This is a genomic window from Vibrio sp. DNB22_10_4 (assembly GCF_052879755.1).
This window is the reverse complement of sequence record NZ_JBNNXW010000015.1, coordinates 1-57,671: the sequence shown is the minus strand read 5'-3', so window position 1 is coordinate 57,671 and position 57,671 is coordinate 1. Positions and strand designations below refer to the sequence as shown.

54 protein-coding genes (1 of these 54 running past the window's edge) are annotated in these 57,671 nt (G+C 47.3%); 20 read left to right on the top strand and 34 right to left on the bottom strand.

The genetic code is table 11. The features are described from left to right. Positions 1–272, top strand: partial view of a DUF2860 family protein gene (locus ACVA6Q_RS21545; RefSeq protein WP_446648892.1) — the 3' portion only. 697 nt of this gene lie to the left of the window's left edge; only the last 272 of its 969 coding nucleotides appear in the window; the start codon falls outside the window, past its left edge; it ends in the stop codon at positions 270–272. On the opposite strand, the gene ACVA6Q_RS21540 is transcribed toward ACVA6Q_RS21545, so the two are convergent. Further along, complete coding sequence (locus ACVA6Q_RS21540) at positions 273–1,796, bottom strand: YifB family Mg chelatase-like AAA ATPase (RefSeq protein WP_446648891.1); 1,524 nt, start codon at positions 1,794–1,796, stop codon at positions 273–275. Positions 1,797–2,276: 480 nt separating this feature from the next. Here ACVA6Q_RS21540 and ilvG point away from each other — a divergent pair, with 480 nt between their 5' ends. The 5 genes from ilvG to ilvA are packed head-to-tail and all read left to right on the top strand — an operon-like array spanning position 2,277 to position 8,572. Then, the gene (gene ilvG, locus ACVA6Q_RS21535; RefSeq protein WP_446648890.1) at positions 2,277–3,923 is read left to right on the top strand and encodes an acetolactate synthase 2 catalytic subunit; all 1,647 of its coding nucleotides are present in this window, start codon (positions 2,277–2,279) and stop codon (positions 3,921–3,923) included. Then, a complete protein-coding gene (gene ilvM / locus ACVA6Q_RS21530; RefSeq protein WP_418641825.1) occupies positions 3,923–4,204 on the top strand; it encodes an acetolactate synthase 2 small subunit in 282 nt (93 codons plus the stop codon). Before ilvG ends, ilvM begins: the two co-directional genes overlap by 1 nt. 14 nt (positions 4,205–4,218) lie before the next feature. Beyond that, positions 4,219–5,160 carry a branched-chain amino acid transaminase gene (locus ACVA6Q_RS21525; protein WP_446648889.1) on the top strand — a complete coding sequence of 314 codons (942 nt, stop codon included), beginning with the start codon at positions 4,219–4,221 and terminating at the stop codon, positions 5,158–5,160. A gap of 29 nt (positions 5,161–5,189) precedes the next feature. Further along, positions 5,190–7,031, top strand: coding sequence for a dihydroxy-acid dehydratase (gene ilvD, locus ACVA6Q_RS21520; RefSeq protein ID WP_446648888.1), 1,842 nt, complete (start codon positions 5,190–5,192; stop codon positions 7,029–7,031). Between the two features lie 2 nt (positions 7,032–7,033). Continuing rightward, positions 7,034–8,572, top strand: a complete 1,539-nt coding sequence (gene ilvA / locus ACVA6Q_RS21515; RefSeq protein WP_446648887.1) for a threonine ammonia-lyase, biosynthetic — start codon at positions 7,034–7,036, stop codon at positions 8,570–8,572. Between the two features lie 42 nt (positions 8,573–8,614). On the opposite strand, the gene punR is transcribed toward ilvA, so the two are convergent. After that, entirely contained in the window at positions 8,615–9,514 is a 900-nt protein-coding gene (punR, locus tag ACVA6Q_RS21510) for a DNA-binding transcriptional activator PunR (RefSeq protein WP_446648886.1), read from the bottom strand. A 138-nt stretch (positions 9,515–9,652) separates the two neighbouring features. On the opposite strand from punR, the gene punC reads away from it, so the two are divergent. Beyond that, positions 9,653–10,858 carry a purine nucleoside transporter PunC gene (gene punC, locus ACVA6Q_RS21505; protein WP_446648885.1) on the top strand — a complete coding sequence of 402 codons (1,206 nt, stop codon included), beginning with the start codon at positions 9,653–9,655 and terminating at the stop codon, positions 10,856–10,858. Positions 10,859–10,935: 77 nt separating this feature from the next. Here the strand turns inward: punC and ACVA6Q_RS21500 are convergent, their stop codons facing one another. After that, complete coding sequence (locus ACVA6Q_RS21500) at positions 10,936–11,712, bottom strand: transporter substrate-binding domain-containing protein (RefSeq protein WP_353497486.1); 777 nt, start codon at positions 11,710–11,712, stop codon at positions 10,936–10,938. A gap of 91 nt (positions 11,713–11,803) precedes the next feature. On the opposite strand from ACVA6Q_RS21500, the gene ACVA6Q_RS21495 reads away from it, so the two are divergent. Continuing rightward, on the top strand, positions 11,804–12,547 hold the full coding sequence (locus tag ACVA6Q_RS21495) for an amino acid ABC transporter permease (protein ID WP_353498629.1): 744 nt from the start codon (positions 11,804–11,806) through the stop codon (positions 12,545–12,547). Positions 12,548–12,642: 95 nt separating this feature from the next. Here ACVA6Q_RS21495 and glmU read toward each other — a convergent pair whose 3' ends face one another. From glmU to ACVA6Q_RS21380, 23 genes are all read right to left on the bottom strand, one after another. Next, a complete protein-coding gene (gene glmU, locus ACVA6Q_RS21490; protein ID WP_418641827.1) occupies positions 12,643–14,004 on the bottom strand; it encodes a bifunctional UDP-N-acetylglucosamine diphosphorylase/glucosamine-1-phosphate N-acetyltransferase GlmU in 1,362 nt (453 codons plus the stop codon). Between the two features lie 153 nt (positions 14,005–14,157). After that, the gene (locus ACVA6Q_RS21485; RefSeq protein ID WP_042478114.1) at positions 14,158–14,580 is read right to left on the bottom strand and encodes a F0F1 ATP synthase subunit epsilon; all 423 of its coding nucleotides are present in this window, start codon (positions 14,578–14,580) and stop codon (positions 14,158–14,160) included. An 18-nt stretch (positions 14,581–14,598) separates the two neighbouring features. Further along, on the bottom strand, positions 14,599–16,002 hold the full coding sequence (atpD, locus tag ACVA6Q_RS21480) for a F0F1 ATP synthase subunit beta (protein WP_063604564.1): 1,404 nt from the start codon (positions 16,000–16,002) through the stop codon (positions 14,599–14,601). Between the two features lie 35 nt (positions 16,003–16,037). After that, positions 16,038–16,904, bottom strand: coding sequence for a F0F1 ATP synthase subunit gamma (atpG, locus tag ACVA6Q_RS21475; RefSeq protein WP_042478116.1), 867 nt, complete (start codon positions 16,902–16,904; stop codon positions 16,038–16,040). A 41-nt stretch (positions 16,905–16,945) separates the two neighbouring features. Beyond that, positions 16,946–18,487: a F0F1 ATP synthase subunit alpha gene (atpA, locus tag ACVA6Q_RS21470; RefSeq protein WP_353497484.1), complete on the bottom strand. Its 1,542-nt coding sequence runs from the start codon at positions 18,485–18,487 to the stop codon at positions 16,946–16,948. Between the two features lie 13 nt (positions 18,488–18,500). Further along, positions 18,501–19,034, bottom strand: a complete 534-nt coding sequence (gene atpH / locus ACVA6Q_RS21465; RefSeq protein ID WP_353497483.1) for a F0F1 ATP synthase subunit delta — start codon at positions 19,032–19,034, stop codon at positions 18,501–18,503. Positions 19,035–19,048: 14 nt separating this feature from the next. Further along, complete coding sequence (gene atpF / locus ACVA6Q_RS21460) at positions 19,049–19,519, bottom strand: F0F1 ATP synthase subunit B (protein WP_112460760.1); 471 nt, start codon at positions 19,517–19,519, stop codon at positions 19,049–19,051. An 82-nt stretch (positions 19,520–19,601) separates the two neighbouring features. Then, entirely contained in the window at positions 19,602–19,856 is a 255-nt protein-coding gene (gene atpE, locus ACVA6Q_RS21455) for a F0F1 ATP synthase subunit C (protein ID WP_006073065.1), read from the bottom strand. Between the two features lie 57 nt (positions 19,857–19,913). Then, positions 19,914–20,717 carry a F0F1 ATP synthase subunit A gene (gene atpB, locus ACVA6Q_RS21450; protein ID WP_353497482.1) on the bottom strand — a complete coding sequence of 268 codons (804 nt, stop codon included), beginning with the start codon at positions 20,715–20,717 and terminating at the stop codon, positions 19,914–19,916. Positions 20,718–20,725: 8 nt separating this feature from the next. After that, a complete protein-coding gene (locus tag ACVA6Q_RS21445; RefSeq protein WP_042502436.1) occupies positions 20,726–21,115 on the bottom strand; it encodes a F0F1 ATP synthase subunit I in 390 nt (129 codons plus the stop codon). A gap of 190 nt (positions 21,116–21,305) precedes the next feature. Continuing rightward, the gene (locus ACVA6Q_RS21440; RefSeq protein ID WP_446648884.1) at positions 21,306–22,187 is read right to left on the bottom strand and encodes a ParB/RepB/Spo0J family partition protein; all 882 of its coding nucleotides are present in this window, start codon (positions 22,185–22,187) and stop codon (positions 21,306–21,308) included. Between the two features lie 22 nt (positions 22,188–22,209). Then, on the bottom strand, positions 22,210–22,983 hold the full coding sequence (locus ACVA6Q_RS21435) for a ParA family protein (RefSeq protein ID WP_042502439.1): 774 nt from the start codon (positions 22,981–22,983) through the stop codon (positions 22,210–22,212). 13 nt (positions 22,984–22,996) lie between these two features. After that, positions 22,997–23,629: a 16S rRNA (guanine(527)-N(7))-methyltransferase RsmG gene (rsmG, locus tag ACVA6Q_RS21430; protein WP_446648883.1), complete on the bottom strand. Its 633-nt coding sequence runs from the start codon at positions 23,627–23,629 to the stop codon at positions 22,997–22,999. Next, entirely contained in the window at positions 23,626–25,521 is a 1,896-nt protein-coding gene (gene mnmG / locus ACVA6Q_RS21425) for a tRNA uridine-5-carboxymethylaminomethyl(34) synthesis enzyme MnmG (RefSeq protein ID WP_353497478.1), read from the bottom strand. The genes rsmG and mnmG overlap by 4 nt, the downstream gene beginning before the upstream one ends. 488 nt (positions 25,522–26,009) lie before the next feature. Further along, positions 26,010–26,447, bottom strand: coding sequence for an FMN-binding protein MioC (gene mioC, locus ACVA6Q_RS21420; RefSeq protein WP_353497477.1), 438 nt, complete (start codon positions 26,445–26,447; stop codon positions 26,010–26,012). Positions 26,448–26,470: 23 nt separating this feature from the next. Further along, entirely contained in the window at positions 26,471–27,832 is a 1,362-nt protein-coding gene (gene mnmE / locus ACVA6Q_RS21415) for a tRNA uridine-5-carboxymethylaminomethyl(34) synthesis GTPase MnmE (RefSeq protein WP_112481037.1), read from the bottom strand. Between the two features lie 98 nt (positions 27,833–27,930). Then, positions 27,931–29,553, bottom strand: a complete 1,623-nt coding sequence (gene yidC, locus ACVA6Q_RS21410) for a membrane protein insertase YidC (RefSeq protein WP_429761701.1) — start codon at positions 29,551–29,553, stop codon at positions 27,931–27,933. Between the two features lie 2 nt (positions 29,554–29,555). Then, positions 29,556–29,813 carry a membrane protein insertion efficiency factor YidD gene (gene yidD / locus ACVA6Q_RS21405; RefSeq protein ID WP_081941688.1) on the bottom strand — a complete coding sequence of 86 codons (258 nt, stop codon included), beginning with the start codon at positions 29,811–29,813 and terminating at the stop codon, positions 29,556–29,558. Beyond that, complete coding sequence (rnpA, locus tag ACVA6Q_RS21400; protein WP_353497474.1) at positions 29,780–30,136, bottom strand: ribonuclease P protein component; 357 nt, start codon at positions 30,134–30,136, stop codon at positions 29,780–29,782. The genes yidD and rnpA overlap by 34 nt, the downstream gene beginning before the upstream one ends. Before the next feature lie 9 nt (positions 30,137–30,145). Then, the gene (gene rpmH / locus ACVA6Q_RS21395; protein WP_004400210.1) at positions 30,146–30,283 is read right to left on the bottom strand and encodes a 50S ribosomal protein L34; all 138 of its coding nucleotides are present in this window, start codon (positions 30,281–30,283) and stop codon (positions 30,146–30,148) included. A 221-nt stretch (positions 30,284–30,504) separates the two neighbouring features. Then, the gene (locus tag ACVA6Q_RS21390) at positions 30,505–31,239 is read right to left on the bottom strand and encodes an amino acid ABC transporter ATP-binding protein (RefSeq protein WP_446648882.1); all 735 of its coding nucleotides are present in this window, start codon (positions 31,237–31,239) and stop codon (positions 30,505–30,507) included. Continuing rightward, positions 31,236–31,907, bottom strand: a complete 672-nt coding sequence (locus ACVA6Q_RS21385; protein ID WP_353497472.1) for an amino acid ABC transporter permease — start codon at positions 31,905–31,907, stop codon at positions 31,236–31,238. Before ACVA6Q_RS21385 ends, ACVA6Q_RS21390 begins: the two co-directional genes overlap by 4 nt. A gap of 69 nt (positions 31,908–31,976) precedes the next feature. Then, positions 31,977–32,741 carry an amino acid ABC transporter substrate-binding protein gene (locus tag ACVA6Q_RS21380; RefSeq protein ID WP_446648881.1) on the bottom strand — a complete coding sequence of 255 codons (765 nt, stop codon included), beginning with the start codon at positions 32,739–32,741 and terminating at the stop codon, positions 31,977–31,979. Positions 32,742–33,134: 393 nt separating this feature from the next. Here ACVA6Q_RS21380 and dnaA point away from each other — a divergent pair, with 393 nt between their 5' ends. The 5 genes from dnaA (at position 33,135) to ACVA6Q_RS21355 (ending at position 40,185) form a co-directional block, all read left to right on the top strand. Then, on the top strand, positions 33,135–34,541 hold the full coding sequence (gene dnaA / locus ACVA6Q_RS21375) for a chromosomal replication initiator protein DnaA (protein WP_353497470.1): 1,407 nt from the start codon (positions 33,135–33,137) through the stop codon (positions 34,539–34,541). A gap of 87 nt (positions 34,542–34,628) precedes the next feature. Further along, positions 34,629–35,729: a DNA polymerase III subunit beta gene (gene dnaN / locus ACVA6Q_RS21370; RefSeq protein ID WP_353497469.1), complete on the top strand. Its 1,101-nt coding sequence runs from the start codon at positions 34,629–34,631 to the stop codon at positions 35,727–35,729. A 15-nt stretch (positions 35,730–35,744) separates the two neighbouring features. Next, positions 35,745–36,827: a DNA replication/repair protein RecF gene (gene recF / locus ACVA6Q_RS21365; RefSeq protein ID WP_446648880.1), complete on the top strand. Its 1,083-nt coding sequence runs from the start codon at positions 35,745–35,747 to the stop codon at positions 36,825–36,827. 12 nt (positions 36,828–36,839) lie between these two features. After that, positions 36,840–39,257: a DNA topoisomerase (ATP-hydrolyzing) subunit B gene (gyrB, locus tag ACVA6Q_RS21360; RefSeq protein WP_353497467.1), complete on the top strand. Its 2,418-nt coding sequence runs from the start codon at positions 36,840–36,842 to the stop codon at positions 39,255–39,257. 493 nt (positions 39,258–39,750) lie between these two features. Beyond that, positions 39,751–40,185, top strand: coding sequence for an Hsp20 family protein (locus ACVA6Q_RS21355; RefSeq protein WP_353497466.1), 435 nt, complete (start codon positions 39,751–39,753; stop codon positions 40,183–40,185). Positions 40,186–40,279: 94 nt separating this feature from the next. Here the strand turns inward: ACVA6Q_RS21355 and ACVA6Q_RS21350 are convergent, their stop codons facing one another. The 4 genes from ACVA6Q_RS21350 to glyQ form a co-directional block, all read right to left on the bottom strand. After that, positions 40,280–41,530, bottom strand: coding sequence for a valine--pyruvate transaminase (locus tag ACVA6Q_RS21350; RefSeq protein ID WP_418641831.1), 1,251 nt, complete (start codon positions 41,528–41,530; stop codon positions 40,280–40,282). Between the two features lie 195 nt (positions 41,531–41,725). Then, the gene (locus tag ACVA6Q_RS21345) at positions 41,726–43,810 is read right to left on the bottom strand and encodes an alpha-amylase (protein ID WP_446648879.1); all 2,085 of its coding nucleotides are present in this window, start codon (positions 43,808–43,810) and stop codon (positions 41,726–41,728) included. A gap of 206 nt (positions 43,811–44,016) precedes the next feature. Beyond that, positions 44,017–46,098, bottom strand: a complete 2,082-nt coding sequence (gene glyS, locus ACVA6Q_RS21340) for a glycine--tRNA ligase subunit beta (RefSeq protein WP_353497463.1) — start codon at positions 46,096–46,098, stop codon at positions 44,017–44,019. Between the two features lie 2 nt (positions 46,099–46,100). Continuing rightward, positions 46,101–47,021, bottom strand: coding sequence for a glycine--tRNA ligase subunit alpha (glyQ, locus tag ACVA6Q_RS21335; protein WP_418641833.1), 921 nt, complete (start codon positions 47,019–47,021; stop codon positions 46,101–46,103). Between the two features lie 414 nt (positions 47,022–47,435). Here glyQ and ACVA6Q_RS21330 point away from each other — a divergent pair, with 414 nt between their 5' ends. Both ACVA6Q_RS21330 and ACVA6Q_RS21325 read left to right on the top strand, forming a co-directional pair. Beyond that, positions 47,436–47,990 carry a TMEM165/GDT1 family protein gene (locus ACVA6Q_RS21330; protein ID WP_353497461.1) on the top strand — a complete coding sequence of 185 codons (555 nt, stop codon included), beginning with the start codon at positions 47,436–47,438 and terminating at the stop codon, positions 47,988–47,990. Between the two features lie 140 nt (positions 47,991–48,130). Continuing rightward, a complete protein-coding gene (locus ACVA6Q_RS21325) occupies positions 48,131–48,391 on the top strand; it encodes a hypothetical protein (protein ID WP_042502468.1) in 261 nt (86 codons plus the stop codon). A gap of 53 nt (positions 48,392–48,444) precedes the next feature. Here ACVA6Q_RS21325 and tusA read toward each other — a convergent pair whose 3' ends face one another. Next, a complete protein-coding gene (tusA, locus tag ACVA6Q_RS21320) occupies positions 48,445–48,693 on the bottom strand; it encodes a sulfurtransferase TusA (protein ID WP_042502471.1) in 249 nt (82 codons plus the stop codon). Between the two features lie 133 nt (positions 48,694–48,826). Between tusA and ACVA6Q_RS21315 the strand changes: the two genes are divergently transcribed. Together ACVA6Q_RS21315 and ACVA6Q_RS21310 are read left to right on the top strand one after the other, a co-directional pair. Further along, on the top strand, positions 48,827–49,012 hold the full coding sequence (locus tag ACVA6Q_RS21315) for a hypothetical protein (protein ID WP_112460747.1): 186 nt from the start codon (positions 48,827–48,829) through the stop codon (positions 49,010–49,012). A gap of 160 nt (positions 49,013–49,172) precedes the next feature. After that, positions 49,173–50,114, top strand: coding sequence for a LysR family transcriptional regulator (locus ACVA6Q_RS21310; RefSeq protein ID WP_418641835.1), 942 nt, complete (start codon positions 49,173–49,175; stop codon positions 50,112–50,114). A gap of 54 nt (positions 50,115–50,168) precedes the next feature. Here the strand turns inward: ACVA6Q_RS21310 and acuI are convergent, their stop codons facing one another. The 3 genes from acuI to fadB all read right to left on the bottom strand — a co-directional run bounded on the left by acuI (position 50,169) and on the right by fadB (position 54,668). Beyond that, on the bottom strand, positions 50,169–51,149 hold the full coding sequence (gene acuI, locus ACVA6Q_RS21305; protein WP_418641836.1) for an acrylyl-CoA reductase (NADPH): 981 nt from the start codon (positions 51,147–51,149) through the stop codon (positions 50,169–50,171). Positions 51,150–51,309: 160 nt separating this feature from the next. After that, positions 51,310–52,473 (bottom strand): acetyl-CoA C-acyltransferase FadA, encoded by a 1,164-nt coding sequence (gene fadA, locus ACVA6Q_RS21300; RefSeq protein ID WP_446648878.1) that lies wholly within the window; start codon positions 52,471–52,473, stop codon positions 51,310–51,312. Between the two features lie 26 nt (positions 52,474–52,499). Continuing rightward, positions 52,500–54,668 carry a fatty acid oxidation complex subunit alpha FadB gene (gene fadB / locus ACVA6Q_RS21295; protein WP_446648877.1) on the bottom strand — a complete coding sequence of 723 codons (2,169 nt, stop codon included), beginning with the start codon at positions 54,666–54,668 and terminating at the stop codon, positions 52,500–52,502. Positions 54,669–54,887: 219 nt separating this feature from the next. Between fadB and ACVA6Q_RS21290 the strand changes: the two genes are divergently transcribed. The 3 genes from ACVA6Q_RS21290 to hemG are packed head-to-tail and all read left to right on the top strand — an operon-like array spanning position 54,888 to position 57,575. Beyond that, positions 54,888–55,511 (top strand): YigZ family protein, encoded by a 624-nt coding sequence (locus tag ACVA6Q_RS21290; protein ID WP_446648876.1) that lies wholly within the window; start codon positions 54,888–54,890, stop codon positions 55,509–55,511. 31 nt (positions 55,512–55,542) lie between these two features. Continuing rightward, positions 55,543–57,000, top strand: a complete 1,458-nt coding sequence (locus tag ACVA6Q_RS21285; RefSeq protein WP_112460744.1) for a TrkH family potassium uptake protein — start codon at positions 55,543–55,545, stop codon at positions 56,998–57,000. 47 nt (positions 57,001–57,047) lie between these two features. Then, positions 57,048–57,575, top strand: a complete 528-nt coding sequence (hemG, locus tag ACVA6Q_RS21280; protein WP_353497454.1) for a menaquinone-dependent protoporphyrinogen IX dehydrogenase — start codon at positions 57,048–57,050, stop codon at positions 57,573–57,575. Positions 57,576–57,671: the final 96 nt, after the last annotated feature.

Genomic DNA, 57,671 nt, shown 5'->3' with positions numbered 1-57,671 from the left:
GCGGTGAGCTAACCGCTCTGTATGCTCATAAAAAACATAGTATTGCGGCAACCATGAGCTACATGAATCATGAGTATCGTGGCCAAAACGCCATCTTCGAACAGTCAGGTCGTATTGATGACAAGTACAGTGCGTTCCTCGCCTATGAGTACCTTGCACTGGAATCTTTGTCGCTTGTCTCACTTTCAGGCTACAACGCGACAGACTCCTCTATCGCATTCTACGACTCCGCTGACTGGATAACTTCTATCGGCATGAACTTCGCCTTCTAACTACACCGCTTGCGCGGTGAGCTGCTTGAGTAGCCGATCCATGGCGCGATAACCAAGCGCTTCTGCAATATGAGCTCGCTGTATAGAGGGCTCATTGGCAAGGTCGGCAATCGTTCGTGCGACTTTAATGATGCGGTGATAAGCACGAATCGACAAGCCAAGTCGATGTAAGGCATTTTCTAAAAACTCAGCATCGGCTTTTTCTAAGCGGCAGTAATGCTCTATTTCGCGGCTTTGCAACAAGGCATTCACTTTGCCGCTGCGCAATAACATCGTCTCTCTTGCAACCAACACACGCTGCTTCACGGTTTGCGTCGTTTCTCCTCGATCTCCGCCTTCAGCTAAGGTGCCTTTGGGCAGTGAGGGGATCTCTATAGACATATCAAATCGGTCGAGTAGCGGCCCAGATAAACGACTCAAATAGCGCAGGATAAGCTGCGGGTTGGTTCTGGATTGATTGCCCTCGTAATAACCTGTTGGGCTTGGATTTAACGCACCAACCAATTGAAAACGAGCAGGAAAGCGGGTTTTTCCTTGCGCGCGAGAAATAATGATCTCACCAGACTCCAATGGCTCGCGCAGTGAATCTAGTACTTTGCGCTCGAATTCCGGCATCTCATCTAAGAACAGCAATCCGTTGTGCGCCAGAGAGATTTCACCCGGTCTAGGAATAGAACCGCCACCCACGAGTGCAGCCATTGAGCTTGAATGATGAGGCGCGCGAAAGGGTCTGGTTTTCCAATTGCTCTCATTAATTTCTTGTTGGGTGAGTGAGGCCACCGAGGCCGTTTCCATGGCTTCATCTTCGCTCATCTCAGGTAACAAATCACAAAGTCGAGAGGCCAACATAGTTTTCCCTGTGCCGGGCGGACCGAGAAAAAGTAAATTGTGATTACCGGCCGCCGCGATTTCCAGCGCCCTCTTTCCTTGCTGCTGTCCAATAATATCTTGCAGGTCTCGGCCCTTTTTCGCGACTTGAACAACGGGCTTGCTGGTCACCAATGAAAGAGTCTGCTGCCCCATTAAGTAACTGCACACATCCAACAATGAGGACGCTGACTTGTGGTTATCTTTACCAACCAAGGCAGCTTGATCGCCATTATCTTCAGGTACTAACAAGCAGCGCTGCGCTTTATTGGCTGCAAGTGCAGCAGGCAATACGCCTTTCACTGATCTAAGTTCCCCTGACAAGGCCAACTCTCCAACAAATTCATGCACCAGAAGTTTATCGTGAGGCAGTTGATCGGAGGCCGCCAGTATTCCCAACGCTATCGGCAAATCAAAGCGGCCGCCTTCTTTGGGGAGATCGGCGGGGGCGAGATTGACTGTAATTCGTTTGGCGGGAAATTCGAACCGAGAATTGATGATCGCACTACGAACTCTATCCTTAGATTCTTTGACTGTCGTCTCGGGAAGTCCGACGAGCGTAAAGCCTGGCATGCCATTGCTGATGTGCACTTCCACTGTCACTAGAGGTGCCTCCACACCAACACTGGCACGGCTGTAAATAATAGATAATCCCATAAAATCCCTTTTTTATTCCGACTTCTCTTTGCTCAATGGTTAAAAGTCAGATTTTTATATATACCTTATGTTATACCTCAACATTTAATGCTGAGTAAATGTGACGAAAGTATGATTTTTTGCTTGTCAGCTAACAGAAATTTGTGATACCACTAGGGACGCAAACATTTTCGTTAGACACAACGCAACGATTTATAAACAAGATAATGACTTTTAACGCACACTCTCACACTCTGATTAGCCTGATTATTGTGGTCCTGATTGGTACCGCACGGGGGCATGTGGGCGTTAAATAGCCACAAGATTTTAAAAACCCCCGCACTGAAAAGTCCGGGGGTTTTTTTACAAACTCATAATAGTAATTTGATAGTGATCACTCATTGAAAGCCCACAGGCTGAGATGACAGGAAGAAATGGAGCACAACATGTGCAAGCGAACGACAAATCGTCACGATAAGCGTGGCACTCAAGGAGGCTATAATGACAGGTGCTGAATTAGTTGTAGCCGCATTGAAGCAGCAAGGTATCGAGACCGTGTTTGGTTATCCTGGTGGAGCCATCATGCCCATCTACGATGCTTTGTATGACGGTGGTGTGGAACATATCCTTTGCCGACACGAACAAGGCGCTGCAATGGCAGCCATCGGAATGGCAAGAGCCACCAAAGATGTTGCTGTTTGTATGGCAACCTCAGGCCCTGGAGCCACCAACCTTGTTACCGGTCTTGCTGACGCTTTCCTCGATTCTATCCCTCTCGTTGCTATCACTGGCCAAGTTGCTAGTTCACATATCGGTACTGATGCCTTCCAAGAAATGGATGTGATCGGTATGTCACTCTCGTGTACCAAACACAGCTACCTCGTGACCGACATCAACGAACTCGCTCCCACTCTAGCCGAAGCATTTGAAGTTGCTAAAGCAGGCAGACCTGGCCCTGTCATCGTTGATATCGCTAAAGATGTCCAACTTGCTAATGCTCCGGTGGATGTGCTGCCTCCATTTACACCGCCTGCAATTCCTGTTGCCGATGAACAACAAGTTAAACGCGCGCAGCAGTTGCTTGATGAAAGCTCTCGCCCTGTACTGTATGTCGGTGGTGGTGTACAGCTAGCAGATGCGACTGAATCCGTTCGCGAGTTCCTGCGCATCAACCCTATGCCAAGTGTCAGCACACTAAAAGGTCTCGGCACGATTGACCGACACGACCCTCACTATCTCGGCATGCTGGGTATGCACGGCACCAAAGCAGCGAACTTGGTAGTGCAAGAGTGTGACCTACTCATCGTGGTCGGTGCACGCTTTGACGACCGTGTGACTGGTAAACTGGATACCTTCGCGCCACACGCAAAGGTGATTCACATCGATATCGATGCAGCAGAATTCAACAAACTGCGTGAAGCGCATGCAGCGCTGCGTGGTGACATCAATGTCATCTTGCCTCAGCTTGAACTATCAAAAGACATTAACGCTTGGGCACATCACAGTGAAAGTCTGCGCAGCGGCTTCAAGTGGCGCTACGACCACCCGGGCGATCTGATTTTTGCTCCACTGCTGTTAAAACAGCTTTCAGACATGATGCCGGAAAACTCCATCGTTTCGACCGATGTTGGCCAACACCAAATGTGGGCTGCTCAGCACATTCAGCCAAGACTGCCTGAGAACTTTATTACTTCAGCAGGTCTCGGCACCATGGGCTTTGGTCTGCCTGCCGCGATGGGCGCAGCAGTAGGACGTCCTGATGACCAATCCGTCCTGATCACGGGTGATGGTTCATTCATGATGAACGTTCAAGAACTCGGCACCCTAAAACGTCGCCAAATCCCAGTGAAAATTGTGCTGTTAAATAACCAACGTCTTGGTATGGTAAGGCAGTGGCAGTCACTGTTCTTCGACGGCAGACATAGTGAGACGATTTTGGATGACAACCCAGATTTTGTCATGCTTGCTAAAGCTTTTGATATTCCAGGCAAGACCATCACTCGCAAAGAAGAAGTCGAGCCAGCGCTGAAAGAGATGCTGGAGTCTAAAACGTCTTACATGTTGCACGTGCTGATCGATGAAGAAGAAAACGTATGGCCTTTGGTTCCACCAGGTGCCTCAAATAGTGACATGTTGGAGAATACCTAATGGACAGATATCTACTAGACATCAAAGCCGATGACAAACCTGTCTTGCTTGAGCGCGTACTGCGCGTGATTCGCCACCGTGGCTTTATTATCAAACAAGTGGCTGCGACCCAAAACCATGAGAGTAAGGTTGCCAGCGTTGAGATCATTGTAGATAGCGATCGACCAATCACTACTTTGATCAACCAAATTGAGAAACTTTGGGACATCAGAACCGTTGAGGTCACAGAACTTAAAAACAACGAACTGACCAATCACAACCTACAAGAACAGAACGCATAAGGAAGGAATGCTAAATGGCTACTAAAACAGCAGATTTTATTTGGTTTAACGGTGAGATGGTTCCATGGGCAGAGGCGAACGTTCACGTCCTGACTCACGCAATGCACTATGGCACATCTGTTTTTGAAGGGGTTCGCTGTTACAACACGCCAAAAGGGCCTGTGGTATTTCGCCATCCTGAGCATGCTAAGCGTCTAAAAGATTCAGCAAAAATTTATCGCTTCCCTATTCCTTTCACTGAAGAAGAAATCATGGAAGCGACGCGTGAAACACTGCGTCAAAACAAACTAGAGTCAGCGTATATTCGTCCTCTTGGTTTTGTTGGTAATGTGGGTCTCGGTGTTTGTCCACCAGAGGGCACCATCATGGATCTTATCATCGCGGCTTTCCCATGGGGCTCTTACCTAGGTGAAGAAGCGCTCGCAAACGGCGTTGATGCGATGATTTCTAGCTGGAACCGTGCGGCACCAAACACCATACCAACGGCTGCCAAAGCCGGTGGTAACTACCTATCGTCACTATTGGTTGGTGGTGAAGCTCGTCGTCATGGTTATGATGAAGGCATCGCGCTAAGCGTTGACGGTTACCTATCAGAAGGCGCGGGCGAGAACATCTTCGTAATTAAAGACGGTGTTATCAGTACTCCACCTGCCACCAGCGCTATCCTTCCTGGTATTACCCGTGACTCTATCATGACGCTAGCAAAAGACATGGGCTATGAAGTGCGTGAAGCAAACATTGCTCGTGAAGCACTTTACCTCGCTGATGAAGTGTTCATGACAGGTACCGCAGCAGAAATCGTTCCTGTACGCACTATCGATAAGATTGAGGTTGGCGAAGGCAAACGCGGTCCAATCACCAAAGTGATGCAAGACGCATACTTCGGCCTATTTAACGGCACCACGGAAGATAAGTGGGGCTGGTTGGACTACGTCTACCCTCAAGATAACCAGTAAGCACCAGGTAAATTTAAGGAAGTATTACAATGCCAAAATATCGTTCTGCCACCACAACTCATGGTCGCAATATGGCTGGTGCGCGTGCTCTATGGCGCGCTACTGGCGTTAAAGATGAAGACTTCGGTAAGCCTATCATTGCCGTTGTGAACTCGTTCACTCAGTTTGTTCCAGGTCACGTACACCTGAAAGATCTTGGTCAGCTCGTCGCACGTGAGATCGAAGAAGCGGGCGGCATCGCTAAAGAATTCAACACCATCGCCGTGGATGATGGTATCGCAATGGGTCACGGCGGCATGCTGTACTCACTGCCATCACGTGAACTCATCGCCGACTCGGTAGAGTACATGGTGAATGCACACTGCGCCGATGCAATGGTATGTATCTCAAACTGCGACAAGATCACTCCTGGAATGCTAATGGCTTCAATGCGCCTTAATATCCCAGTGATCTTTGTGTCTGGCGGTCCAATGGAAGCCGGTAAAACCAAGCTTTCTGATCAGATCATCAAACTTGATCTGGTTGATGCCATGATCCAAGGTGCGGATCCAACAGTTTCCGATGAGCAAAGTGAGCAAATCGAACGCTCTGCATGCCCTACTTGTGGCTCTTGCTCTGGTATGTTTACCGCTAATTCGATGAACTGTCTGACTGAGGCGTTAGGTCTATCTCAACCAGGCAACGGTTCTCTACTTGCGACGCACGCAGATCGCGAAGTGTTATTTAAGAACGCTGGTAAGCGTATCGTTGAACTCACTAAACGTTGCTACGAGCAAGATGATGCGTCAGCACTCCCTCGCAACATTGCCAATAAAGAAGCATTCGAGAATGCAATGGCGCTAGATATTGCCATGGGCGGCTCAACTAACACGGTTCTACACCTACTTGCCGCGGCGCAAGAAGGTGAAGTCGACTTTGATATGGAAGATATCGATCAGATGTCTCGCCGCGTGCCAAACCTTTGTAAGGTAGCACCATCAACGCCTAAGTATCACATGGAAGACGTACACCGCGCGGGTGGTGTTATCGGCATCCTAGGTGAGCTTAACCGCGCAGGTCTATTGAACAACCAAACAAAAACGGTACTTGGTCTGACAATGGAGGAGCAGCTGTCTCAATACGACATCATGCTGACGGATTCGGAAGAAGTAAAATCCTTCTACCGCGCAGGTCCTGCAGGTATTCGTACTACACAAGCCTTCTCACAAGATTGTCGCTGGGACACCCTCGATGACGACCGTGAAAATGGTTGTATCCGTACTAAAGAAAATGCTTACAGCCAAGACGGAGGTCTTGCGGTGCTAAAAGGTAACATCGCACTGGATGGCTGTATCGTTAAGACAGCTGGCGTGGATGAGAGCATCCTTAAGTTCCAAGGTCCTGCCGTTGTATTCGAAAGCCAAGAAGATGCGGTAGATGGCATCCTAGGCGGCAAAGTGAAAGCCGGTGATGTTGTTGTTATCCGCTACGAAGGTCCAAAAGGCGGTCCGGGCATGCAAGAAATGCTGTACCCAACCACTTACCTAAAATCCATGGGGCTAGGTAAAGAGTGTGCGCTACTGACTGACGGTCGCTTCTCTGGCGGTACATCGGGTCTGTCTATCGGTCACGCCTCTCCAGAAGCGGCCAATGGCGGTACGATTGGTTTGGTGAAAGATGGCGATATGATCAACATCGATATTCCAAATCGTGAGATCACGCTTGTGGTTTCTGAAGACGAGCTAGCGGCTCGCCGCGCAGAGCAAGACAAGCTAGGCTGGAAACCTGCTGATCGTGAACGTACTGTTTCTCTAGCATTGAAAGCTTACGCCAATCTAGCCACCAGCGCCGATAAAGGTGCGGTACGTGATAAGTCCAAACTCGAGGGCTAATCATGAATGACGTAGATAATCATCCCGTATCTGGCGCAGATTATCTGCGTCAGGTTCTCAGAGCACCTGTCTACGAAGTGGCGACTGTGTCGCCGCTTCAAGATATGCCAAGACTCGGCGCTCGCATCGGCAACCAAGTCCAAATCAAGCGTGAAGACAGACAGCCTGTACACTCATTCAAGCTGCGCGGTGCCTACAACATGGTGGCGAACCTCAGCGATGAGCAAAAGCGTGCGGGTGTAATTGCCGCTTCAGCGGGTAACCACGCTCAAGGCATGGCGCTGTCAGGCACTAAGCTCGGCATCAATACGACTATCGTGATGCCAAAAACCACGCCAGATATCAAAGTCGAAGCCGTTCGCGGTTTTGGTGGCAACGTGGTACTTCACGGCAGCAACTTTGATGAGGCGAAAGCAGAAGCCGAGCGCCTCTCAAAAGAGCATGGCTATACCTTTGTTCCCCCTTTCGATCACCCTCTGGTGATTGCAGGACAAGGCACTATCGGTATGGAAATGCTGCAGCAAAATGGTCATCTAGATTGCATCTTTGTCCCAGTGGGCGGTGGTGGTCTTGCTGCTGGTGTTGCCGTTCTGGTTAAGCAGCTGATGCCTGAAATCAAAGTGATTGCGGTAGAGCCTGAAGACTCGGCTTGCCTCAAGGCTGCATTAGATGCTGGTGAGCCAGTCATTCTCGACCAAGTAAGCATGTTTGCTGATGGTGTTGCGGTGAAGATCATCGGCAAAGAGACCTTTAGGCTGTGTCAACAGTACATCGATGGTCACATTACCGTATCTAGCGATGAGATCTGCTCCGCGGTAAAAGATATCTTTGAAGATACTCGTGCTATTGCCGAGCCATCTGGTGCGCTCGCATTGGCAGGCCTCAAGAAGTTTGCCGAAAAGCATCAGCTCAAAGACAAGCAACTGGGTACCGTACTCTCTGGTGCGAACACCAACTTCCATGGTCTACGCTATGTCTCTGAGCGCTGTGAACTGGGTGAGAAACGTGAGGGCTTACTCGCGGTAACTATCCCAGAGCGCCAAGGTGCTTTCTTTGAGTTCTGCAATATCATTGGCGGGCGTGCAGTTACTGAGTTTAACTACCGTTACAACGACGATGAACTTGCAAACATCTTTGTCGGTGTAAGACTGGTTGGCGGCCAAGATGAGCTTGATGGCATAATCAACGATCTACGCACTGGTGGATATCCAGTTGCCGATCTCTCTGATGATGAGATGGCGAAACTGCATATTCGCTACATGATTGGCGGTAAGCCATCTAAACAGCTCAAAGAGCGCTTATACAGTTTTGAGTTCCCAGAGTACCCTGGCGCCCTGCTTAAATTCTTGAGCACGCTTGGTACGCATTGGAACATCAGTCTGTTCAACTACCGCAATCACGGTGCCGATTACGGTCGCGTACTGTGTGGTTTTGAGCTTGAAGACAGCGATCTTAGCGAGTTCTCGACCCACCTTCGCGAGCTTGGCTATCAATGCAAAGATGAAACGGATAACCCGTCTTATAAGTTCTTCTTGTCTTAGTCTGGCAGTAAAAATCAACGGGAAGCCATCGCTTCCCGTTTTTTATGCCAACCAATCTCGATAAAGCTTACCTTCCTCACCAAGGTAGTCGAGTAACCACTCGAGTAACTTGTGGTTGTCATGCTTTCTCCAAACCATGCAGCATTCACTAGAAAGTTTGGCATCCGGAAGTACACGCTCAACCAACAAACCTTGCTCGATGAGAGGTCTCGCCATATGACTTGGCATGTAGCCTATTCCTACATCACTTTTCAGACACTCAATCGCAGTAAACCAATTCGGTAGCAACAATCGGCGCTGCTGCGGATAGTGTTCGGTATGGCGCTTAGGCAGCTCGCGTGAGGTGTCATCAATACAGATGGCAGGATATTGGCTTGCGATCGACTCATCCAATACATCCACAAGCGCGCAAGGATGAGTTGGCGACATCACCAGAGCCCAATCTAGGCTACCTATCTTTTTCACTCCGTACTCGCCACTCACTGGCACGGCGGATGTGGCGCCGATGACGATATCCGCGCGCTCTTGGGATATGGCCTCCCAAGCGCCATTGTAGACTTCCATATTGATCTGCAGCTCCGCAAACTCAAACTCGCGATAGAAGTCTTCAATGAGCTCTGAGAGTTTATCTACCTTTACGATATTATCTAAGGTCAGCTTTAAGCTACTTTGCCAGCCTTGTGCTGTACGGCGAGTTTGATGAGTAAGCTCATCCATGCGACGCAACATCTGTCGAGCTTCCAATATGAACACTTCCCCGGCAGGCGTCAGTTCGACTTTGCGTGGCAAACGAGTAAAGAGTTGTACACCAAGCTCTTGCTCTATCTGGCGCACACTATAGCTAATCGCAGAAGGGACTTTATGCAGCACTTGCGCTGCCGCGCTGAAGCTCCCCAGATGCGCAACCACATCGAGCATTTCTAGTGAAGAACGTGAGTACATAACTAGCTTTCAAAAATTTTGATTAATAACCACAAAATATAGCGTTTTATTTTTCTTTTTTCCAAAAATAGAATACCCGTCATCAGCAGTATGGGCTGGCGCCAAACCATTCCTGTGAAAATATTTCAAGGAATAACAATGAAAATCTCTAAACTTCAACTTATCTACTTATCTGCACTGTCGATGTTGGGCTTTATTGCCACGGATATGTACTTGCCTGCGTTTAAACTTATTGAGCAGGACTTTGCTACTGGACCAGAGCAGATCGCGCTATCGCTGACGGTATTTCTCGTCGGTATGGGTCTGGGTCAATTTGTATGGGGACTGGCCAGCGATCGCTTTGGTCATCGCAAAACACTGTTTGCTGGACTGACCATCTTTACTATCGCGTCATTTGGTCTGGCTTGGAGTGAGCAAGTATGGCAACTGCTATCACTGCGTCTGCTGCAAGCGATTGGTGTCTGTGCACCGGCGGTAATCTGGCAGTCTATGGTTATCGATAAATTTGATAAGAAAACCAGTCAACAGATTTTTGCCACTATCATGCCGCTAGTGGCGTTATCTCCAGCGCTTGCACCACAACTTGGTGTATTGCTAACTGAAATGTGGGGATGGCATAGTATTTTTGTGGTTCTTGCGATCACAGGTGCACTGCTTGCAATGATCACTTTATCACTTAAAGATCAGCCAAAATCTATCGAGAAACGATCGTCAATTAGCGCCGATCTTAAGAGTCTGTTTGGATCGAGAGAGTACATGGGCAATGTGATCATGTACGGTGTAGCATCAGCGGCATTTTTTGCGTACCTAACCGGTATGCCAGAAATCATGAGCCAACTTGGTTACTCGGCAAAAGACATTGGCCTTAGCTTTATCCCACAAACCGTGGCGTTTATGGTGGGTGGCTATGCGGGTAAAAAGCTGGTGGCAAAACTCGGTGATGATGCCGTACTCAAGCAGCTTCTTGGTTTAGAAACCGTGGCTATTTTGATGGTGTTTGTAGCCTGTCAGTGGGAGCTTAGCAGCGTATGGCCAATCCTATTGCCGTTTTGTCTGCTGGCAGTCGCTAATGGTGCCCTCTACCCAATCGTGGTGAACCGTGCACTATCAAGTGCAGCGCACTGCTCAGCAACAGCCGCTGGTCTGCAAAATAGCCTACAAATAGGGGTAAGCAGTCTAGCCAGTGCCATTGTGGCTGCGTTTGCGGTTTTGGCGCAATCGGCTGTTGGCTACGTCATTCTTGGCTGCTTGGCTGTCATGTGGATTGGCTATTTGGTTGCTAACCCTGCGGTCACCGAGGAGTTAACGATTCCTGATAACTCTCGCGTCGTTAGCGACGAGTAGCGACAAAAAAAGGGCGACCTCGCATAGTATGCAGGTCGCCCTTTCTATTTATCGACCGTACTTATTATCGACAGTGCTTACAGACTTTTCAGTCCCCATTTCTCTGCAGTGGCATCAAAGAAGCCCTGAGTCTTCTTAAGCTCTACCCAGTGGTTCACGTAGTTAATCCATACTTGGTCTTTTTGCGGCAGCAGCATAGAGATTGGCGTTGGCTTACGAGGCTCTTCTACTGGCACAATAGCCAATTGCTTGAACTTGGTCACCAAGGTCGCAGCTTCCACATTTGAGGTCACCGAGACGTCAGCACGGCGCGCTAAAAGCTCCTGGAAATCACGCGCAGGCGCTTCAATGACAATATGTTCGGCTTCTGGGAAGAAATCTTTAACCATCTTCTCTTGCACCGTCCCTAGCGTCGCTGCAACCTTAACACCAGGCTTGTTGAAATCTGCCCAATCCGCGTACTTTTCAAGATCTTTCTTCTGCACCACAGGCACAAAAGCTAAGTAGAAATACGGCTGGCTGTATCCCGCGACTTTAGCACGAGACATATTAAGCGATGCGCTTCCCGTGATATCGTACTTATTGGCAGTGATACCATTAACCAACGTTTTCCAATCGGTCGCGACATACTCAACCTTGACCCCAAGATCTTTGGCAAGCTCAGTAGTGACATCAATATCAAATCCACGATAAGAGTTAGTCGCCGGATCTTTCATGGTCATCGGGTTCCAATCCCCTGTGGTACCTACCCTAAGTACACCTGAGTCTAAGATCTTTTGTAGGCGACTGGTTTCTGCCGCTACCTGCCCAATAGAGAGAAAAGTAATAATAAAACCCAGAATCCACTTCTTCATTGAATAGTCCCTTAAATTATTAAACATTCGTGGTACATCCTTGATAACATAGCAGTAACAGATGGAAATTTCAGAGATTTTAGGGACGATTGTGAGCTATCGATTACTTGCTGTTGTGTTGTGCCTGCCGCTACTAAGTGGTTGTTCTGACTACGAGTGGGGCTGGTATGTACTCGATCCTTCTACCGAACAAGGGAAAACCAACCTCGGATTCTTGTTAGCAGGTTTTAAGGACACCATCTATGTGTCACTGCTGAGTATGGTGTTTGCCATGCTGATAGGCCTACTTGTTGCCTTCCCTGCTCTTTCCAATAAACCTTGGTTACGGGCTATCAACCGCATCTATGTTGAGGTAATACGCTCTATTCCGGTTCTGGTTCTGCTTCTGTGGGTCTATTACGGTATGCCGACGCTACTAGACGTTTCACTCAACCATTTCTGGGCTGGCGTGATAGCACTGACTATCGCTGAAAGTGCTTTTATGGCCGAGGTCTTTCGTGGTGGCATTCAAGCCGTGACTCGTGGTCAACATGAAGCGGCAGAGTCATTAGGGCTCAACTATTGGCAGAAAATGCGCTTGGTGATTTTACCTCAGGCGTTTAGGCAGATACTGCCGCCGCTGGGGAATCAATTTGTCTACATCTTAAAGATGTCTTCGCTGGTCAGTGTGATTGGCTTAAGCGACTTAACCAGGCGTGCCAATGAGCTAGTGGTTAACGAGTACTTACCATTAGAAATCTATACCTTCCTGGTATTGGAGTACTTAGTGCTGATTCTGTTGGTTTCTCAAGCCGTACGCTGGTTAGAAAAAAGGATAGCGATCCCGAGTCATTAACCACCAGCACGGCATGCAAAAGGCTTTAATAAAGTACACAGAAACCAAAAAGGGTCTCAATGAGACCCTTTTTCACTATCAGAGTGTAATCGTCATTACTTTTTCTTTACTGGACGCTGCCAGCCTGTGATCTTGCGCTCTTTGGCGCGAGTGATCACTAACTCACCTTCAGCTACGTCTTTGGTTAGGGTTGTACCCGCACCAATCGTTGCACCATCAGCAATCGTCACGGGTGCGACTAACTGGCTGTCTGAGCCAACAAACACATCGTTTCCGATAATGGTCTTAAACTTATTCGCGCCATCGTAGTTACAGGTGATCACACCCGCCCCAACGTTAGTGCGCTGACCGATCTCAGCATCGCCAAGATAAGTAAGGTGGTTCGCTTTAGAGCCTTCACCTAGGCGTGCATTTTTCACCTCAACGAAGTTACCCACGTGAGAGTCATTGCGCATATCTGCACCAGGGCGCAGGCGAGTGAATGGACCTACGGTACATTTCTCACCAACGGTCGCACCTTCAATCACACTGTAAGGGCGCACAATGGTGTTGTCATCGATTTCACAGTCTTTCAGCACACAGCCAGTGCCAATCACCACGTTATCACCTAGCGTTACGCTACCTTCGATGATGACGTTAGTGTCAATTTCTACGTCCATACCACACTGCAACTGACCACGCAGGTCAAAGCGAGCTGGGTCACGCAGCATAACGCCCTGCTCTAGCAGCTTCTGTGCTTGCATCGATTGGAATGCACGCTCTAGACGCGCTAACTGAGCGCGGTCGTTGACGCCTTCAACCTCAATTGGATTCGCTGGGTGCACCGCTTCAACTGCACGACCTTCATCGTGTGCTGCTGCAATCACGTCTGTTAGGTAGTACTCGCCCTGTGCATTATCGTTGCTAAGGCCTGATAGCCAGCGCTTAAGATCGCCACCCGTTGCAACCATTACACCTGTGTTGATCTCTTTAATCAGCTTCTGCTCTTCGGTGGCGTCTTTTTGCTCGACGATAGCCACTACCGGGCCATTCTTACGCACAATGCGGCCATAACCCATTGGGTTATCCAGCACGACAGTAAGCAGTGCAATACCGCCTGTTGGCTGCGCATCTAATAGGTTTTCAATGGTTTGTTCTGAAATCAGTGGGACGTCACCGTATAGCACCAGTACTTTCTCGTCATCGGCTAGATAAGATGATGCTTGGTCAACTGCGTGACCCGTACCCAGTTGGTCTGCCTGCAGAACCCAGTTGACGGTTTCTTGCTCGAGAGCCGATTTCATTAAGTCGCCACCATGACCATACACCAGGTGGATGTTTTGAGATCCCAAACCTTCACAAGTATCGATGACATGTTTCACCATCGGCTTACCCGCTAGGGTATGCAAGACTTTCGGTTTATTGGAATACATGCGGGTTCCCTTTCCCGCGGCGAGTACAACTGCACTGAACTTCATTATTATCAAACCATTGACGTTAAAAAAACTGTCATTATTTTAGCTGTGAATAGCACAAGAGTTAATGTTGATAAGCAAATTTGCGATAAAAAATAAGCAAAAAGGCGACCTAACGGTCGCCTTTCTCATCGCGGTCAATCTAATCGAGCTAGATTAACGACGTTTTTTTGTCAGTTCGATTACTCGAAGCTGAGCAATGGCTTTAGCCAGTTCACTGGCCGCTTGCGCGAAGTCCATGTCGCCATGCTGATTAGAAATAGATTCTTCAGCTTTGCGCTTGGCTTCTTCTGCCTTCGCTGCGTCTAGTTCTTCACCACGGATAGCCGTATCAGCCAGTACAGTCGCTGTACCAGGCTGAACTTCTACAATACCACCAGAGACATAAATGAACTCTTCGTGGCCGTGCTGTTTAACGATACGCACCATACCAGGCTGAATAGCGGTCAGCAGCGGTGTGTGACCATGGAAAATACCAAGTTCACCTTCGCTACCGGACACCTGGAACGTTTCTACGCGACCAGAGAAAAGCTTTTTCTCCGCGCTTACTACGTCTAGGTGAAAGGTTATTGCTGCCATATCGCCTCCTATTTAGCCTTATAGCTTCTTAGCATTCTCGATAGCATCGTCGATAGTACCGCAGTACATGAACGCTTGCTCTGGAATGTCATCGTAGTCACCAGCTAGTAGACCTTTGAAGCCACGTAGAGTCTCTTTAAGAGGTACGTAGATGCCAGGGTCGCCAGTAAATACTTCCGCTACGTGGTAAGGCTGAGTTAGGAAACGCTCAATCTTACGAGCACGAGATACAACTTGCTTATCTTCTTCAGATAGCTCGTCCATACCTAGGATCGCGATGATGTCTTTCAGCTCTTTATAACGCTGCAGTGTTTGCTGCACACCACGAGCAACCTCGTAGTGCTCTTGACCAACAACTAGAGGATCAAGCATACGAGATGTTGAATCTAGTGGGTCAATCGCTGGGTATAGACCCATAGCAGCGATGTTACGGTTAAGTACAACCGTTGCATCCAAGTGCGCGAACGTTGTTGCTGGAGACGGGTCAGTCAAGTCATCCGCTGGTACGTATACCGCCTGTACAGACGTGATAGAACCAGTCTTAGTTGACGTGATACGCTCCTGTAGTACACCCATCTCTTCTGCAAGAGTTGGCTGGTAACCTACCGCAGATGGCATACGACCTAGAAGTGCCGATACCTCTGTACCTGCAAGTGTGTAACGGTAGATGTTATCAACGAACAGTAGTACGTCACGACCTTCGTCACGGAAACGTTCTGCCATTGTTAGACCAGTCAGAGCAACACGTAGACGGTTACCTGGTGGCTCGTTCATCTGACCGTAAACCATTGCTACTTTTGATTCTTCAGGGTTTTCAACGTTTACAACGCCTGCTTCCTGCATCTCAAAGTAGAAATCGTTACCTTCACGAGTACGCTCACCTACACCCGCAAATACGGATAGGCCTGAGTGTTGTAGTGCGATGTTGTTGATAAGCTCCATCATGTTAACGGTCTTACCTACACCTGCACCACCGAATAGACCGATTTTACCACCCTTAGCGAATGGACAAACCAAGTCGATTACTTTAACACCCGTTTCTAGAAGAGCGACTTCGTTAGATTGCTCTTCGTAGCTTGGCGCTTCACGGTGAATCGCATAGCTTTCTTCTGCACCGATCTCACCACACTCGTCAATCGCATCACCAAGTACATTCATGATACGACCAAGAGTCTTAGTACCTACTGGTACTGAGATTGGCGCGCCTGTGTTCTCTACTGTTACGCCACGACGTAAACCATCAGAGCTACCCATTACGATACAACGAACTACGCCACCGCCTAGCTGTTGTTGAACTTCAAGAACAAGACGCTCTTTAGAGTCCGTTACGTTTAGAGCATCGTATACACTTGGTACGTCGCTCTGTGGGAACTCTACGTCGACTACCGCACCGATGATCTGTACGATCTTACCTGTAGCCATCGTTAATCCTCTAATCTATTTCGTTTTACCTAAGCTTAAACCGCAGCTGCGCCGCCAACGATTTCTGATAGTTCTTGTGTGATAGCCGCTTGACGCGCCTTGTTGTACACAAGCTCTAGATCATCAATCAGGTTGGTCGCATTGTCCGTTGCAGCTTTCATTGCAATCATTCGAGCCGCTTGCTCACAAGCAAGGTTCTCTACCACACCTTGATACACTTGAGATTCGATATAACGAAGCAATAGTGCGTCTAGTAGTGGTTTTGGCTCAGGCTCATAAATGTAGCCCCATGAATGTTCGCGCTGCATCTCGTCACTGTCAGATTTAGGCAGAGGTAGCAATTGATCGATCGTTGGTTCCTGAATCATAGTGTTCACAAAGTGGTTATACACTACGTACAGGCGATCCAATTCGCCTTCGTCATATTTCTTCAGCATGACGCCTACAGTACCGATTAGGTCTTCAAGACTAGGCTCATCACCCAGACCAGACACCTGTGCCGCTACTTTAGCACCGCTGTTGTTAAAGAATGCCGTTGCTTTTGAGCCAATCACAGCCAGCTCAACTTCAGCACCTTTTTGTTTCCAATCCTGCATCTCTAGGACAGCTTTTTTGAACAAGTTAATGTTCAAGCCGCCACAAAGACCACGGTCGGTAGAAATAATGACATAACCAACACGCTTGGCTTCACGCTCTTCTAGGTACGGATGTTGGTACTCTAGGTTTGCGTTAGCCAAATGACCGATCACTTTACGCATAGTTTCAGCGTATGGACGAGAAGCTTCACGCGCGTCTTGCGAACGACGCATTTTCGAAGCTGCTACCATTTCCATCGCTTTCGTAATTTTCTGAGTGCTTTTCACACTACCGATTTTATTACGTATCTCTTTTGCGCCGGCCATCGTTACTCTCCATAAGTGGTGACCAGAAGGTCACCCACCAATTACCAAGTCTGAGTTGCTTTGAAATCGTCAGTCAGTTTCTTAAGCTGAGCTTCGATATCGTCGTTGTAAGCACCCGTAGTGTTGATCTCTTTAGCAAGATCAGCATATTGACTGTGAGCATACGATAGAAGCGCTGCTTCGAAGTCTAGAATCTTGTTGATTTCAACATCATCTAGGTAGCCGCGCTCAACAGCAAAGATAACTAGCGCTTGGTCAAATACAGACATAGGAGCGTATTGCTTCTGCTTCATTAGCTCTGTAACTTTTTGACCGTGGCTTAGCTGACGCTTAGTTGCTTCATCTAGGTCAGATGAGAACTGTGCGAATGCCGCTAGTTCACGATAAGCCGCTAGTGCAGTACGGATACCGCCAGATAGCTTCTTAATGATCTTAGTCTGTGCTGAACCACCTACACGAGATACTGAGATACCTGGGTCAACAGCTGGGCGTACACCCGCGTTGAAGGCTTCAGTTTGTAGGAAGATCTGACCATCGGTAATCGAGATTACGTTCGTAGGTACGAATGCAGATACGTCACCCGCTTGAGTTTCGATGATAGGAAGAGCAGTCAAAGAACCCGTCTTACCTTTCACTTCACCATTAGTGAAACGCTCTACGTACTCTTCGTTTACACGAGCTGCACGCTCTAGTAGACGTGAGTGAAGGTAGAATACGTCACCTGGGAATGCCTCACGGCCTGGTGGACGTTTAAGTAGTAGAGAGATCTGACGATAAGCTACCGCTTGCTTAGATAGGTCATCATAAACAATCAGAGCATCTTCACCACGGTCACGGAAGTATTCACCCATTGCACAACCAGAGTATGGCGCAAGATATTGCAGTGCAGCAGATTCAGAAGCAGAAGCAACCACTACGATAGTGTTTGCAAGTGCACCGTGTTCTTCCAGTTTACGTACTACGTTTGCGATAGTAGAAGCCTTTTGGCCAATCGCTACGTAGATTGAGAAGATACCAGAGTCTTTCTGGTTGATGATTGCATCGATCGCCATCGCGGTTTTACCGATCTGACGGTCACCGATGATAAGCTCACGCTGACCACGACCGATTGGGATCATTGAGTCAACTGACTTATAACCAGTTTGTACTGGCTGATCAACCGATTTACGGTCGATTACACCAGGTGCAATCATTTCGACTGGTGACGTAAGCTTAGCTTCAATTGGACCTTTGCCATCGATTGGCTCACCTAGCGTGTTTACAACACGACCAAGCATTTCTGGACCAACTGGCACTTCAAGAATACGACCAGTACCTGTTACTTTCATGCCTTCCTTAAGGTTGGCATAAGGGCCCATTACTACCGCACCAACCGAGTCACGCTCAAGGTTAAGTGCTAGTGCATAACGGCCACCCGGTAATTCAATCATTTCACCTTGCATCACGTCCGCTAGGCCGTGAATGCGAATGATACCATCGCTTACCGATACGATAGTACCTTCATTACGAGCTTCACTCACAACATCGAAAGATTCGATACGCTGCTTGATTAGGTCGCTAATTTCTGTGGAATTAAGTTGCATGCTCCAATCCCCATCAAGACTGCATTGCTTCACTCAGGCGGTTCAAACGACCACGTGCTGAGTTATCAATTACAAGATCTCCGGCTCGAATAATAACCCCACCAAGTAGGGTCTCATCTACACTGCAATTCAGCTTAACTTTGCGTTCAAGACGCTTTTCAAGTTTGTTGCTGATCTCAGTACGTTGCTCTTCAGTTAGTTCAGATGCAGAAATAACATCTACATCTACTTGCTTTTCTAGCTCTTTTTTAAGTTCTAGAAACTCAACTAACACATAAGGCAACGCCACTAGTCGACCATTTTCAGCCATTACCTTAACCAGGTTCTGACCAAATTCATCAAACTGTTCACCACCAATTGCGTTGAAAATTTCAGCCACTCGCGTCGCTGTTACAGAGCCTGAGATCAGGTCTGCAATTTCATCGTTCTTAGCGATTGCAGCGGCAAACGTTAGCATTTCGACCCACTGGTCTAGCGCTTGTTTTTCCACCGCAAAGTCAAATGCTGCTTTAGCATAGGGGCGTGCGATTGTAGTCAATTCAGACATATGCGCCCCTCGCTTTAAAGTTTCGCAGTAATATTGTCGAGAATATCTTTTTGCGCATCTTTATCGATACTACGCTCAAGAATCTTCTCAGCACCAGCTACAGCCAGAGTTGCAACCTGTTTGCGCAGGTCATCACGAGCACGGTTACGTTCCGCTTCGATTTCCGCTTCAGCTTGCTTTAGGATGTTTTGACGTTCTGCCAAAGCTTCCTCACGAGCTTCATCGATAATCTGTGCTTTACGCTTGTTTGCTTGCTCAATAACCTCGGTTGCAGTGCGCTTCGCTTCTTTCAATTGATCAGAAGCGTTGGCTTGTGCTAGATCCAAGTCTTTTGCAGCGCGTTCAGCCGCTGACAAACCGTCAGCAATTTTTTTCTGACGCTCTTCAATCGCATTCATGATTGGCGGCCATACATATTTCATGCAGAACCACACAAACATTGCGAATGAGATTGCTTGACCTAGCAGAGTTGCGTTCATATTCACAACAGCTACCCCTCTAAAGATTCATTGACGAGCTAAAGTTTAATCAGGTGACAAGTCCAAAACTTGTCGGAGAAAATACTGATTAACCTAGCTGACCAACGAATGGGTTCGCGAATGTGAATAGAAGTGCGATAACAACACCAATCATAGGAACCGCATCAAGTAGACCAGCGATGATGAACATCTTAACTTGAAGCATCGGAGCCATTTCAGGTTGACGAGCAGCACCCTCTAGGAATTTACCACCCAAAAGACCAAAACCGATCGCAGTACCGAATGCAGCCATACCAATGATGATACCTACGGCGATTGCAGAAAAGCTCAGTAAAGTTTCCATTACTATCTCCAATTTATAGTTGTTGGCTAAAATTTGCCTAAATAAAACGCGTTAATATTAGTGATTGTCTTCGTGAGCCATCGATAGATAAACAATCGTTAGCATCATAAATACGAAGGCCTGAATCAAAATAACTAGAATATGGAATATCGCCCATGGTAGTGAGCCCATCCATTGTAAATACCATGGCAGCATTGCCGCACAAAGGATGAAGACCACCTCACCCGCAAACATGTTACCGAATAGACGCATACCGAGTGATAGTGGCTTTGAAAGCAAAGACACAACCTCAATAAGCATGTTAAATGGAATCATGATTGGGTTATTAAATGGGTGTAGAGTCAACTCTTTTGTAAAGCCCACTAGACCTTTTACTTTGATGCTGTAGTAGATCATCAGAGCAAAAACACCTAGCGCCATAGCCATGGTGATATTGACATCAGCAGAAGGAACCACTTTCAAATAAGGGATACCCATCTGCTCTGCTGGATAAGGTAGAAAGTCAATTGGCACAAGGTCCATGACGTTCATTAAAAATACCCAACAGAAGATAGTTAGTGCTAAAGGCGCGATTAGCGCATTGCGTCCATGAAAGGTTTCTTTGACGTTTTCGTCAACGAATTCCACAATCATTTCAACAAAACACTGCAGCTTGCCTGGCACACCAGCTGTTGCTTTCTTAGCTACTGAACGAAATACTCCAAGGAATATTAAACCAGTGAACACAGAAAAAAACAGGCTATCGATATGTACGTTCCAGAAACTTGTCTCCTCCACTAAACCTAAACTTCCCAAAGAAAGGTTAGTCAAGTGGTGAGAAATGTATCCGGCCGATGTTAGCGCTTCACCTGGCGCAGCCATAACTCATCCTATTTTTTGTTGTTAACGAAAATTACTGGAGCCATAAGGTTAATTAAGACAACCAGTAAAAATGTGAGATTCAAGGGAATCACTTCCACCTGAATATACATGTAAGCTATTGAGAATAGGGAGGCAATAATAAGGATTTTCAGGGCAACACCCGCATAGAAAGACGCGGCAACTTTTTTCGCTGCCCGAGCCCCACTAAACAGAAATGCGCACAACGCAAAAACAGCATTCGCGATAACAAAACTGCCACCACCAATGAGCGCTGAAATTCCCCACTCAGCATTTACAGCCACTGTCATCCCAACAGCCACTAACGTAACCGCACTGGCCTGTATCAGTAACAAACGCTTTGCAAGCGCCCGCCCTGGTTTAGCTAATGCCGCTACCATGTATTCTTACCTTTAGTTCTATCCACTTTGCACCTAATAACTACTGTGCTGGGAGATTGGCGAAAATTATACTTTCTACCAAAGTTATTGCAATCAAAGCGTATCAAAAAGATACACTTTCATTCACAAAACCATAACTTTCGCACATAAATTGCATTTATAAATAATTGATGTAGGTCAATTATCTCATTTAGCTCTCAAGCTTGGCAATAAGTTGCTTCAATTTGTGAGGTTCATCAAGACTTATCGTTACCTTGGCTTTTCCACTCGCGTTTCTTACCAAAGACACTTTCGCGCCGAGTTTTTCACTCAAACGTAGCGAAATTTCTTGTGCATCACGGTCTTCTGACTGTTTTTTCTCAGAAGAGTTCGGTTTTAAGCACTTTTTCACTAAGTCTTCGGTCTGTCGCACGGTGAGCTGCTTCTTGGCAACGGCTTGTGCGATTTCGCACTGCACATCCCCCTCTAGCGCAAGTAGCGCACGCGCATGACCCATGTCGATCTGTTTGCTCTCCACCAGTTTTTTCACTGGTGCTTCAAGCTGGTTTAGCCTCAACAGGTTACTGACTGCGGTTCGTGACTTACCAATCACATCCGCGACCTGCTGGTGGGTAAGTTCAAACTCATCTTGCAAACGTTCAAGCGCTTGAGCTTCCTCGATCGCATTGAGATCTTCACGTTGAATGTTCTCGATCAACGCCATGGCTACCGCCGCGCGATCTTGGACATTTTTTATCAAGCAAGGGACCATTTTTAATCCCGCTTGTCGCGCGGCACGCCAACGGCGCTCACCGGCGATGATCTCAAACTGATCGTGTCCGACATTTCGTACAACAATCGGTTGGATAATTCCTTGAGATTGGATGGATGCAGCCAGTTCTTCCAGAGCTTCAGGCGCCATATCTTTTCTTGGCTGATAAATGCCTGGACGAAGGCTGTTAATTGACAGTTCAGTAAGCTGTCCATCACTGGATAGCGTCTGACTTTGAGTTGCCACCTGCTGCTTTTCTCGTGCAAGCGAACTAGTCGACAACAGGGCGTCTAGTCCTTTCCCTAAACCACGTTTAGACATCGAATCTTTTTCCTTAAGAGCGTTAAGCCGTTACTTCTTCTCGTCGTAGCATCTCACCAGCCAACGCTAAATACGCTTTTGCCCCGGCGGAGTACTTGTCATAGTACATCGCTGGTTTGCCATGGCTTGGTGCCTCTGCGAGGCGTACGTTCCTAGGGATAACGGTTCGGTAGACTTTGTCGCCGAAGTGTTTTTTCAATTGCTCTGAAACTTCGTTGGCTAGACGGTTTCTTGGGTCATACATGGTACGAAGCAAACCTTCAATTTTAAGGTTTTCGTTGACCACAGCCGCCAGCTTACTGATGGTATCCATCAGTGCGGTTAGACCTTCCAGAGCAAAATACTCACATTGCATCGGCACAAGCACAGAGTCTGCTGCAGCCATCGCGTTAATTGTAAGTAGGTTCAAAGAGGGAGGACAATCGATAAAGATGAAATCATAGTTATCACGGATTGGCGTTAACGCATGTTTCAAACGAACTTCGCGCGCAAACACCTCCATAAGCTTGATTTCTGCAGCAGTTACGTCCCCGTTCGCTGCAATTAGGTCAAATTGGCCAGAGGTATCAGTGCACACCACTTGCTCAAAAGGTAGCTCATCAACCAGTAAATCGTAAGCAGTTGTTTCAACTTGATACTTATCGACCCCACTGGCCATTGTCGCATTGCCTTGTGGATCGAGGTCAATCACCAACACTTTACGCTTTGTCGCCGCCATCGAGGCAGCTAAGTTAATACAAGTGGTCGTCTTTCCAACCCCACCTTTCTGATTCGCGATAGCGACAATTTTTCCCACGACAAGCTCTCCGTTATCCCTTCTTGGATAAGATTACAAGATGACGGTCACCTTCCAACTCAGGAACTTGCAAAGGTTTGATTTCGATCACAGAACACCACGACGGCAGCTCAGTGATCTCCTGATCATGGAGTTGACCCTTTAAAGCATAAAAGCGACCAGACTCAGGTTTTGGTAAATGTTCACACCAGTTCACCATGTCTGTCATCGACGCAAATGCACGACTCAATACTCCATCAAAGCCTTCTCCCGCGTCAAATTCTTCCACTCGAGATTGGACTGGACTGACATTTTTAATCTTCAGTTCGTGCGCAACCTGCTTAATGAAACGAATTCGCTTGCCAAGGCTATCAAGCAGAGTGAATGACTTAGTTGGATGCATGATAGCCAGCGGAACACCTGGTAATCCAGGGCCAGTGCCGACATCGATAAAACGCTCACCCTCAAGATGCTCACCAACGATGATGCTATCAAGAATATGTTTCACTAACATCTCTTCAGGGTGACGAACCGAGGTCAAGTTGTAAGCTTTGTTCCACTTGTCAAGAAGCTGAACGTAACCGACAAGCTGTTCACGTTGAAGTTCAGAGACCTCTAATGAGGTCTCTGCAATAAGTTGATCAAGTTTTACTCTTAAGTTGCTCACGCAGCTTCACCTTTTTTAAGCACGCCTTGTTTCTTCAAATAAACCAACAGGATTGAGATCGCAGCTGGCGTAATACCTGAAATACGCGACGCAATACCGATCGTTTCCGGTTTAGCTTCAGTAAGCTTCGCCACCACCTCATTAGAGAGCCCTTTAACATCACGGTAATCAAGATCCGCGGGGATCTTAGTATTTTCGTGACGCAGCGATTTCTCGATCTCGTCTTGCTGTCTCTGGATGTAACCTTCGTATTTCACTTGGATCTCAACTTGCTCGCTCGCTTGGCTGTCTTCAAGAGCCGGAGCAAACATATCAAGCGCCGTCAGTTGTGAATACGTTAGCTCTGGGCGACGTAAAAGATCTTCACCACTCGCTTCACGGGAAATCGGCGTTTTTAACAAAGTATTCAATGCATCAACCCCTTCAGATTTTGGATTAATCCATGTCTCTTTCAGGCGCTGGCGCTCTTTGGCCATATTATCCACTTTCTCGTTGAAACGGCTCCAACGTTGTTCATTAATCAAACCAAGCTCATGTGCTTTTTCGGTCAGACGAATATCGGCATTGTCTTCACGCAGCAACAGACGGTATTCCGCGCGAGAGGTAAACATACGGTACGGCTCTTTGGTGCCCATCGTTGATAGGTCATCAATCAGAACGCCCATGTAAGCTTGGTCACGGCGTGGGCTCCAGCCCTCTTTGCCTTGTGAGTACAAGCTTGCATTCAGACCCGCCATTAGACCTTGCGCCGCAGCTTCCTCATAACCTGTTGTGCCGTTGATTTGTCCAGCAAAGAACAAACCGGAGATAAATTTGGTTTCGTAGGTTTGCTTCAAATCGCGCGGATCGAAGAAATCGTACTCAATGGCGTAGCCAGGACGAACGATATGCGCATTTTCGAAGCCTTTCATCGAACGAACAATTTGCACCTGAACATCAAACGGCAAGCTAGTTGAAATACCGTTCGGATACAGCTCATGAGTCGTCAAACCTTCAGGCTCGATAAAGATCTGGTGGCTGTTCTTATCGGCAAAACGCATCACTTTGTCTTCAATCGATGGGCAATAGCGCGGACCAATACCTTCGATCACTCCCGCATACATTGGACTGCGATCGAGGTTGTTGCGGATCACTTCATGAGTGCTTTCATTGGTATGCGTAATGAAGCATGGGATCTGCGTTGGATGCTGAGTGCGTTGACCCATGAATGAAAATACAGGGGTTGGGTTATCACCATGTTGTACTTCAAGTTCAGAAAAGTTCACACTGCGAGCATCGATGCGTGGAGGCGTACCTGTTTTCAAACGATCCACTCTAAATGGCAGCTCACGAAGACGACGAGCAAGCGCAATCGAAGGCTGATCGCCCATACGTCCACCAGATGAGCTTTCCATACCGATGTGGATCTTACCACCTAAGAAGGTACCAACGGTGAGAACGACAGACTGCGCGTGGAACTTAAGTCCCATCTCGGTGACGACACCGCGTACTTGATCTTGTTCTACGATCAAGTCATCCACAGACTGTTGGAATAGTGTTAGATTTGGCGTGTTTTCAAGAGCATGACGAACATACGCTTTGTAAAGCGCACGATCTGCTTGTGCGCGAGTTGCACGAACAGCAGGGCCCTTAGACGCATTGAGCGTACGGAACTGAATACCAGCATGATCGATGGCTTCTGCCATTAGACCACCCATAGCATCGACTTCCTTAACCAAGTGGCCTTTACCAATGCCACCAATTGCTGGGTTGCATGACATCTGGCCCAACGTATCAATGTTGTGCGTTAACAGAAGTGTTTTTTGCCCAGTGCGAGCAGATGCGAGTGCGGCTTCCGTTCCTGCATGTCCGCCACCTACAACGATGACGTCAAATGTTTCGTGATAAAGCATGAACCGACCTCAGTATTCAATCGATAAAATAGACAAACCAAAAGGAGCGGTATTCTACCGCTTTTCTGGTATTGAGAAAATCGCTTTTAAAACATTTTGGATCTAAGAAATAAGAATATAAAGATAAGATCTATATATATGATCTTTTATTAGATCTATTATTAGGATCCACGATCTCTGTGGATAACTCAAAAATGATCAACAATACCATGGATCTTTTTGAGATCGATTGCTGTGATCTAGCGTTGATCTGGGGCTGTATTAGCTGGGATCAAAACGGCATGTTATACACAATGGAGTGGGGGATCAAAACTTGTTCTTTGGATAAATATAGGTTTTTCACCGGAAAGATCATGTTTTATCCACAGACGGATAGGTCAAATAGTGCGCAATTGGATTTGGTTTAGTAGAAAAAGTTACTCACAGGCACAAAAAAAGCGGCTTATGCCGCTTTTTTCACACGCATTGTGTTTGATAAAACATGGTGTCTATTGAAACTTGCTCAGGTGCTCATTGAGCCACTCTTCGGCTGCATCTTCTGGTACGGGATGGTTGAGAATGTCGATCTCCAAGCAGTCCGTCAGTGGCGTGCCACCAATATCCTCAAGTAGCGAGTAAGCATGTTTGCCTGCTGCGCAGAAGGTGTCATAGCTAGAGTCGCCAATACCAACCACCGCAAACTTTACTTCAGACATGCGAGGTGGGGTCGCTTGCAGCGCAGCAATAAACGGCTGAATGTTATCTGGATATTCTCCCGCACCGTGCGTTGAGGTGATAACCAGCCAAGTGCCTTGTGCAGGGATGTCTGCAAGCTCTGGTTGGTTATGGATAGTGGTCTCTAAACCTTGTTCTACCAGCAAGTCACTAAGATGGTCGCCGACATACTCTGCAGCGCCAAGTGTACTGCCTGTGATGATATGAATCATTGATGTTCCTTTTTCAATACCGCTTATTTACCAATACAGAAAGACGAGAAGATACGTCCGAGTAGATCATCAGAGCTGAACTCGCCAGTGATCTCATTCAAATGTTGCTGAGCAATACGTAGCTCTTCTGCCAAAATTTCGCCCGCCATATAGCCTTCTAGCTGCTGCTGGCCAATATCAAGGTGTTCGGCGGCGCGCTCCAAGGCATCAAGGTGGCGGCGACGAGCCATAAAGCCACCTTCACTGGCACCAGAGAAACCCATAATTGACTTAAGGTGCTCGCGAAGGGCTGGTACACCTTCACCTGTGCGCGCAGAAAGACGAATCAACGTCGGATCGTTAACGTGACAGATCCCCAGAGTTTCACCGGTTTCATCGACTTTGTTGCGGATCACGGTGATACCGATCGACTCTGGGAGGCGATCAATAAAGTCAGGCCAAATCTCTTTTGGATCCGTAGCATCGGTTGTGGTGCCATCAACCATAAACAGCACACGATCGGCTTGCTCGATCTCTTCCCAAGCACGCTCAATACCAATGCGTTCCACCTCGTCAGAAGCATCACGTAGACCTGCGGTATCAATGATATGCAGTGGCATACCATCAATATGGATGTGCTCACGTAGAACATCACGTGTGGTTCCAGCAATATCGGTCACAATCGCCGACTCTTTACCAGAGAGGGCGTTGAGTAGGCTTGATTTACCCGCATTTGGGCGCCCAGCAATGACCACTTTCATGCCTTCACGCATGATGGCGCCTTGATTGGCTTCTTTGCGAACAGAATCGAGATTGTCGATGATGGTCTGTAGATCGCCCGCCACTTTACCGTCGGCGAGGAAGTCGATTTCTTCTTCAGGGAAGTCAATCGCCGCTTCAACATAGATGCGTAAATGGATGAGTGATTCCACCAGCACTTGAATGCGTTTCGAGAACTGACCTTGCAGTGATTGCAGGGCTGATTTGGCCGCTTCTTCTGAACTGGCATCAATCAAGTCGGCAATCGCCTCGGCTTGGGTTAAGTCCATTTTGTCGTTGAGGAACGCACGCTCACTGAACTCACCCGGTCTGGCAGGGCGAACACCTGGAATGAGCAGAATACGTTTAATTAGCATATCCATCACCACAGGGCCACCGTGGCCTTGAAGCTCAAGAACATCTTCACCGGTAAATGAATGCGGATTAGGGAAGTAAAGCGCAATACCTTGGTCGAGTTCGCCGCCATTTTCATCTTTGAAAGGCAGATAGTCAGCGTAGCGAGGCTTGAGAGTTTTGCCTGTTACTTGCTGTGCGACTTCTTGAGCCAAAGGGCCAGAAACGCGAATGATGCCCACGCCACCGCGGCCTGGGGCTGTGGCTTGTGCCACAATGGTGTCTGTTGTCATTGAATTGCCTATTCGCCGTGCTTTAGCCAAATTGTAATCATGGTCAATGAAAAAGGCGACCACTAAGGTCGCCTTTTATCTAATCGAATCGGTTTGGACTACTTAGAGTGCAGACCTTTCTTCTCGAGCGATCGGTAGATCAGCGTTTGCTGGATAAGCGTTACGATGTTAGAAACCAACCAGTAAAGAACCAGACCTGATGGGAACCATAGGAAGAAGAAGGTAAACATAACCGGCATAAAGGTCATGATCTTCTGCTGCATTGGATCTGTTACCGTTGTTGGGCTCATCTTCTGGATCATGAACATACTTGCACCCATCAGTAGAGGCAGAATGAAGTATGGGTCTTGAGCCGAAAGGTCATGAATCCAACCGAAGAATGGTGAGTGACGAAGCTCAACCGATTCCATTAGCGCCCAGTACAGAGCGATGAAGATAGGCATCTGTAGCAAGATTGGTAGACAGCCACCTAGTGGGTTTACTTTCTCTTTCTTGTACAGTTCCATCATTTCTTGGCTCATGCGCTGACGGTCGTCGCCGATACGCTCACGCATTGCTTGCAGCTTAGGCTGAAGCATGCGCATTTTCGCCATAGAGGTGTACTGTGCTTTGGTTAGTGGATACATCGCACCACGTACGATGAAGGTCAAACAGATGATAGCTAGACCCCAGTTCACAACGATACCTTGAATGAACGACAGTAGTGTGTGAAGTGGTTTCGCAATGAACCATAACCAGCCGTAGTCAACTACTAGGTCTAGGTTTGGTGCAACTTCAGCCATTTCGGTTTGCAGTTTTGGACCTGCCCAAAGCGTTGCTTTCAATGTTGCTGCTTGGCCATCGGCAATCGTAGTGTTTGGCATACGAACACCGATATCACCTAGGTTACCAATCACGCGAGTGTAAAGGTTAGTACCCGGTGCTTCACGTGGGATCCACGCGGCTGCGAAGTAGTGCTGGATCATCGCTGCCCAACCTTGACCATCAGTCAGGTTAAGAGACAGGTTGCGATCTTGCATATCTTCGAAGCTGTATTTCTTGTAGCGAGTGTCTTGAGTTGAATAAGCACCGCCATTGTAGGTAGGCATTGTGATGCTGCCACCTTTGTCTTGAAGATTTTGACGAAGGTGAGCGTACATGCCGAACGTCGCATTTTGACCAGAGTTGTTGTTTACCGTGTATTCAACATCAACGTCATATTTGCCACGCTTTAGAATGAAGGTTTTGGTGTAGTTGATGCCATTCGCTTCGAATGTCATCGGTACACGTAGCTCATCTTGACCCTCAGCCAGCGTGAAGCTGTCTGCTGATACTGAGTAAGCTGGACGGCTTGTGCTGCTAAGGTCGATACCTTGAGGGCCTACCAGACCACTTTGAGCAATAAACTGGTGACCTTGTGAGTCTTTGAGTAGCTCAAACGGGTCGCTAGATTCCAACTCGGTTGCGTACTCGTTTAGGTTTGCGGTAACAACATCACCGCCCACAGTTGTCACACCTAGAGTCAGTACGTCGGTTTTCACTGTGATGATTTTATCTGCGGCCGCTGTTGTGTGGCCTGGTGCAGGATCATGCTCATCAGCGAAAGATGGCGCAGGTAGAGTACTGCTTTGCGTCTGCTGAGTCGGAACTGGAGCTGGGTTCTTATAAGATTGCCACTGTTGGAACAGCAAAAAAGAAACCAAAGCCAAACCGATTAACAGAATATTACGTTGAGAATCCATCGTTATTTATCTCTGTCTTGTTTTTGGGCTGGTGGTACGGGGTCAAAACCCCCTTCATTCAAAGGATGGCATTTTAATAGACGTTTGCCTGATAACCAACACCCTTTTACAAAACCGTGAGCTTTAAGGGCTTCTATTGCATAAAGAGAGCAAGTTGGGTTGAACCGACAGCGTGGCCCAATAAGAGGACTGATGACCCATCTATAAAAATAGACGAGACCGATTGCTAACCACGCGAGGGGCGAGACAGGCGATGCCATAACTTATCTAGAAGTTGGAATATTTCTTCATTGCTCAGAGTTTGCGCACTCTTTTTCGCAATTACAACAAAATCTTTGCTAGGAAGTTCGTGTTGTTTGTTACGAAAACTTTCACGTACCAGGCGCTTGAAGTGGTTTCTGCCGACAGCTGTTTTAATCTGTTTTTTAGGAACCGCTAGACCAAGACGAGGGTGTGATAGCGAGTTTTTGCGGGCAATGATGGTGAAATGAGGGGAGCCAGCTCGATGAGCTTGCTTAAATACATTTTGGTAATGCTCGGGAGTTAACAAGCGTAACTCCCGAATAAAGGCATGCTTTTTCAAAATAGAAGATTATTTTGAAAGGCGAGCACGGCCTTTAGCACGACGTGCGTTAATTACTTTACGACCGTTCTTAGTCGCCATGCGAGCACGGAAACCGTGAGTACGCTTGCGCTTTAGAACTGAAGGTTGAAAAGTGCGTTTAGACATGGTTATTACCTTTACTGATCAGTAGTTTTAGGTTCTCGTTGAACCCGGCGTGGGACTTATTTCCCGTCTTCTTCTCTATATAGAGATAGAGAGGAAATCCGACGCCTCTCAACAAAGAGGCGGAATTGTAATCACTGACTCGTCAAGAGTCAATAATCAGTTCAACTTCAATTCCAGCCGGCGAATTATACTTTTTGTGAGCTAGAGCGCAAGGATCATTATTAGATCCCAACTTGATTTATGAATTTCTTAAGTTGGATATCCTGTGGATCATTGAATATTTGCTCCGGCGTTCCTTGTTCTACGATATGGCCATTAGCCATGAAGATCACTCTATCTGCGACCTCTTTAGCAAACTGCATTTCGTGGGTCACAACCAACATGGTTTGATGCTGAGTTGCGAGCTTTTTCATAAGGTTAAGTACTTCACCAACCCACTCAGGATCGAGTGCTGAAGTTGGTTCATCGAATAGCAACAGCTCCGGCTGGAGCGCCATAGCGCGGCCAATACCGACACGCTGTTGTTGTCCACCGGATAGGGAAGCAGGGTATTGATTCCCTTTATCACCTAGACCGATGTCATCGAGAATTTGTTGTGCTTTTTCAAGCGCTTGGTCTTTTTTCCAGCCTTTTACGGTGATAAGACCTTCGGCAATGTTTTGACGCGCAGTCATGTGCGCGAACAGAGCGTAATTTTGAAATACAAAGCCGGTTTTACGGCGCAGTGCCAATACTTCGGCATTGGTGTGGTTCTGGCAATCGACCGTCACATCATCAATGGTGATTGTGCCTTTATCTGCTTGCTCAAGAAAGTTTACGCAGCGTAGCAGCGTCGATTTTCCGGTGCCGCTTGAGCCGATAATGACGATGATTTCACCTTGTTTGATATCAATATCGATACCTTTTAGGACTTCTGTATCGCCAAACTGCTTGTGGATATTTTCCAGTTTAATCATCGTTGATATGCCTTGTTCAATCTTTGTTCAGCCCACAGCTGTACGCGAGTAAGCACTAACACCACGCCCCAGTAGATCAGAGCCACTGCCAAGAAAGCCTCAAAGAAGCGGAAGCTGGATGACGCCTCCATTTGCGCCTTGGCCATGATTTCAGCCACGCCGAGCGTAAAGGCCAGCGATGTCGATTTGATCATGTCGATGAAATAGTTCATCAGCGATGGCAAAGCGACACGGGTTGCCTGAGGCAAAATAATGCGGCGCATGGCTTGGCTGGTCGTCATACCCACTGACAAGCTCGCTTCCATCTGGCTGCGATCAATGCCGATGATGGCGGCACGAATACTCTCTGCCATATATGCGGCGAAGTGAAGTGTTAAACCGATGACTGCCGCACTAAACGCATTCAGTCCGACCATCCATGGGAAAATTTGTGGCAGACCGTAGTAAAGCAAGAACAACTGCACCAAAAGTGGTGTGCCGCGGAAAAAACTGATGTAGAGCTGACTAAGCTGATCAAGGACAGGGATCTTGAAAACACGAATATTCGCTAAGATGACCGACAAGATCAGAGAGAAAAACAGTCCCCATACTGCCATTTCCATCGTAGTGCCAAGATACTTGAGCAGTATCGGCATCAGCTCCAGCATATATTGAAAATCAAATCCCATAACGTTACCAAACTTCTAGAAAAACAAACGCCCACTAACAAGCGTAGTGGGCGTAATAATAGTGATCACTTACTTTTTAGTGATGTCTGCGCCAAACCACTTCTCAGAGATAGCCGCTAGCGTACCATCTGCACGCATGTCTGCCAGTGCCGCATTCACTTCTTGTTGCAGCTTTTGACCTTTTTCGTTGTTCACGAATGGCCATGCGTTCTCAATCGTTTCGAACGGTTCGCCTGCTAGCTGTAGTGGCAGACCTGTCTTCTTGATAAGTTCAAGTGCAGATAGGCGATCCATTACGAATGCATCGGCGCGGCCAAGGGCAACATCGTGTTCAATACCTGTGTCGTAGGTTTTTACGTTGATTTTGTTGTCTTTATCGTAGCTACGTAGTAGCTGCTCAAAGTTAGAACCAAGGTTTACCGCCACAGTTTTGCCTGCGAGGTCTTCAATACCTTGAATGCTGTCATTACCTTTGCGAACAGTAATCTGTGCACCATCAATCACGTATGGGTTTGCAAATAGGTATTTCGCTTTACGTGCATCGGTCATAGTGATTTGGTTAGAGATAGTGTCGATACGACCGGTCTCAAGCAAACCAAACAAACCAGAAAAGTTCGCAGTCACGTACTCGACTTTGTAGTCGTTGCGGCGACCAATTTCGTCCCAAAGGTCAACTTCAAACCCTTGTAACTTGTCTTGCTTAACAAAGGTAAATGGGAAGTAGCGACCAGACATGCCGACTTTCACTTCTTGTGCTGTCGCAGCATAAGCTGCTTGAGATACGGTTGCAGAAAGCGCCAAGGCGGTTAATAGACCTTTAATCCAGTTTTTCATTTTACTACTCCTTCTATTTATGGAGAGGGATGTTACTGGTAAAGCTGTCGATAAGTTAAATAACGAGTTGTTATTAACCATAACAAATCCGTGGTTGAACGCTGACTTTTTGCTCATCTCTGTTCAGAGTTTGATCAAATTCGATGACAGCTTGAACACGGATCTATACACAAGTTAGATCATGATTCGAATTTTGTGGGTAGATCTGTGTTTTGTGCATGCGTTTGTGAGTAAAATTAGGGCAATTTGTGGGGATCAAGCCAAATCGACCGAAAAAATTGTGAATAACTTAGATCTTATTCACTGGATCGCCGATCATTTGCTGGCGATCTTGGTTATCAACAGGTAAAATTACCAATCTTTTCCAATTCCAATAAATAGAGTGAGAGCACTGTGTCATCTTCGCTTTGGTTGCAATGTGCGCAACGTCTACAAGAAGAGCTACCCGCTACCGAATTCAGCATGTGGGTTAGACCCCTACAAGCTGAGCTTAATGACAACACCCTAACTCTATTTGCGCCTAACCGCTTTGTACTCGACTGGGTGCGCGATAGATACCTCAACAGCATTAACCGTCTACTAAAAGAGTACTGCGGTAATGATGTGCCGAATCTTCGTTTCGAAGTCGGCAGTAAGCCGGTTTCTGCGCCGCCAGCACCCAAGCCAGTTAAGACTGCTGCTGACGTTGCGGCTGAGTCTTCTGCACCTGCGCAGCTACAAGCGCGCCAACCTGTGCATAAAACCTGGGACAATGAAGCGGAGGTCACTGATATCAATCACCGCTCAAACGTTAACATCAAGCACAAGTTTAATAACTTCGTTGAAGGTAAGTCGAACCAGCTTGGTCTAGCGGCGGCACGTCAGGTGGCGGATAACCCAGGAGCGGCCTATAACCCGCTGTTCTTGTATGGCGGTACCGGTTTAGGTAAAACGCACCTATTGCACGCTGTGGGCAACGCCATTGTTGATAACAAGCCAAACGCGAAAGTGGTGTACATGCACTCGGAGCGTTTCGTTCAGGACATGGTTAAGGCGCTACAAAACAACGCGATTGAAGAATTTAAGCGCTACTACCGCAGTGTTGATGCGCTTCTTATCGATGATATTCAATTCTTCGCCAATAAAGAGCGATCACAAGAAGAGTTTTTCCATACCTTCAATGCACTGCTTGAAGGTAATCAACAGATCATCCTGACATCGGATCGTTATCCGAAAGAGATCAACGGCGTAGAAGATCGCCTTAAGTCTCGCTTCGGTTGGGGTTTGACTGTGGCTATCGAGCCACCTGAGTTAGAAACTCGCGTGGCGATCTTGATGAAAAAAGCCGAAGACCACCAAATTCACCTAGCCGATGAAGTTGCATTCTTCATTGCTAAGCGTCTGCGTTCAAACGTTCGTGAGCTGGAAGGCGCTCTAAACCGCGTGATAGCTAACGCCAACTTTACCGGTCGTCCAATAACCATCGATTTTGTTCGTGAAGCGCTGCGTGACTTGCTAGCACTGCAAGAGAAGTTGGTGACGATTGATAACATTCAAAAGACGGTTGCCGAATACTACAAGATTAAAGTCGCGGATCTGCTTTCCAAGCGTCGTTCTCGCTCTGTTGCTCGCCCACGCCAGTTGGCGATGGCGCTAGCCAAAGAGTTGACCAACCACAGCCTGCCAGAGATTGGTGATGCGTTTGGTGGTCGTGACCACACTACCGTGTTGCATGCGTGTCGTAAAATCGCTCAGCTGCGTGAGGAGAGTCATGACATTAAGGAAGACTATTCCAACTTAATTCGCACGCTTTCTTCATAATAGTGGCATAATCACTATAATTAGCATTCAAGTTATTGTATTTCGCAAATAAGTGGCATGGATTGCCATCTTTACGAAGAGTTATCTATGAAATTTACTATCGAACGTCATCACCTACTAAAGCCGTTACAACAAGTTTCTGGTGCACTAGGCGGCCGTCCTACATTACCTATTTTGGGCAACTTGCTTCTTAAAGTAGAAGAAGGGGTGCTTTCTCTTACCGCGACTGACCTTGAGGTAGAGCTGGTAAGTAAGGTGACGTTAGAGAGTGAGTTTGAAGCGGGCAGTGTGACTGTACCTTCACGTAAGTTCCTCGATATCTGTCGTGGTCTGCCTGATGATTCTACGATCACTATCGTATTAGAAGGCGATCGCGTACAAGTGCGCTCTGGTCGTAGCCGATTCTCACTATCCACATTGCCAGCCAGCGATTTTCCGAACATTGAAGATTGGCAGCAAGAAGTGGCGGTGACAGTCACTCAAGCCGAGCTTAAGTCGCTGATCGACAAGACTCAGTTCTCAATGGCTAACCAAGATGTGCGTTATTACCTAAACGGTATGTTGTTTGAGTTAGACCAAACAACATTGCGCTCAGTGGCGACCGATGGTCACCGTATGGCGGTGGCAACGGTGGCGCTAGAAGGCAGCTTTGACAACAAACAGATCATTGTGCCGCGAAAAGGTGTACAGGAGCTTTCTAAGCTTCTAGATGCACCAGAGCAGCCAGTAACACTGCAAATTGGCAGTTCTAACATCCGTGCCGAAGTGAACAACTATGTCTTTACTTCTAAGCTTGTTGATGGTCGTTTCCCAGATTATCGCCGCGTAATGCCTCAAAATACCGATAAGACTCTCGAGACAAACTGTGATGAGTTACGCCAAGCGTTCTCCCGTGCCGCGATTCTATCGAATGAGAAATTCCGTGGCGTTCGTGTCAACCTGGCGGACAACGAGATGCGCATTACGGCTAATAACCCAGAGCAAGAAGAAGCAGAAGAGATGCTCGATGTGAACTTCCAAGGTGAAGCGCTCGAGATTGGTTTCAACGTTTCTTATGTTCTCGATGTACTTAACACGCTTCGCTGCGACCAAGTACGTATATCGATGTCCAATGCCAACGCCAGTGCGTTGATTGAAAACAGCGAAGATGACAGTGCCATGTACGTGGTGATGCCAATTCGTCTCTAAGACGAGCATGACGTTATGCCGCTTACGCGTTTAATCGTACAGCAATTTCGAAATATTAAAGCCTGTGATATTGAACTATCTACAGGCTTTAACTTTATTATCGGCCCCAACGGCAGTGGCAAAACCAGCTTGTTGGAGGCGATCTATTTGCTTGGTCATGGGCGCTCATTTAAGAGTTCTCTCACCGGTCGAGTGATACAAAATGACTGCCAAGAGCTGTTTGTACATGGCCGTTTTTTGAACTCGGATCAATTTGAGATACCCATTGGCATTAATAAGCAGCGTGATGGCTCAACAGAGGTTAAAATAGGCGGTCAATCTGGGCAAAAGTTAGCTCAGCTTGCCAAGGTTCTGCCGCTGCAACTTATCCATCCAGAGGGCTTTGAATTGCTCACTGATGGCCCTAAGTTTCGTCGGGCATTTATCGACTGGGGTGTGTTTCACTCTGAGCCAGGTTTTTTTGAGGCTTGGGGGCGTTTTAAGCGTCTCAGTAAGCAGCGCAATGCGCTACTTAAGACTGCCACCAGCTACCGAGAGTTAAGTTACTGGGATAGAGATTTAGCCCAGCTGGCTGAGCAAATCGATGGTTGGCGCCGCACCTATGTCGAGCAAATGAAAACCTTGGCTGAAGAAATGTGTCAGTCTTTTCTGCCGGAGTTTGAAATTAAACTCGGTTATTACCGTGGCTGGGAAAAAGACACGCCGTATGGCGAGCTCTTAGAACGTAGCTTTGAGCGTGACCAAAGTTTGGGGTACACCTTTAGTGGCCCAAATAAAGCCGATTTAAGAATTAAAGTGAACAACACCCCTGTAGAGGATGTGTTGTCTCGTGGTCAACTTAAACTGATGATGTGTGCGTTGCGTCTTGCGCAAGGGCAGCACCTCGCAGAGTTGACCGGAAAGCAATGTATCTATCTGATAGATGACTTTGCTTCAGAATTAGATAGCCTGCGTCGTAAACGCTTAGCGGATTACTTAAAACAGACTCAGGCTCAAGTTTTTGTAAGCTCTATTACCGAAAGCCAAGTTGCCGACATGATTGACGAAAATGGCAAGATGTTTCATGTGGAACATGGCACAATAGAGCAAGGTAAATAGTGAGAGAAACTCATGTCAGAAAATTACGATTCATCGAGTATTAAGGTACTAAAGGGTCTGGATGCAGTACGTAAGCGTCCGGGAATGTACATCGGCGACACGGACGATGGAACCGGTCTACACCACATGGTTTTTGAGGTGGTTGATAACTCAATTGATGAAGCGTTGGCAGGTCACTGTAGCGACATTATCGTGACTATCCATGAGGACAATTCTGTTTCTGTTAGCGATGATGGCCGTGGTATTCCAACGGAAATGCACCCAGAAGAGCAAGTGTCTGCGGCAGAAGTTATCATGACGGTACTTCACGCAGGTGGTAAGTTCGATGACAACTCGTATAAGGTATCGGGTGGTCTGCACGGCGTAGGTGTTTCTGTAGTAAACGCACTGTCTAAGCAAGTCACACTGACTATCCATCGTGGCGGTCACACTCATACTCAAACTTATCACCACGGTGAGCCACAAGCACCACTGGCTGTGATTGGTGATACCGACAAAACAGGTACAGAAATCCGTTTCTGGCCAAGTGAAGAAACTTTTTCAAACGTAGAGTTCCACTACGACATTCTTGCTAAGCGTCTACGTGAACTGTCGTTCCTAAACTCAGGTGTCTCAATCAAGCTTGTCGATAAGCGTGAAGAAGACAAAATGGATCACTTCATGTTTGAAGGTGGTATCCAAGCGTTTGTTGAGCATCTAAATACCAATAAGACACCAATCATCCAAAAAATCTTCCATTTTGATTTTGAGCGTGAAGATGGCATCACCGTAGAAGTGGCGATGCAGTGGAATGATGGCTACCAAGAAAACATTTACTGTTTTACCAACAACATCCCTCAACGTGATGGTGGTACTCACTTAGCGGGTTTCCGTGCCGCATTAACGCGTACGCTGAACTCGTTCATGGATAAAGAGGGCTTCTCTAAGAAAGCCAAGACAGCGACATCAGGTGATGATGCTCGTGAAGGTCTAACAGCTATCGTATCGGTGAAAGTGCCAGATCCGAAGTTCTCAAGCCAAACCAAAGACAAGCTGGTTTCTTCTGAAGTGAAATCTGCCGTTGAGTCTGCGATGGGTGAGAAGCTGTCTGAGTTCCTAGTAGAGAACCCAGGTGAAGCGAAGATTGTTTGTACTAAGATCATTGATGCTGCTCGCGCACGTGATGCAGCGCGTAAAGCGCGTGAAATGACACGTCGTAAAGGCGCTCTAGACCTAGCGGGTCTGCCAGGCAAACTGGCTGACTGCCAAGAGAAAGATCCAGCGCTTTCTGAACTGTACATAGTGGAGGGTGACTCTGCGGGCGGTAGTGCTAAGCAGGGTCGTAACCGTAAGAACCAAGCGATTCTTCCACTGAAAGGTAAGATCTTAAACGTTGAAAAAGCGCGTTTCGATAAGATGCTTTCTTCACAAGAAGTGGCAACGCTTATCACGGCACTTGGCTGTGGTATCGGCCGTGACGAGTACAATCCAGATAAACTGCGTTACCACAACATCATCATCATGACCGATGCGGACGTCGATGGTTCTCACATCCGAACGCTACTTTTGACCTTCTTCTACCGTCAAATGCCAGAGCTTATTGAGCGCGGTTACGTGTACATCGCTCAGCCACCGCTTTACAAAGTGAAGAAAGGTAAGCAAGAGCAGTACATCAAAGATGAAGATGCGATGAACCAGTACCAAGTTTCTTTGGCTCTGGATAACGCTGCTCTGCACGTGAACCCTGAAGCACCAGCACTAGCAGGTGAATCACTAGAGAAACTGGTACAGCAGTTCAACGGCGCAGTGAAGATTGCCGATCGCATGGCTCGTCGCTACCCACACGCACTAGTGAGTGAGTTCATGTACACGCCACGCCTAACGGCTGAACAGTGTCACGATGCTGTTGCGGTTGAAGCATGGTCTAAGCAGCTTGTTGAGCAGTTAAATGCCAAAGAAGTGGGCGCAAGCCAATACAGCTTCGAGGTTGAACAGCACGCTGAGCTAGGTTTGAACCTACCGAAAATTATCGTGCGTACCCACGGTGTGACTCATGAGCATGTGCTGAGTATCGACCTGCTGAACTCGAAAGAGTACGGCAAGCTAGCGTCTCTATCGGAAGCTCTAGAAGGTCTGATTGAAGAAGGTGCTTACGTGAAACGTGGTGAGCGTACTCAACCAGTGAGCCACTTTGAAGATGCCCTAAACTGGCTAATCAAAGAGTCGCGTCGTGGTCTGAGCCTACAGCGCTACAAAGGTCTAGGTGAGATGAACCCAGATCAGCTTTGGGAAACCACAATGGATCCTGAAACACGTCGCATGATGCAAGTAACGATTGAAGATGCGGTTGGTGCAGATCAGCTGTTCACGACACTAATGGGCGACCAAGTAGAGCCTCGTCGTAACTTCATTGAAGAAAACGCACTTAAAGTAGCCAACCTAGACGTTTAGATTGATTTCTCTTCGCTGGCTGAACTGATTTCTGCGTCGAAGGTGCTCATTTATGATTATAAACCTTTATTGGTATAAGAATGGCGCCTTCTCCTTGAACTCAGTTCACCCAGCTTCGATAAACCAATTTAAAAAAGACTGTCACTAATGACGGTCTTTTTTTGTTTTTAACTCTATGAAAAATAACCGTTATAAAAAATAGTTTAAGAAAATACCTTGAAAGCGATTTTCGCCATCCCTATATCTAGTTATGAAGGGGAGCTGTCTTGCTCAAGAGAGAAGAAACAGACCTTTTAAACGCCGACAAAGTATCGCTCAGTGGAGGATCACTTTAACGGCACACTTAAAAAACTGATTTATTGCTACGTCCCCGAACAGCAAGGCTGTCAGCGGAGTGGTGGATAAATCCCTTAGTCGTCACGGCACCGGTTTATAGACTGGGTGCTTTTGAAAACTCACGGCTAAGACTATTGCTTACTATGAGGATAGCATTATGAGAACTGTAGATTTCACTCCTTTATACCGCAACGCAATTGGCTTCGATCGTCTATTCAACATGATGGAAGCGAACTCAGCGAAAAACTCTTCTGGCGGTTACCCTCCATACAACATCGAGCAACAAGATGAGAACCATTTCCGTATTACTATGGCGGTGGCTGGCTTTGCTGAAGACCAACTCGATCTGACTCAAAAAGAGAACATGTTGATTGTTAAGGGTGAGCGTAAAGCCGAAGAAGAGAAGAAGTACGTGTACCAAGGTATTGCAGAGCGTGATTTCGAGCGTAAATTCCAACTAGCTGACTACGTAAAAGTGGTAGGCGCAAGCATGGAAAATGGTTTACTACATATTGACCTAGAGCGTGAAATCCCAGAAGCGATGCAACCACGTAAGATTGCTATTGGTGGTAATAACCTAATCGAAGGTTAATTGCCCATAGGCTTTAACTAGCCATACCTATCGGGAATTAAGAGTGAAAGAGCACCATTGAGGTGCTCTTTTTATATCTAAAGGAAATGAAAAATCAGCCCTGCTGATAGGCTTTTTCAACTTCTTCAGCGATGATCGCAATACCTTGCTGCATTTTGTCGTCATCTTGTACATAGTTCATGCGCAGACATTGATGGGCATGATCCCATTCATCTTCCTGACCGATAAAGAAATATTCCCCAGGCACAATCAACACGCCACGATCCTTCAAGCGTTGGTAGAGCTCCATAGTGGTAATTGGTAGCTCATCAAACCATAGCCACAAGAAAATAGCGCCTTCTGGCTTATGGATTCGAAAACGTGGTTCGGTAATCGCCGATTGTAATAACTCAACCGCGCGTTGGGATTTTTGCTGGTAGAACGGCTTAATGACGTTTGAACTTAGATCCAAAATGTCGCCTTTCTCAATCATATGATGAGCAAGCGCAGGACCAAAGCTGCCTGGTGCTAGGCTGATTATGCCATTCATATTGGTCATCGCTTGCGTGACTTCTTCACTGGCAATCACGATACCGCAGCGCAATCCTGGTAGACCTAACTTAGATAAGCTCATGCAGAGAATGGTGTTTTCATTCCAAAACGGCTCCACATCTTCAAAGATGATGTTTGGGAAGGGCAAGCCGTAGGCGTTATCGATGATAAGTGGGATATTATTTTCACGAGCCAGTTTATCCAGCTTATGGATTTCTTCATCGGTTAGTACGTTACCCGTTGGGTTAGTTGGGCGTGAAGCACAAATTGCCGCAACCGAATCATCGATTTCTAGGTGTTCGAAATCCACATGGTATTTGAATAGACCGTTATCAAGCAGTTCTATTTCTGGGTGATAGGAAACAAAAATATCTTCGTCTATGCCTGCATCGCCATAACCAATGTACTCTGGCGCAATTGGCAACAAGATTTTCTTATGGCTGCCATCGCTTTGCTTACCTGCTAGTAGGTTAAACAGATAGAAAAACCCACTTTGGCTGCCATTGGTTAAGCTGATGTTTTTTTCAGTAATGTTCCAGCCATAGGTATCGCGCAGCAGCTTGGCGAGCGATTTAACAAATGCATCTTTTCCTTGCGGGCCATCGTAGTTGGCCATGGCGGCCACCAGTTCACCACTGGCGAGGAGGTCATTGCTGGCTTGGTGAAAATACTCGAGCATGGCAGGAATGGCGGCTGGGTTACCACCTCCGAGCATGATGGCACCTGGAGTGCGAAGGCCATCATTAAGATCATCCATTAATTGGGTAATACCTGAGTAACGATTAAATTTTTCACCAAACTTAGAAAATTGCATTGTTGTACCTAGTTCATTGTGTTCACTTGTAGTGTTTATAAGGGGTTTTATCCTGCTGGTGGCAAGATGAACCTTTGAACATACAGCAATGATTACGGCAGGCAAAGCACTATTTGAGTGCAAAGAAAATGAGCAAAAAAAAAGGAGCGCCGTAGCGCTCCCTTTGATGTGATTTACTCGGTTTTAATTTGTTGATTACTCGCCAGTGTAGACGATGAGTATCTTGTCATCTTGGTAACGGCGTTCAAACGCATAGTAGCCTTCACGCTGGTGGGTAATGTGTTGCCCTTTAGCGACAGCTGGATGACGTAAGCGGAAATCCCCCAACGCTTGCCAGTGCTTGAGCAACGCTTCGCGCTGACCTGTTATCCTATCCCACGGCATATCGGAGCGGGTACCTTGGTGTGAGTCTGAGCCGCTGACACCTAAGTCTCGCGCTATCTCATCACCATAGTAGATCTGCACCGCACCAGGGCTCAACATAAGAGCGTTTGCGGCGCGCATCTGATCATCAATGCTTCGGCTTCGAGAAGCCCAGAACAGTGAGGTGTCATGCGAAGAGAGGTAGCTGAGCACATTAAACTCGCTATCGCTGTTAATGCGCTCAGCATAGCGTTGAAAGTCACTGTCTAGGTTAGCGAAACACTTCAGTGCCTTAGGGGCGACGTCACCTTGGAACTCGAAGTTGATAATGGAATCAAAACCGTTATCGAAATATGGGCTCTTCACCACGCTGTGCGCCCATACCTCACCCGTCATCCAGAATGGTTTATCATCCAGTGCTTTGTCTGGATTGTTTTGCTTCCACTCTGCCAGCGCCTCGTTACTGGCTTGTTTGAGCTTAGCCCAACTTTCCATTTCCACGTGTTTAGCGGTATCGACACGGAAGCCGTCGATGCCATACTCGCGAACCCAATCCGTGAGCCAGGTGATCAGGTGGTCACTTGGCGTGGCTTGAACATCTTTGGCATTGGTCTCTTTACTGCGATAGAAGTTCGGTAGACCTGTTTTCTGTGTCGATTCAGTTTTTAGATCCGGTAAGAAGTTAAGTGACATGGTTCTGTCGTTGTATCCAGGCGCGTCGTAGTCGCCAATATCGGTGCGGATCCAATCCTTACCCCACCATTTATCCCACGCTTCATCATCACTGTATTTGATATAATCATTAAAGCTGTGCCAGCTTTGACCTGATTTAGGTTGCCAATCGGTCCAGTTTTCACCGAGCTCTTTTTTTGCCTCTTCATCGGAGAGGTAGAGCTTTCCGAAGCCAAATTCTTGCATGTCCGCTAGGGTAGCGTAACCGGTATGGTTCATTACCACGTCCCATACGATGCGGATACCTTTCTCGTGGGCTGTATCGACAAACTGACGCAATTCTTCCTCGGTGCCCATATTGGCATCGAGCTTAGTCCAATCCTGGTGGTAATAACCGTGATAACCATAGTGCTTGAAGTCGCCCTTATCACCACCACCAACCCAGCCGTGGATTTGCTCCAGTGGCGAGGTGATCCAGATGGCATTCACTCCAAGCGATTCAATGTAGTCGAGCTTTTTAGTCAGACCAGCAAGATCGCCACCGTGAAAGGTGCCGATTTCGTGTTTGCCGTCTTTGCTTCGGCCATAGCTGTTATCGTTATCTAGGTTGCCGTTGTAGAAGCGGTCGGTCATTACGAAGTAAACCGTCGCGTTGTCCCAGTCGAACTCAGCCTTCGGAGCTTGCTCTTCCGGCTCTAGCAGCAATAGGCCTTGGCTGTTTGCTCCGGGCTGTAGTGCAATCTTGCCGCTGCTGACCGTAGCTTGTTGCCCGCTCAACGCGTCTCTAAGTACCGTGCCATCGGCAAAGGTGGCGCTGACATCGATGACTTTTGGGCTGTCAGTGGCGACAGGGCAGGTGGAGGTAAAGTCGTTACTCTGTTTTGGTTTCACCTTCACGGTGAGCTCATTGTTGGCCGGATTGAGTGTGAACTGGTAAGTGTTTGCCTTGAATACTCGCATTGGAATCGCCGATTCCCCGGCACAGTCATCGAGCTTTAATGGACGGTTAAACTTAATGCGCGCATCTTCAGCCAGTGAGAAGTTGCTGCCACAGGTTTGAGCATTATCACCAATAGAAAAGGTGTAGCTGCCTTTGTCGAGTTTCTTTTCTGCAATCAGTAAACCTTGTTCATTGGCAGCAAAAGCGACTTGTTGGTCCTCTAGGCTAAGTAGTAACGCATTGTCGGGCAGTTGGCTACAGGCACCGAGCATCGCCACAGATAGAGAGATTAGGGTCTTTTTCATGGGTTCTCTTCCTTGAAGTTATCCCACGTTTATATCAAATATCGACCTCTACATTCTGAGTGCTATAACCGCTAGTTTGCAGGCAAGCTCCCTACAATTTTCTTGCTAGTTCACAGAATTAACAATAACTTGATGCTGCTTGAAGGGTACAAAAAAGGGAAGCCTTAGCTTCCCTTTTAATTAACTCTTGTTACCAGAATCGATGACTATTTCTGAAGAAGTGAAATGTCGGCGATTTGCAGGAACAGGTTACGCAGGTTGTTTAGTAGCGTTAGACGGTTCTTCTTAAGCGCTTCGTCATCGGCCATTACCATCACGTTATCGAAGAACGCATCCACTGGCTCACGTAGATCAGCAAGTTTGCTTAGCGCTTCCTGATAGTTACCGGTCGCGAATGCTGGCTCGAGGGCTTCAGTCATCACTTCAACGTTCTCTGCAAGCGTCTTCTCCGCATCTTCTTGTAGAAGTGCAAGGTCGATCTCTGCTGCAAGTTCGCCGTCGAATTTCGCTAGGATGTTACCTACACGCTTGTTCGCTGCCGCTAGTGCTTCTGCTGCTTCTAGCTCACGGAAGTGAGATACCGCTTTAACGCGTTGGTCGAAGTCTGCTGGTTTGGTTGGACGATTAGCCAGTACCGCTTGGATGATATCCACGCTGAAGCCTTCGTCCTTGTACCATGCATTGAAACGACCAAGCATGAAGTCGATGACGTCGTTTGCAACGTTCGCGTTTGTTAGCTTGCTAGTACCATCTTCTAGGGCAAATAGCGATTGTGCTTTTGCGATCAGGTCAGTTAGGTCTAGGTTGTAGCCGTTCTCTACGATGATACGTAGCACACCCAGCGATGCACGACGAAGTGCGAATGGATCAGAGCCCTTGGGTGCTTGGCCAATACCAAAGATACCCACAATCGTATCTAGCTTGTCTGCCATTGCGACCGCTGAAGAGATACCAGTGCTTGGTAGCTCGTCACCCGCGAAGCGAGGCATGTACTGCTCGTATAGCGCCAGTGCTACTTGCTCATCTTCACCGTCGTGAGTCGCATAGTGCATGCCCATCACACCCTGGGTATCGGTAAACTCGAATACCATAGAGGTCATTAGGTCACACTTCGCTAGAAGACCAGCACGCTTAGACTTTTCAACGTCAGCATCGATTTGCTCAGCGATGTAGCCAGCAAGTTCAGTGATGCGGTCGGTCTTGTCTTTGATAGTACCAAGCTGCTTCTGGAAGATAGCTTGGTCTAGTTCAGGTAGACGGTCGATAAGAGGACGCTTACGGTCAGTGTTGAAGAAGAATTCTGCATCCGCTAGACGTGGACGTACTACCTTCTCATTACCTTCGATTACGTAGCGAGGCTCTTTCGACTCGATGTTAGAAACGAAGATAAAGTTTGGCAGGAGTTTCTTGTTCTCGTCATACACCGGGAAGTATTTCTGGTCACCTTTCATGGTGTAAACCAACGCTTCAGAAGGAACCTTTAGGAACTCTTCTTCAAACTTCGCTGTGAGTACGACTGGCCATTCAACTAGAGAAGTGACTTCTTCAACTAGGTCATCTTCTAGCTCAGTAATACCACCAACAGCCGCACCCGCTTTTTCAGCATCAGCTAGAATAATAGCTTTACGCGCTTCGTAATCTGCCATGACTTTACCGCGCTCTTCTAGGATCGCAGGGTATTGCTCAGCAGAATCGATGGTGAACTCTTGCTCACCCATAAAGCGGTGACCGCGGATGGTGCGGTCAGAGGCCACACCTAAGATCTCGCCTTCGATAAGGTCAGAGCCCATTAGCATAGTCAGCGTCTTAACAGGACGGATAAATTGAGTTGTCTTGTTACCCCAACGCATTGGCTTAGCGATTGGCAGGTTAGCGAGCGCTTTTGCTGCAAGCTCAACCACGATTTCAGTCGTTGCTTGGCCTTTGACTTCTTGTTTGAAAAGCAGCCATTCGCCTTTGTCTGTGACTAGACGATCTGCTTGCTCAACAGTGATGCCGTTACCGCGAGCCCAGCCTTGAGCCGCTTTAGTTGCATTGCCGTCAGCATCGAATGCGACAGAAACAGCAGGGCCACGCTTCTCAACCACTTTGTCAGCCTGCCCTTCAGCAAGACCGGCAACTCTAAGTGCGAGACGACGAGGTGCTGCGTACCATTTTACGCCTTCGTGTGCGAGATCAGCGCTTTTAAGCTCAGCTTCAAAGTTTGCTGCGAAAGCTTCTGCTAGAGTACGAAGCTGCGTTGGTGGTAGCTCTTCAGTACCGAGCTCAATTAGAAATTCTTTTGCCATGATTACTTCTCCTCGTCCTTCTTAAGCATTGGGAAGCCTAGTGCTTCACGTGATGCGTAGTACGCTTCTGCAACAGATTTAGTCAGGTTGCGGATGCGGAGGATGTAACGTTGGCGTTCTGTTACAGAGATAGCTTTACGCGCATCAAGGATGTTGAATGCGTGACCCGCTTTAAGAATGCGTTCGTATGCAGGAAGCGGAAGTGGCTTCTCAAGCTCAAGTAGCTCTTTACACTCTTTCTCACACTGATCAAAGAAGGTGAATAGGAAGTCTACGTCTGCGTGCTCAAAGTTGTACGTTGATTGCTCAACCTCATTTTGGTGGAAGATATCACCGTAAGTAACGTTCGAGCCGTCTGGTGCAACGTTCCAAACTAGATCGTACACAGAATCTACTTCTTGGATGTACATAGCTAGACGCTCGATACCGTAAGTGATCTCGCCAGTTACTGGCTTACATTCAAGACCACCAACTTGCTGGAAGTAAGTAAACTGAGTCACTTCCATGCCGTTTAGCCATACTTCCCAACCAAGACCCCATGCGCCTAGAGTTGGGTTTTCCCAGTTGTCTTCTACGAAACGAATGTCGTGTACTAGCGGGTCGATACCAAGAACTTCAAGTGAACCAAGGTACAACTCCTGAATGTTATCTGGAGAAGGCTTAAGCGCTACTTGGAACTGATAATAGTGCTGCAGACGGTTCGGGTTCTCACCGTAACGACCATCGGTCGGACGACGTGAAGGTTGAACGTATGCCGTAGACATTGGCTCTGGGCCAAGTGCACGTAGACATGTCATTGGGTGAGAGGTGCCTGCACCTACTTCCATATCTAGTGGTTGAACAATAGTACAACCGTTCTGTGCCCAGTAATCCTGCAGCGCGAGGATCATTCCCTGGAAGGTTTTGATATCGTATTTTTGCATAGTAATTCGCGCAATTCTCTAAGTGAAAAGGTCTATCTGATAATCAGAAAATAACAAATAAGTATACCGATTAATCGTTAAGGGGAGTAGGGGTAAAAGCGCTGAATTAATCCCCGTAAAGCCAAAAAGTGGGGTTTTTCGGCGTTGTTCGCCATGTAGAAGGGTTCAAACCCCACGATTGTTGAAATTGATTCGTTGAGTGATTACAATGCCGCCATCTCTGGGGAGTAGCTTATCCATACGCTTGCAAGCGCTTGGATTCGTTCGTCAACATAATTGGTGCAAAATCACCATGGCGCTCGAGACTTGTGCCCGCAAGTTTAGCAAGACCATAGATAAACATCGTGAACCGGGGTGGGGCGCGAGGTTTGTCTATAGGTTAAAAACTATAAACCCTGCCCCTTAGAGCATGTCGTGAGCGTTTTAGCTATTTCAATTACTACCGTGGCACTCGCCGAAATAGGCGATAAGACCCAGCTTTTGTCGTTATTGCTGGCCAGCCGTTACCGTAAACCCATTCCTATCATTGCCGCTATCTTTCTAGCGACCATTGCCAATCATGCGTTAGCTGCTTGGCTAGGTGTCGTGGTAGCCGATTACTTGTCGCCCGATGTCCTTAAGTGGGTGCTGGTGATCAGCTTCCTTGCCATGGCGGCATGGATCTTGGTACCCGATAAACTGGATGACAATGAAAGCATTTCAAGCCGTGGCCCGTTTGTTGCTAGTTTCATTGCCTTTTTTATCGCGGAAATCGGTGACAAAACCCAGATTGCCACTTCTATCCTTGGTGCACAATATGCGGATGCCCTAGCTTTGGTGGTGATAGGTACTACGGTCGGTATGCTACTTGCCAATGTACCCGTGGTGCTGATTGGTAAATTGTCTGCGGATAAATTACCGCTTGATTGGATTCGTCGTATTACTGCTATTTTGTTTATGGGACTCGCTATTGCAGCCGCCATTTTTTAATAACAATATCAACTGAGTATCGAATCTTAATCGCGATCAAACTCTCGCTTGAATCTGACTAAATTCGTGATGAATGACATATTAGTGTCATAATTGTCATGGTACTTTAATCATGTGGATCCTAGCGAGAGGGCAAGATTATGCTTACACGTTACACAGGAATGACCGCAGAAAGCCAAAGCCGTTTGTTTACGTTCGGTTTGGTATTAACGCTGCTGGGTATGGTACTCACGGATATGTGGATACCTATGGTAGTAGGCGCCATTATTATGGCCGGGTTGGCTGTCGAGTCGTGGATTCGGGTTCAGCATCTTATCCCAATGCACAATGAGATTCGTTCGATGCAAAAGCAGATCAAGAAACTTCAATCTGAAGTCAGAACGCTGGAGTATGACGAATAGCTTCAACGGAACAAATAGTAGAAAGGCTACCAATGGCAGCCTTTTTTAATGCGTTATGCCATGCCTTTTTTGATTAGGTAAAGGTAGGGCACCGTTTCTGTTTGCGCACCAAGTAATTGGTGATCCATAAAGCGACAGAAACTAGGAATATCGCGAGTGGTGGAAGGATCGTCGGCTTTCACCAATAACACATCACCATCTTCCATTTTACGAATTGTCTTCCTGACCATCATCACTGGCTCTGGGCAGCGCAATCCTTCGGCCTCGAGCGTTTGCGTGGCAAGGTCTGTATTGATTGTCATGGGGAACTCTTTTCTCTAGAAAACAGCCCAAATTCTACTTATGAAGAAAAAATATGCAATAACCCCTTGGCAAATGGATCTTTTTGCTTTAACTTTATTAACAAGTTGGTAACAAAGACGCAGGGAAGTAGCTATGTTGACCGCACTAGATAGATTAACAATATACTCGGTACTGTGCGTGATTGCGTTTTGTGCCTTGGTACTTCAGCCTTCACCACAAGCTGGATGGACACCTTTAATTGGTTTGAGTGCTGCAATCGTGGGATTGTGGCTTGAGATGAGACGTTGGCAAGATGCTTCTGAGGAGCAGGAAAATTAACAATTAATAAACATTTCGCCATCTAAACTATCCAACAGACTACGACATTCCGACACTATCCCCATTTTCTTGGGCTTCCCCGCTGAAAGGCGGGATTTTTTTTATCTGAAGAAAAGCAAACCCAGTGTAGACTAAATGAGGCATTACATAGGAAGAGCTTATGGAACTCGAAGAAATCTATCGTCGCGATCTTAACTTGTTGGTGGCATTGAAGGTATTAGTTGAAGAAGGCAGCGTCAGTCAGGCGGCTGTGCGGCTCAACCTAAGCCAATCTGCAACCAGTCGAGTGCTAGGGAGGCTGCGAGACTTACTCGGCGATCCGCTATTTACTCGTCAGGGGCAGCGCATTATTCCGACCAGTAAGGCTCTTGAAATATGTAAACAAATCGATCAGCCACTAGAATCCTTTCGTCAGCTGTTAACCCCTAGCGAGTTCAATCCTTATTACTGTAATGAGCGTTTCCTTATCGCAACCACTGACTATGCGATGCAAACTATCTTGCCCTACGCGTTGCCTAAGATTTATCAGTTAGCTCCGAATATCTCGTTAGAGTTTGCGCCGCTTCAACATGAAAGCCTTTTCAAGCAGCTCAGTACAGACAAAGTCGACATGGCAATTTGCCGTCCGACCGGGTCTGTGACGCCTTTGCATCAAGAAGTACTTGGACCTGTGGGCGTTTCTTGTTTGGTTTCCAAACATCATCCTTTGGCGGACAAGCCTTTATCTCTTGAGGATTACATTAACGCGCCTCATGCGATGATCGCCATCAGTGATGGCGTTAAAGCCCTGTTGGATGCTGCGCTTATTAATCAAAATCCAAGAAAGATGGTGCTGCGCGCGTATCATCTAGAAGCGGCGTTAGCGATCGTCGATAGTATGCCGCTTATCATTACCGTTCCGGCGGATTTGGCTTACTTAGTGGCCGAGCGCTACGATTTGGTGATTAAACCACTACCTTTCGCCTTTACGCCGTTTGACTATTCTTTGATTTGGCATGCTCGATGCGATACCTCGGAGTCTCAAAAGTGGCTTCGCTCGGTGGTGAAACAAGAGTGTGGAAAATTGATTGCTAAGCGTATTGAAGATGTAGGTTTAGGTTGAATGCAAAAAAGGCTCTCGTAATGAGAGCCTTTTTTATAACGAGGTCATCGCTAATTAGATCTTGATAGTCACGCGACCAGTTACGGCACCGTTAGTAATGTCTTCAGCCGCTTGAATCGCCTCTTCGAGTGCTACGGTTTTGCTTGCCTGTGCGTAGTATGACTCAGGAAGTAGTGTCGCTAGCTGTTCCCAAGCTTTGATGCGTTTTTCACGTGGGCACATTACTGAGTCAATACCTTGTAGACGCACGTTGCGTAGAATAAACGGCATTACTGTGGTAGGTAGATCAAAGCCTCCCGCTAGACCACATGCTGCGACGACACCGTTGTAGTTCACTTGTGCAAGCACTTTAGCAAGCATGTTGCTGCCCACAGTATCGACAGCAGCAGCCCACAATTGACGCTCAAGCGGTTTTGCTGGCTCTTCAAGTTCACTACGCTCAACAACGCGTGATGCTCCGAGTGATTTTAGCAGTTCGCCATTCGCTGAAGCGCGACCAGTTACTGCCGCCACTTTATAACCTAGCTGGCTAAGTAGTGTGACAGATACACTACCAACACCGCCACTTGCGCCAGTAACCAGTACTTCGCCGTCTTCTGGTTTTACGCCTGCATCAACAATAGCTTGTACACATAGCATCGCAGTAAAACCTGCAGTACCGATAGCCATAACTTTTTCTGCATCGAGACCTGCTGGCATTGGCACTAGCCAGTCACCGTTTAGGCTCGCTTTCTCAGCCATGCCACCCCAGTGATTCTCACCGACCCCCCAGCCAGTGAGAACCACTTCGTCGCCTTCCTTGTAACGAGGGTCGTCTGATTGCGACACTACGCCAGAAAGATCGATACCCGGTACCATTGGGAAATTGCGGATGATTTTACCTTTACCGGTAATCGCCAACCCATCTTTGTAGTTCAAAGATGAATATTTTACATCTATTTTCACATTACCTTCTGGAAGCTGTGACTCGTCTACTTGAGAAATAGTAGCGATTGTTTTTTTGTCTTCTTGGTTAAGTAACAGTGCTTTGAACATGATGTTCTCCAATGAGTTGACGTGTTATCTGCTGCAAAGTGTAGGTGAGAAATTCGAAAAAAAACAATGAAACTTCAACATTAGATATATGCGCTGGATGCATAAATAAAAACAGCCCCGAAAGCGGGGCTGTTTGCGTTGAAGAGCCGTAATGAGAGGATTACGGTCTTTCAAAGATGGTTGCGATACCTTGACCCAAACCAATACACATAGTGGCAAGACCGATCTTGGCGTCTTTGTTTTCCATGATATTGATAAGTGTGGTCGAGATACGAGAGCCCGAGCAACCCAATGGGTGACCCAATGCGATGGCGCCGCCATTTAGGTTAACCTTTTCGTCGACCATATCCAGTAGACCAAGATCTTTAGCACATGGCAGAGATTGAGCCGCAAACGCTTCGTTTAGCTCAACAATATCGATGTCGTCCATCGTCAGACCCGCGCGTTTAAGTGCTTTTTGCGTTGCTGGCACAGGGCCGTAACCCATAATCGATGGATCGCAGCCTGCAATGGCCATGGAGCGGATCTTCGCACGAATGGTTAAACCAAGCTCGTTGGCTTTCTCTTCGCTCATGATAAGCATGGCTGACGCACCATCAGACAGTGCCGATGATGTACCTGCTGTTACCGTGCCGTTTGCAGGGTCAAAGACTGGACGAAGCTTAGATAGCCCTTCAACATTTGTTTCTGGACGAATTACTTCATCGTAGTCGAGAGTAAACAGCGAACCATCTTCAGCATGACCTTCGGTCGGCAAGATCTCGTTCTTGAAGCGACCTTCAAGCGTCGCTGCTTGTGCTCGCTGGTGGCTTCGTGCTGCAAACTCATCTTGTTGTTCGCGGCTGATGCCATGCAGTTTACCCAGCATTTCTGCGGTTAGACCCATCATGCCTGCCGCTTTCGCGACGTTTTTAGAAAGCTGAGGGTGGAAGTCCACACCGTGCGTCATAGGAACGTGCCCCATGTGCTCAACACCACCAATTAGGCAGATCTCAGCATCGCCAACCATGATGGAGCGTGCCGCGTCATGCAATGCTTGCATAGATGAGCCACACAGACGGTTTACCGTTACCGCACCAATTTCAATCGGTAGCCCTGCCAGTAGCGCTGCGTTACGAGCAACGTTAAACCCTTGCTCTAGGGTTTGCTGTACACAGCCCCAGTAGATATCTTCAATTTCTTCTGGCTTCACTTGTGGGTTGCGAGCCAAGATACCTTTCATTAGATGTGCCGATAAGTCTTCAGCACGCTGATGTCTAAACGCACCACCCTTGGAACGACCCATAGGTGTACGAAGACAATCAACAACGACAACATTTTTCATTTTGATATTCCTCATCCAATCGGTGGTTACAGTGAGCTAGCTTGCTGCACGTCATAGAAGCGCTTGCCAGAGCTTGCCATATCGACCAGCGACTGAGGCACCTTGTACATTGCACCTAGCGACTCATATTGCTTCGCCATCACAACGTAGTTGTCGATACCGATACTGTCTAGATAGCGGAACACACCACCTCTAAATGGAGGGAAGCCGAGACCGTAAACCAACGCCATGTCTGCTTCTTGTGGTGTTGCAATGATGCCTTCTTCCAAACACAGTACGACTTCGTTGATCATTGGAATCATCATGCGCTGAATAATGGTGTCATCATCGAATGATTGTGCAGGCTTGCTGACTGACTCAAGCAGTGAGCTGATGTCTTCGCTCGGTGCTTTCTTAGGGCGACCGCGTTTGTCAGTGGTGTAAGCATAGAAACCGGAGCCATTCTTCTGACCATAGCGAGTGTTTTCAAACAGCACATCAATGGAATCACGCTGCTCTTTTGCCATACGTTCTGGGAAGCCTTCCGCCATAACCGCTTGTGCATGGTGCGCGGTATCGATACCCACAACGTCAAGTAGGTAAGCAGGACCCATTGGCCAGCCAAACTTACGCTCCATGATTTTGTCTATCTGAATGAAGTCCGCACCATCCGCCAGTAGCTGACTAAAGCCACCAAAGTATGGGAATAGAACACGGTTAACAAAGAACCCTGGGCAGTCATTCACAACGATAGGGGATTTACCCATTTTCGCGGCGTAAGCTACAACGCGATTGATGGTTTCTTCCGAGGTGTGCTCACCGCGAATGATTTCGACCAATGGCATGCGGTGTACTGGGTTAAAGAAGTGCATACCACAGAAGTTTTCTGGGCGTTTTAGTGACTTCGCAAGAACATTGATAGGAATGGTTGAGGTATTCGAGGCGATGACAGTACCTTCGCCCACCATCTCTTCGACTTCACTCAGCACTGCAGCTTTGATTTTTGGATTCTCTACCACAGCTTCCACAATCACATCGCTTTGCTCAATACCTGCGTAATGTAGGCTAGGTGTAATTGAAGCCAGCACGCCGGCCATCTTAAATCCGTCGATGCGTCCACGCTGTAAACGCTTGTTGAGCAATTTGGAGGCTTCGGTCATACCAAGCTCAAGGGACGCTTGAGCGATGTCTTTCATGATAACCGGTACGCCTTTTAGCGCTGACTGGAAGGCGATACCGCCACCCATGATACCGGCACCGAGTACTGCTGCGCGCTCAGTGTCTTTGCCAGACTTAGCGGCTTTTTTAGCAAGACCTTTGATGTATTGGTCATTAAGGAAAATACCAACCAATGCGTTAGCGACATCTGAGCCGGCAAGATTGATGAAGTAGTTCGCTTCTACATTAAGCGCTTCATCACGACCATAGCGAGCAGCCTCTTCAATAGTTTTGACTGCGGCCATTGGCGCTGGGTAATGCGGTCCGGCTTTTTGTGCAACGAGACCTTTCGCCATAGTAAAGCTCATCATGGATTCAAGCTTGCTGAGCGTTAGCGGTGATACTTTTGCTTGGCGACGCGCTTTCCAATCAATCTTTTCATTGATGGCTAGCTCAATAGTGTTCAGTGCAGAGTCATACAACGCATCAGTGTCGACGATAGCATCGAGTAGGCCGACTTTTAGAGCTTCATTGGCTCGGCATGCTTTGCCTTGCGTGATGATCTCCATGGCACTGTCTGCACCAATCAGTCTTGGTAAACGAACGGTACCGCCAAAACCAGGCATGATACCTAGCTTGGTTTCCGGCAGGCCGATGCTGGTGGTCTTGTCGCCTATTCTAAAGTCCGTCGCTAGTACGCACTCACAACCACCGCCTAGCGTGTAGCCTTTTAGTGCAGATAGCGTTGGTACTGGCAAGTCTTCCAGCTTGTTGAAAATGTTGTTAGCGAACCCTAGCCACTCCTTGAGTTCAGCTTTTGGCTTGGCAAACAGTCCAAGGAATTCTGTGATGTCAGCACCCACAATAAAGGCGCTTTTGTCAGTTGTTAGGATGAGTCCCTTAAGGTCGCTCCATGCAGCAAGCGCATCGAGGGCTTTATCTAGGGCTTCGAGAGTAGCCAAGTCCAGTTTGTTGACCGACTTGGGAGAGCTAAAGCACAGCTCGGCGATGCCGCTGCGTACTTCCTTTACCTGTAGAGTTTCAGATTGGTAAATCATTGTCATTCTCCGTGACAGACAATCCGTGATTGTGTGAAAGCGGTTGTTATAGTTTTACTTCTGGTTAGACCAGTTATTTAAGTGTGTACCGCATCGAATTTAATTTCAATACATTTTTTAAACAACTGTTTAACATTATGACCAGTGTCCAATCTTGGAGTCAATTGCTATCGCTCGTGCTAGAATACCCCTTTTAGGCGACAAACCTCGTAAAACTCAATGAACTCAACTGCATACTTGATACCTGAGCACCCAGTTCTTTTTGAAGAAGAGATCAAAAAGAGCGTGTTCATCACGCAAATCGCTCATACACCAAGTATTGAGTTGGCAAAAGCATTTGTTGATCAAGTGAAGAAACAGCACAGCAGTGCTCGACACAATTGTTGGGGTTTTGTGGCGGGGCGTCCTGAAAATTCGATGATGTGGGGCTTTAGTGATGACGGTGAGCCGTCCGGTACCGCAGGTAAGCCTATCTTAGCGCAGCTCAGTGGTTCTGGTATTGGAGAGCTAACCGCTGTGGTCACTCGTTATTCTGGTGGTATCAAGCTTGGCACGGGCGGTTTGGTGAAGGCTTATGGAGGCGGTGTACAACAAGCACTTAAGCTGATTCAAACAATCGAAAAAAAAATCACCACACAATTACGTCTAGAGTTAGACTATGCATTCGTGTCTATCGCTCAATCTGAGCTGAGTCGTTTCGAAGCGGTTGAGGTCGAGTCGCACTACACCGACAAGGTTATTTTTATTGTTGAGTTAGAAGTGAACCATGTTGATGCACTGACGCAGAGTATCATTAATAAAAGCGGAGCCAAGGCAATGGTCTCCCCAGTAGAAAACAACTAGGACGTAACGAAGCAGCGCTTCATCAACTCATATGCAATTTCGATCTATAATTCGCATTGTCGGACTGCTACTCGCTCTGTTTAGCGTTTCAATGCTCGCACCCGCTTTAGTCGCACTGATTTATCGAGATGGTGCGGGTGTGCCTTTCGTTACTACCTTTTTCGTCCTACTTGTTTGCGGCGGGTTTTTCTGGTTTCCAAACCGTCGTCATAAACACGAGCTTAAAGCCAGAGACGGCTTTCTTATTGTTGTACTGTTTTGGACCGTAATCGGTAGTGCCGGTGCATTGCCTTTTTTGATATCTGATTATCCCAATGTCTCTGTCACGGATGCCTTCTTTGAATCCTTCTCGGCACTAACGACGACAGGGGCGACAGTGATCGTTGGCTTGGATGAACTTCCTAAGGCGATTTTGTTCTATCGTCAGCTACTTCAGTGGTTTGGTGGTATGGGTATCATTGTACTCGCGGTGGCGATTCTACCGGTGCTTGGTATCGGTGGTATGCAGCTCTATCGTGCTGAGATCCCGGGCCCGGTTAAAGACAGTAAGATGACGCCGCGTATTGCAGAGACCGCTAAAGCGCTTTGGTACATCTATCTGAGTTTGACTATTGCTTGTGCAGCGGCATTTTGGGTGGCAGGCATGACGCCATTTGATGCGATTGCCCATAGCTTCTCGACGATTGCGATTGGCGGTTTCTCGACCCATGATGCCAGTATGGGGTATTTCAATAGTCCGGCTATTAACATGATTACGGTCGTATTCCTGCTGATATCTGCGTGTAACTATTCTTTGCACTTTGCGGCCTTTGCATCTGGCGGCGTGCATCCTAAATACTATTGGAAAGATCCGGAATTTAGAGCTTTCATCTTTATTCAGGTGGTTCTGTTTTTGGTGTGCTTCCTTATCTTACTTGAGCATCACTCCTACAATTCTATGTACGACGCATTCGATCAGGCTCTGTTCCAGTCAGTCTCGATATCGACGACAGCCGGCTTTACGACAACAGGTTTCTCGGAGTGGCCTCTGTTCTTGCCCGTACTACTGCTGTTCTCATCATTTATTGGTGGCTGTGCAGGTTCAACGGGTGGCGGTATGAAGGTTATTCGTATTCTTCTACTGACACTGCAAGGTGCCCGTGAAATGAAGCGCTTGGTTCACCCAAGAGCGGTCTATACCATTAAAGTCGGCGGGACAGCACTATCACAGCGCGTTGTCGATGCGGTTTGGGGGTTCTTCTCCGCTTATGCTTTGGTGTTTGTGGTGTGTATGTTGGCGCTTATCGCAACAGGTATGGACGAGCTCAGTGCTTTCTCAGCCGTAGCGGCGACACTGAATAACCTTGGTCCAGGCCTTGGTGAGGTGGCACTTCACTTTGGCGATGTGAACGACAAGGCGAAATGGGTACTGATTGTGTCGATGCTGTTTGGGCGATTAGAAGTGTTCACTCTTCTTATACTACTGACGCCAGCATTCTGGCGAAGCTAATTCATCAATAGCTAATTTATTAATAGATGGCAGCGAAGGAAATCATCGTGGAAAAAGTTCTCTATCTCTATTCTTCTCGCGAAGGACAAACAAAGAAAATCATTGGACGTATTGCTGAGCAGCTTGGTCATAATGATGCCGCCACTATTAATCTTCATGAAAACCCAGATGTAAATCTGAGTGACTATGACAAAGTACTCATTGGTGCCTCTATTCGTTATGGCCACCTAAATAAGAAGCTGTATCAGTTTATTGAAGCAAACCAAAAGCAACTGGATGAGATGAAGACGGCGTTCTTCTGCGTGAACCTGACGGCCAGAAAAGAAGAGCAAGGCAAAGATACGCCAGAAGGCAGCGCCTATATAAAGACGTTTCTTAAAAAGTCGCCTTGGCAGCCGACCCTGATCGGTGTTTTTGCTGGTGCCCTCTATTACCCGCGTTATAATTCGTTTGATCGCTTTATGATTAAGCTAATTATGACCATGACAGGTGGCGAAACGGATACCACCAAGGAAGTTGAGTATACTAATTGGGAGAAAGTGAGGCTGTTTGCCGAGAAATTTGCCCAGTTATAGAGAGATAATGTTGGTTTTTACGCCGTTTTGACTCGTTTTTAAGCGAACGATAAAAAAAAGCGAAAAACTTTAAAAAAAGGGTTGCCAACTTTAATC

What these genes read in the sequence shown, in the direction of transcription:
- ACVA6Q_RS21445 (WP_042502436.1), bottom strand. Translation starts at nt 21,115, where the DNA reads ATGGTAGCGGCATTAGCTAAACCAGGGCGGGCGCTTGCAAAGCGTTTG.
- gyrB (WP_353497467.1), top strand. Translation starts at nt 36,840, where the DNA reads ATGTCAGAAAATTACGATTCATCGAGTATTAAGGTACTAAAGGGTCTG.
- ACVA6Q_RS21500 (WP_353497486.1), bottom strand. Translation starts at nt 11,712, where the DNA reads ATGAAGAAGTGGATTCTGGGTTTTATTATTACTTTTCTCTCTATTGGG.
- ACVA6Q_RS21485 (WP_042478114.1), bottom strand. Translation starts at nt 14,580, where the DNA reads ATGGCAGCAATAACCTTTCACCTAGACGTAGTAAGCGCGGAGAAAAAG.
- ACVA6Q_RS21355 (WP_353497466.1), top strand. Translation starts at nt 39,751, where the DNA reads ATGAGAACTGTAGATTTCACTCCTTTATACCGCAACGCAATTGGCTTC.
- atpH (WP_353497483.1), bottom strand. Translation starts at nt 19,034, where the DNA reads ATGTCTGAATTGACTACAATCGCACGCCCCTATGCTAAAGCAGCATTT.
- mnmE (WP_112481037.1), bottom strand. Translation starts at nt 27,832, where the DNA reads ATGACAACAGACACCATTGTGGCACAAGCCACAGCCCCAGGCCGCGGT.
- ACVA6Q_RS21380 (WP_446648881.1), bottom strand. Translation starts at nt 32,741, where the DNA reads ATGAAAAACTGGATTAAAGGTCTATTAACCGCCTTGGCGCTTTCTGCA.
- ACVA6Q_RS21390 (WP_446648882.1), bottom strand. Translation starts at nt 31,239, where the DNA reads ATGATTAAACTGGAAAATATCCACAAGCAGTTTGGCGATACAGAAGTC.
- ilvG (WP_446648890.1), top strand. Translation starts at nt 2,277, where the DNA reads ATGACAGGTGCTGAATTAGTTGTAGCCGCATTGAAGCAGCAAGGTATC.
- atpA (WP_353497484.1), bottom strand. Translation starts at nt 18,487, where the DNA reads ATGCAACTTAATTCCACAGAAATTAGCGACCTAATCAAGCAGCGTATC.
- atpD (WP_063604564.1), bottom strand. Translation starts at nt 16,002, where the DNA reads ATGGCTACAGGTAAGATCGTACAGATCATCGGTGCGGTAGTCGACGTA.
- ACVA6Q_RS21440 (WP_446648884.1), bottom strand. Translation starts at nt 22,187, where the DNA reads ATGTCTAAACGTGGTTTAGGGAAAGGACTAGACGCCCTGTTGTCGACT.
- ilvA (WP_446648887.1), top strand. Translation starts at nt 7,034, where the DNA reads ATGAATGACGTAGATAATCATCCCGTATCTGGCGCAGATTATCTGCGT.
- acuI (WP_418641836.1), bottom strand. Translation starts at nt 51,149, where the DNA reads ATGTTCAAAGCACTGTTACTTAACCAAGAAGACAAAAAAACAATCGCT.
- ilvM (WP_418641825.1), top strand. Translation starts at nt 3,923, where the DNA reads ATGGACAGATATCTACTAGACATCAAAGCCGATGACAAACCTGTCTTG.
- ACVA6Q_RS21350 (WP_418641831.1), bottom strand. Translation starts at nt 41,530, where the DNA reads ATGCAATTTTCTAAGTTTGGTGAAAAATTTAATCGTTACTCAGGTATT.
- dnaN (WP_353497469.1), top strand. Translation starts at nt 34,629, where the DNA reads ATGAAATTTACTATCGAACGTCATCACCTACTAAAGCCGTTACAACAA.
- yidC (WP_429761701.1), bottom strand. Translation starts at nt 29,553, where the DNA reads ATGGATTCTCAACGTAATATTCTGTTAATCGGTTTGGCTTTGGTTTCT.
- ilvD (WP_446648888.1), top strand. Translation starts at nt 5,190, where the DNA reads ATGCCAAAATATCGTTCTGCCACCACAACTCATGGTCGCAATATGGCT.
- atpE (WP_006073065.1), bottom strand. Translation starts at nt 19,856, where the DNA reads ATGGAAACTTTACTGAGCTTTTCTGCAATCGCCGTAGGTATCATCATT.
- rpmH (WP_004400210.1), bottom strand. Translation starts at nt 30,283, where the DNA reads ATGTCTAAACGCACTTTTCAACCTTCAGTTCTAAAGCGCAAGCGTACT.
- yidD (WP_081941688.1), bottom strand. Translation starts at nt 29,813, where the DNA reads ATGGCATCGCCTGTCTCGCCCCTCGCGTGGTTAGCAATCGGTCTCGTC.
- fadB (WP_446648877.1), bottom strand. Translation starts at nt 54,668, where the DNA reads ATGATTTACCAATCTGAAACTCTACAGGTAAAGGAAGTACGCAGCGGC.
- glyS (WP_353497463.1), bottom strand. Translation starts at nt 46,098, where the DNA reads ATGGCAAAAGAATTTCTAATTGAGCTCGGTACTGAAGAGCTACCACCA.
- ACVA6Q_RS21290 (WP_446648876.1), top strand. Translation starts at nt 54,888, where the DNA reads ATGAACTCAACTGCATACTTGATACCTGAGCACCCAGTTCTTTTTGAA.
- punR (WP_446648886.1), bottom strand. Translation starts at nt 9,514, where the DNA reads ATGTACTCACGTTCTTCACTAGAAATGCTCGATGTGGTTGCGCATCTG.
- mioC (WP_353497477.1), bottom strand. Translation starts at nt 26,447, where the DNA reads ATGATTCATATCATCACAGGCAGTACACTTGGCGCTGCAGAGTATGTC.
- glmU (WP_418641827.1), bottom strand. Translation starts at nt 14,004, where the DNA reads ATGAAGTTCAGTGCAGTTGTACTCGCCGCGGGAAAGGGAACCCGCATG.
- ACVA6Q_RS21315 (WP_112460747.1), top strand. Translation starts at nt 48,827, where the DNA reads ATGTTGACCGCACTAGATAGATTAACAATATACTCGGTACTGTGCGTG.
- ACVA6Q_RS21525 (WP_446648889.1), top strand. Translation starts at nt 4,219, where the DNA reads ATGGCTACTAAAACAGCAGATTTTATTTGGTTTAACGGTGAGATGGTT.
- glyQ (WP_418641833.1), bottom strand. Translation starts at nt 47,021, where the DNA reads ATGCAAAAATACGATATCAAAACCTTCCAGGGAATGATCCTCGCGCTG.
- atpG (WP_042478116.1), bottom strand. Translation starts at nt 16,904, where the DNA reads ATGGCCGGCGCAAAAGAGATACGTAATAAAATCGGTAGTGTGAAAAGC.
- atpB (WP_353497482.1), bottom strand. Translation starts at nt 20,717, where the DNA reads ATGGCTGCGCCAGGTGAAGCGCTAACATCGGCCGGATACATTTCTCAC.
- ACVA6Q_RS21385 (WP_353497472.1), bottom strand. Translation starts at nt 31,907, where the DNA reads ATGGGATTTGATTTTCAATATATGCTGGAGCTGATGCCGATACTGCTC.
- mnmG (WP_353497478.1), bottom strand. Translation starts at nt 25,521, where the DNA reads ATGCTTTATCACGAAACATTTGACGTCATCGTTGTAGGTGGCGGACAT.
- ACVA6Q_RS21310 (WP_418641835.1), top strand. Translation starts at nt 49,173, where the DNA reads ATGGAACTCGAAGAAATCTATCGTCGCGATCTTAACTTGTTGGTGGCA.
- ACVA6Q_RS21345 (WP_446648879.1), bottom strand. Translation starts at nt 43,810, where the DNA reads ATGAAAAAGACCCTAATCTCTCTATCTGTGGCGATGCTCGGTGCCTGT.
- fadA (WP_446648878.1), bottom strand. Translation starts at nt 52,473, where the DNA reads ATGAAAAATGTTGTCGTTGTTGATTGTCTTCGTACACCTATGGGTCGT.
- recF (WP_446648880.1), top strand. Translation starts at nt 35,745, where the DNA reads ATGCCGCTTACGCGTTTAATCGTACAGCAATTTCGAAATATTAAAGCC.
- ACVA6Q_RS21325 (WP_042502468.1), top strand. Translation starts at nt 48,131, where the DNA reads ATGCTTACACGTTACACAGGAATGACCGCAGAAAGCCAAAGCCGTTTG.
- ACVA6Q_RS21285 (WP_112460744.1), top strand. Translation starts at nt 55,543, where the DNA reads ATGCAATTTCGATCTATAATTCGCATTGTCGGACTGCTACTCGCTCTG.
- punC (WP_446648885.1), top strand. Translation starts at nt 9,653, where the DNA reads ATGAAAATCTCTAAACTTCAACTTATCTACTTATCTGCACTGTCGATG.
- ACVA6Q_RS21540 (WP_446648891.1), bottom strand. Translation starts at nt 1,796, where the DNA reads ATGGGATTATCTATTATTTACAGCCGTGCCAGTGTTGGTGTGGAGGCA.
- tusA (WP_042502471.1), bottom strand. Translation starts at nt 48,693, where the DNA reads ATGACAATCAATACAGACCTTGCCACGCAAACGCTCGAGGCCGAAGGA.